Raw genomic sequence first — 57,671 nt, 5'->3', positions numbered from 1 at the left:
TTGCTCATAATTATTTTCCTTTTACTCGGACTTAATCAAACCCTGTTTTGTTCATTGCTCGTTATCATCGCCATTACTTCGTCGCCACTTCATTCAGGCACTTTAACGCATTCAGTGTTCGGGGATATCCCACCCAGGGCAACAATTGTGTAATCAGATCCAGCAGTATGTCTTTCCCGTTTCCGACATTCAGGTTGCCTTGAATATGCCCCTTGATCTGTGATTCAACCCCGCCCAGAGCAATGAGAATAGACAGTGTGATCAGCTCCCTAACTTTGATGTCTACGCCATTGCGGGTGTAATAATCGCCAAAGCAATTGGCAGATAGAAACCTTTGAATGTGCAGTTGGTCTTTGGGCGATCGCTCATACATTTGATCGATACTCTCGCCGAATACGGCTTTCTGTATTGCCAGCCCTTTGTCGTAGCGTGTTTCTGGGTTGGTGGTCGATTGCCCTTGCAAAGGTAATTGAATGCCCCTGCTGGTCATCACTTCATTAGTGGCATGGACGAAATCAAATGCTTTCGCCATACCCACGTAGGGTACTGACTGATACAGGATCTCCTTGATTTCAATCGGCGTTACTCCGACATTGAGCGCAGCGCCCACCATAACCCTGTATTCGCTTACTGCCTGGCTGCCGATGATAGATGCCAGAATCAGCACGACTCTTGTCTTTGAATCCAGCTTGCTCTCAGCAATTACTTCGTCGAAGGCGAAGTTGTCAAAGACCTCGATCAGTTCAGGGTCGGTTACTTTCAGGGTCGATTTGTGGTTTGGAAACAGTTCCTCATGGTTTTTATGTGCTGCTTCACTTATCCTTACAGAGTCCTTGTGCTGTGTATTTGTCATCTGCACCTCCTTATTTTGGTTAAAGTTCTATGGTTGGCGATTCCGTCTATAATCCAATACGGTTCAGTTAAGGTTAAAACTCTTGGTCAAACTCAATTTTTTTAACGAACCGCAGAGGCGCAGAGGAAACAGAGAGAAGAAAAAAATGCTTAACTGAACCGTATTGGTCTATAATCCCGTTCGCTTTTCCAACTCTTCTGGATAGCGATCGCCTTCCACGGTAATTTGCGCCAATGCCGCGTCGATGTTTGCACTCCTGTCTTTGAGAATTAAGGTCGTACCATGACTTTGATCGCTTCTCGACTATCCATCGAGGCGTACCCTCTGGGAACATCATCGAGATTAACCGTTAAATCGAGAACAGCAGAGGCGTTAAGTTTGCCTGCCACCGTATCGGCTAGCAATTCTGGAATGTAAGCACGGGCAGGGGCAACACCGCCTCGTAAGGTGATGTTTTGTCTAAATAAACGACCCAGATTGAAATTGTGGCCGCTGCCGTGCGGCACACCCACATAGCCGATCGCTCCACCAGGACGCGCAATGCCGATCGCTGTTGTCATTGAAGACTCACTGCCCACACACTCCAGTACTGAGTCTGCACCGCCCTGGGTTATCTCTTGCAGAGCGGCGATCGCTTCTTCCCCTCGACTGCTGACAACATCCGTTGCACCAAACTGTCGTGCAATCTCCAGCCGCGATGCGTGTCGCCCTAAAATAATGATGCGTTCAGCACCCAGTCGTTTGGCGGCAAGCACGCCACATAAACCCACAGCCCCATCACCAACGACTGCAACTGTGCTACCTGTACGGACACCTGCTGAGACAGCAGCATGATGTCCAGTAGACATCACATCGGTGAGCGGCAGAATGGCGGTGAGGAGGTCATCATCATTCTCAACGTCCTTGGGAATGACGACTAATGTGCCATCGGCCAAGGGTGAACGGATGGCTTGGGCTTGTCCACCATCGTTTGTGCTTCCCCCCCAAAAACCACCATGTAGGCAAGAGGGTTGAATTCCTTTATGGCAGAATTCACAGGTGCCATCGGAAAACGCAAAGGGAGCGAGGACGCGATCGCCTTTTTTTAAAGTGCGAACCTCAGAACCAACCTCTTCCACAATTCCCATCCATTCGTGTCCTGTTCGCCAACCTGGTTGCCACTTTTCCTCACCCCGATAGAACCACAGGTCAGATCCACAAATACACGCGTGAGTAATTCGGACAATGGCATCTGTGGGCTGTTGAATTGTGGGATCGGGAACATTCTCAACCCGGATATCACCAGGGGCATAGTAAACGGTTGCTTTCATCGAACAATCTCCTTGTGAAAAACTAATACTTGCCTTTGTTTGTCACCGAACAAGGCAAAAGTAAAAAGTAAAAAGTAAAAAGGCAAAAAAAGAAAAATGGTTTGAAGCCCCTAAATTTCGTCTTTTTCCCCTACTCTCTACTCCCTACTCCCTACTCCCGCCCCAACGGGGCTTGGTCAGTTACGAGTCTAGGGCTGGAATCTTTATTCCTTCATACTGCTCGTCGCTGACATGCTCCAGCCAGTCCACGGGCTTGCCGTCGAGCCATTCCTGAATGGCGATGTGCGTCATGGACGTGGTTGCTGTAGCACCGTGCCAATGCTTCTCACCCGGCGAGATCCAAATCGCGTCTCCCGGTCGAATTTCCTCGATCGCGCCGCCCCAGAGTTGTACGAGGCCAGAGCCAGCTGTGACGATCAGGGTTTGTCCCAAGGGGTGGGTGTGCCATGCTGTCCTAGCACCAGGTTCAAATGTGACACTAGCACCAGACGTGCGTGCTGGATCGTGTACCTCGAACAGGGGGTCAACGCGGACAGTGCCGGTAAAATACTCAGCCGGCCCTTTGGCGGAAGGCTGTGAGCCACTTCTTTTGATGTCCATTTTCTTAATTCCTTTAGTTAATGTCAGTTTGGTAGCTAGTAGGCAAGTCTCTTGCCCAATCAAAACTGAGTTTTATCTTGAATAAAAATCCAGAATCTTTACAAGAAGCCAAAATCATTTTTCCTTGCTTTAGCTTCATCTTAGGCATTTTGAAGAGCAAGCAATAGGACGATCGTCTAAGATTGTTGTACAATCCTGCAAACTTAGAAATGAACGCTGCCAATATCAATTTAATGAACAACCCGCAGGCAAAGCGCGAGGCAGACAGAGCGCAAGCCCACAGAGACGAACTGACTGAGCGGATTGCCCAGGCGATTGGTCATGATGGGACGATTGAGCCGTTGAAAGGATTGCACTTCAACCGCGCCTCCTCGCCTTCGGAATGCCTTCATAGTGTCTCTATCCCTGCCTTTTGTGCGATCGCTCAGGGCAGCAAAGAAATTCTTTTGGGCAGCGATCGCTATCAGTACGACCCGATGCATTATCTGCTGGCTACGGTTGAACTGCCGATTGTCAGCCAAATTCTGGAAGCGTCCAAGGCGCAACCGTACCTGAGCCTGCGCCTCGATCTTGACCCTACCCTCGTTGGTTCAGTGATGGTCGAGGCTGGGTATCCCTCATCGCGTAGCAGTACTGGTGTGAAAGCGATTGACGTAAGTCCCTTGAATGCAAATCTGTTGGACGCTGTGGTGCGGCTTGTCAGGCTTTTAGATTCCCCTGCTGAAGCTCATGTTCTCGCACCACTGATTAAGCGGGAAATTATTTACCGACTCCTGATGGGAGAGCAAGGTAATCGGCTCCGTCATATTGCTGTTCTGGGTGGCTATACCTACCACATCGCCAGAGCCGTCGAGCGACTTCGTAAAGATTTTAACGAGCCGCTTCGGATTGAAAACATCGCCCGAGAGATGGGAATGAGTGTATCGGGCTTTCACCATCACTTTAAGTCTGTCACTGCCATGAGTCCCTTGCAGTTCCAAAAGCAATTGCGGCTCCAGGAGGCTCGCCGTCTGATGCTGGGGGAAAACCTTGACGCTACCAGTGCTGCCTACCGAGTGGGGTATGACGATGCCTCGCACTTCAACCGGGAGTATAAGCGCCTCTTTGGTGCGCCACCGATGCGCGATGTGGAGCGGCTGCGAGAAGCTGCTAGGGAGACTGCTAGTTCAATATATTGAAGAAGAATTCAGAATTCAGAATTCAGGAGTCACATCGCAACTCTTGGAGACGCTGCGCGTAGCAAGATCCCCAAAGGGCTCGCTCCGAATTAAAAATTCTTGCATTATTGATCCCCATAAATAAATTTAGCTAAATCAAAAAGAAGCCTCTCGCCTACCCGGAACGGGAGGCGATGAGATGAATTTTTGGGCGGTGAGGAGCATTGGTGTTAACTTAACGTGAAAACTAGCGTAGTAAAAGCTTTTAGATATTGTCTCGTTCCCAGTCTCCGACTGGGAATGCCATCCTAGAGGTTCCGCCTCGCTTGCTGGCGGCAGAGCCACCAGGAGCTGCATTTCCAGCCGGAGGCTGGAAACGAGGTTTTAAAGGAGTTTCAGCTTAAGTTGACACCAATGGGTGAGGAGTCCCACCCCTGAACAATATTTGATTTCAATCAGATGAGTGATGGGGTGGGCGACGAATCGCCAAGCTTTGAACTAGGGTTCTCAGCGCTTCAGACATCGGTATATCTAAACTTTGTGCAAACTCCTTTAAAAGTCCTAACTCCCTATCGTTAAGCCTTGTTTCAACTCTATTTATTCTAGACATAATTACGACAATTCACCGTAACTATGATATAGTTAAATAGTGCAGGTTTAATCAAATTAATCGCTAACGGCTTCCTGCACGCTGTACCTTCTCCCAAAGGGAGAGGCTTCGCCAAGACAACTCAGAGTATGGGGTTCTACCCAGTAACAGACACTTCTGTGTCGCTTTCTGTGGGTAGGTAAAACTCTGACAGTACAAAGGATTGAACATTTGTCTTGAAAAGTTGTTCATGGGGGAAACCCCCAAGACCACACTTTTCGCTTTGTATTGTTCAACTGTGCGGAGGGGCATCTCGTGCAGTCTAAACAAAGCTCAGTCAATGTCCGACGGGATACCGGGAGTCGCTGAGAAGCCTATACTGTATTGCTTGCAATCAGTGTAGGAGTATGTCACTTGCTCTTTAAGAAGTAAAAAGTAAAAAGATAATCCCCATAAATAAATTTAGGGGAAATAATCACGGACGTATTATTTCTCGTGCTATGCATCTCGAAAGACTCAGGTGCTTCAAGAAAGGTTTGAAAACACGCCCTAACCTCTCTTGAAAAGTGGGGAACCGGAGCGGTTTCAAAGTCCCCCTTTTTAAGGGGGATTTAGGGGGATCACAACGGGAGCATCCACTTTTGGCGGATCGCCCTCAGACTAGAAGTCTGGGGCTATACAAACCGGCACCCGCCTGCGCGGGTTTCAGAGAGTCCGCGTAGGCGGACTTCGTTTGTGTAGCCGCGATTTCCAATCGCCCGGTGTTTCTTCCAAAAGTGGATGCTCCCGATCACAACTCCCACGAAACCGTGCCCTGCACCGTGAACGGCTCGCCAGGATAAACACGCAAAATGTTATCAGCAGACTCAAAATAATCCACATTAAACAGATTTCTGAAATTAAGCTGGGCGCGGAGCTGTCCTTGTTTATAGAAAATGGCAGCATCAGTACGCACATAACTCGGCAACTGAAAGCTATTCTCTAAATCTCCCTCCCGTTCGCCCACATAGAATAATCCCAAACCAAAGCCGAGTCCTTTGAGACTACCAGATTGAATTTCATACTTCGTCCACAAATTGAAACTATTTTTGGGGACATTGTTGAGGAGATTACCTGGTGTGTAAGTATTATCTTTGGTGATTATAGCATCCGTGTAAGCATAACCTGCAATCACATTCAGCCCTTTTAAGATTTCACCCCCAATGTTGAATTCGATACCACGGCTGCGCTGCTCACCTGTTTGAATCGAAAAATCTGGATTATTTGGGTCTTGAGTCAAGACATTGGAGCGAGTCAGATTATAGAAAGCAAGTGTTGTAGAAATTCTCTCATTCAAATCTGCCTTAACCCCGACTTCATACTGCGTACCACGTTCTGGCTCAAAGGTGCTGCCATCAAAGCTGGTTCCAATCGATGGGGTAAACGACTGACTGTAGCTAGCATAGAGTGAAATTGGCGGTAAGGGTTGGTAAACAATACCGAAACGAGGGCTAAAAGCATCTCCTGACTGGCTGCTTTCGGTGTTTGCTACCAAATCTCCATCGGTCTCTTTAAAGGCATCAAACCGGACACCCAACAGCAACTTCAGATTCTCACTCAGCGCGATCTGATCTTGGATATAAATACCCAATGCATCTATTAGAGAGGAAGCATTCTGAGGACTCAAACTTGCACCAAGGGGTTGGTCATACACTGGGTTAAACAGGTCAATGGGTGCGGCAGCACGACTATTAGGATATAAATATGCATAATCAAATCTACTCAGGTCAAATCCAAACAACAACTGATGCTGAATGGAGCCAGTTGAGAACTTGCCAATGATGTCTGTTGCCAGATTGTAAGCCTCGTCATTAAACTGTCCTTGATTAAATATTCGATTTAGTGTTCGGTCATCAGGGTCGAGACTAGTAGCGAGAAACGCGCTGGTTTCAAAATGATAAAATGTTGCCCGAAAAGCGTTTTTTAATGACCAGTTGTCACTGAATTTGTGTTCTAAGCTATATCCAATTCTACCAATATCTTCATGAACATAATTGTCATTCCTGTCAGGTCCACTAGTGTTCAGGTTGCGTGGTATTTCCCCATTTGGGTTCGGTAGTACAGTGCCGACGGCTGGTAGCGATAATCGACTGGTGTCTGCATCTATATACTCTCCTTCCAGAGTTAGCTTTGTTCGCTCACCAATTGCAAAACTCAAAACTGGCGCAATGAGTAGATTTTTACCATGAGCAAAATCGATAAAACTGCCTGCATCTTTATAAGACACATTCAGTCGATACAGCGCTGTTTTGTCATCGTTTAAAGGCCCAGACAGATCCACAGCGCCCCGATAATAGCTGTAACTGCCAACCGTTGCTTCAACCGCATAGTAAGGAGTGTCGAGAGGCTGCTTGGTAATCAAGTTGACTGTGCCACCAGGACTACCATTACCAAACAAAGCTGAAGCCGGACCCTTGAGGACTTCCACTCGATCTATATTGGAGAGTTCCAGTGAGCGAGCGCCCAGAGGATCTGCCAGACCATTCCTGAGCAGAGTATCACTAGTAGCAAAGCCCCGAATGGTAAATTGACTTGTTTCGCTATTGCCAGATGATCCAAATGATGAAATCACACCGGGAACATTTCTCAAAGCATCGTTCAAGCGGGTGACTTGTTGGTCGCGGAGTACCTGTTGCGGTACAACTTGAATTGATTGTGGGATGTCGCGCAAGGGTGTACCGGTTTTGGTCGCAGTGGTCGCATCTGGTACACTGTATCCATCTTGTTCTCCTGTCACCACCAACTCAATTGGCTGATCATCCGGCGCTGATGGTTGCTTCGGCTGAGTTGGGTTTGTTGGCTGCTCTACTTGAGGTGTTGTTTGTGTTTGGGGTGGCTGCTGCGCAATAGATGCAGCAGTTGTCAACCCGAAAATCAAACCTTCATCACTGTCAAATAACTCGACTGTTGGTGAGCTTGCCTCACCGATCGCTGTCACCCGGATGGTGTTAGCATCAATATTTGTTACTGTTATTTCAGTAACTCCCGCAAGTGGTTTTTCCGAACGGAATGTAAACCCATCACCATTGGGTAAACGCAGCTGGGCATTGGGAATATCAGCAATAAAACTATTACCAGCACTGCGATTCTTAACTTGTAATTGTTGCCCTTTGGTAGTTTGTAGAATTACCTCCACACCTTTGGCGGTAGGATTTGCCTTCACTGCCGTCACTTGCACAACACCCCCCTGTTTCTCACCTTGGGCTACGGTTTTACCCCACCCTAGCCCTCCCCCCTTCGACAAGCTCAGGGCATCGCTTGTAAAGGGGAGGGAACTGGATTTTCCGGTCTCCCCCCAATAAACGGGGGGATTAAGGGGGGTAATTGGGGTCTCATTCTGTTTCACTTCTGCCCGTACAGATTGTGCAATCAACAATGGCATAAAACTCATCACCAAACACAGCCAAATATTAGACGACAACTCTTGAATCCTCACAATAATTCCCCACACTCCAGTAACCAAAACCATCTTTGTTGAGAAGCTTTCTGAATAAGCTTAAAATTGAGATTAGAGGAATTTGATGAGTCGCGTCTACCCCAATACAGAACTAATCATCGTCAAACAGACTTTTTTCCCAACAAACGCTGACCAAAATAATTGGTAAGGTGTTAGTTGTTTTTGGTTTTCCGACAGCAGGTACGCCATCGCCTAAAATTAGGGTGTAATTCGATCTGAGCCAAAACTATGCAAGTCTCTTTAGCCGAAGCTGCCGCTAACCTGAGTGATTTAGTTGAAGCTGCTATCAATGGTGAAGAAGTAATTTTGCTCAAAGGCGATCGCCCTGCCATTAAACTTATGCCTATAGAGTCAGTCAGAAAAAATCGAAAGCCTGGTAGTGCCAAAGGATTAATCTCAATATCGGATGATTTTGATGAACCACTAGAAGAATTCAAGGAATATATGGAATGAGAGTTCTGATTGATACCCATATTTTTATTTGGTATGTTCAGAACAGCCAAAGGTTGAATAGTTCAGTGGCGAATCTGATTAATGATGGCAAGAACGATATTTTATTCAGCACTGCCAGCATTTGGGAGATGGCGATCAAGCAAAGTACAGGCAAACTCAATCTTGGCGTTCCTTATGCAAGTTTCATTGAAGAACAGATGAGACTTAACAACATGGAATTGCTACCGATAAAGTTGGAGCATTTGGAAGTAGTTACTTCTCTGCCATTTCATCACCGCGATCCATTTGACCGACTGTTGATTGCTCAAGCAATGGTGGAGGATGTGGCAATTGTGAGTGCTGATAGTGCATTCTCTCTCTACTCAGTTCAAATAATTTGCAATTAATCAATCAAAACTGAATCGAAACTGTACCCTATTCGTTCCGCGACGGGGTGTACATAGATGCCAAGTTTTCTCTTCTTCGCCCCACACCCTTTTGGTCAAACAGACTTTTTTCCCAACCGACACTGACTCGGAGAGATCCCAAACTTACGTTTAAAAGCAACACTAAAGTGTGTGGGATTAGAGTAACCAGTCATAATTGCCACATCTAGCACTGTGAGATTTCCTTCTCTGAGCCAGCGTTTTGCTCGCTCCATGCGTTTGTCTGTCAAGTAACCAAATACGGTAGTATCAAAGATTTGCTGAAAACCACGTTGCAGGGTGCGATCGCTCACCCCTACAATTTGTGCTAATTCTAATAATGTTGGTGGATTTTCTAGACGGGAGAGTAAAATTTCTCTTGCTTGATATATCCGCTCCACAGTTCCGGCTCTAAATCGCGGTTGTGGTTGCGGTTCACCTTCGTCAGCCAAAAAGGGGGCAAGTTGCAACGCCATCAACTCTAGTACCTTCCCATGTAAATACAAACGCTTCGTCATCCCGTGGAAGGGACAATTGACTATTTGCTCTGCCACTGTCTGTATTGCTGTTGTAGTTTTTGGGTAGAGTAATGTCTGCCACTCGTTACCTTTTGCCAAAAAACGTAGTTGCGGTGGAATTTCTCCGTCCCCTGTAGGAAAAAAGGTTGCCAACAACTCAGGAGGCATACTGAAGCTAATACCCACGTACGCTTGAGAATCCAAAAAAGTCATCTTTCGTTGAATGCCGCCACCTGAAATGAGCGTGTATCCTTCTCCTATTTGCCCTCCAAATTCATCTATAATTTTTCCTGAAAGGCGAACATCAAATTGCAAAGGGTGAACGCATTCACAGCCTAGTTCCAGTATTTCATCGTAGAATTCGTAGTTACCAATCCCCAGCCACACTTGGGGATGCACTTCTATGCTTCGCGTATATCCTTTGCCCAGTTGCTTAGGTACTTGACAATAGTATTCAAATGGCTCTGACGAGTTTTGCTGGCTGTTCATTTCAGCTTCAGCCCAAAGCTCTGCTTCCTGTTCCGGCGTTAGGATAATGGTCATAGTTAATGATAATGATAAGCTTTATCATTAATTATAGGTTAGTATGGCGTTAGCAAAGCTTACCGCAGGTATCACTCATGGCAGTTTTCAGTCACCACACAAGCGACGCGTAGGCGTAGGCATGGCTCAAATTTTTTCATGACTAATTCTTAATAGCTGGCGATCGCGTAGCCTCTCCAAAGAAGAATCGCATCGGACATACCCTAATACTGCTCGGTTAAGGGACTTCCAAATAAAAAAATATTCAATTAATTCTTGTGGGGTGGGCATCTTGCCCGCTCCACAATATTGGATAATTTATTTCTTGGAGTTCCCTAAGGGAAAATAGATAGTGGATTAAATAATTCGTAATTCGTAATTAAGTTTTATGAAAGCGTTGCGTTATAGCATTTACCGAGCTAGTAAGGTACACCCGTAGGGGCACGGCAGTGCCCATTGGTGTCAACTTAAGCTGGAAATAGCTGATCTGTTGGCTTCCATGCCCCCCAGGAAATAAATTAATGAGTAATAAGTAATAAGTAATAAGTAATACCCATTACTTATTACTTCAAAAATAAATTTCCGGGCTAGTAGGCTTAAGTCTACTCAAGTAGACTGGAGATTTTTGGCGATATTTAGTCATCTTCAGATGACTTTAGCTATGAGACGGGAATTTCAATTCCCGGCGGACAAGCGGTTTCATGTTAAGTTGACACCAATGAGTATTACTGTGCCCTTACGACTCTAGTTGAATCAATACGGTTCGGTTAGTATATTTGGCTCTCGGAGATCCCCCCAACCCCCCTTAAAAAAGGGGGGCTTTTCCTCCTATTTACCCCCTTTTTAAGGGGGTCGCCGTAGACGGGGGGATTTTAACCGAACCGTATTGCTAGTTGAATGGCAAGCTGAAGCGATCGCTCACCATATATATTATTAATAACGTCACAGCTGGTTTGCAATGCTGCGATCGCGGTAGCGTCTCGTAGAGAAGTACGGCTTTAAACTAATATCCGGGGCTAATTCTTCTATTCCCTATTCCCTATTCCATAATAATTAAAACCCAAAAAGGATCTGCTGTGAAGGCTGTAATTAGACTAGCTCACGAAAGTGATGCCTTAAAAATGCTGGCAATTTATGCGCCAGTTGTGCGGGAAACTCCAATTTCTTTTGAAATAGAGCCTCCCAGCCAAACGGAATTTGAAGGACGCATTAATAACTATCAACAGCAGATGCCTTGGCTAGTGTGTGAAATTAACGGTGAGCTTTTAGGTTATGCCTATGCTACTCCCTACCGGACTCGTGCTGCCTATCAATGGTCTGTAGAATCATCCGTGTACGTAAATGCTGAACATCGCAGAAAAGGAGTTGCTAAAGCTTTATATACTTCCCTTTTTGGGTTGCTGCAACTCCAAGGATTTTATAACGTTTTTGCTGCGATCGCTTTACCTAATCTAGCAAGTGTCGCTGTGCATGAAGCTGTCGGTTTTTCACCTGTAGGTGTATTTCGCAGAGTTGGATATAAATTTAGTCAGTGGCACGATGTCGGCTTGTGGCAACTATCTCTACAACAAGAACTACCTTTCCCTGTAAATCCGCCTCTTTCTTTGCTAGAAGTTCAAAAATTGTCTCTGTGGAATGAAGTTTTAAGAAGTGGTCTTTTACTACTTCGCATTTAATAAGCTAAAAACAATAATTCTTGTGGGGTGGGCAAGATGAGCGCCCAGCTTATGCGAAAATCCGATTAATAAGTCCAGTTTTGCTTAGTCTGCAAACTATAGGTTCCATCTTTCACATTCACCCGCTCAGGAATTAGATTTAAATCTCTAAATATATTTGCCTGATGTTGTAAAGCATTGAGCGATTGGTCGTCAATCGGGATGATAGCGCGTTCACCACTATGTTTCTGTAAAAGTTCTACAATAGATGGATCGATTTCATGGTGTTTTGCCAATCGTTGAACAGCTTCTAATTCCTGTCTCTTAGCCCAAGTTCCAGCTTCGTTGACCTCTTCTAAAATCACCTTGAGTAAGTCGGGATAGTCGCGTACCAATTCGGGAATTGCATAGTAATAAGTGGGGACTTCCACGGAGGCTTTGTCACCAAATATGCTCTCTAGGTCTGTAATCGATCGCCCTGGGTAAGCGCTCCGGGCTTGAGTTGCTGTGTAGGGAACCCAAATCACCCAAGCATCGAGTTCACCCCGACGGAATAGCGGCAGCGCCTCCGGTTGTGTAAGATATACTGGCTCGATGTCGTTAAAATCGAGGCCGACTTTTGCCAGCGATCGCACAAGTATATAATGTGCGCTTGAGCCTTTGTCAAAAGCGATCTTTTTACCCTTCAGGTCTGCTAGTGTCTGAATTGGTGAATCTTCCGGCACTAAAATTGCTTGACCTTTGGGAGCGGTATATTTTTCTTTAGCTACCCGCACAAATACATGATCTGCCGCTTGAGAGAAAATGCTGGCTGTACCGCCGCCGCCGCAGAAGTCAATTGTCCCATTGCTCAGTGCTTCTATCAGAGAAGAGGCTGATAAAAAACTTGTCCAGGTAACACTCAGCCCATAAGGTCGCAACCGATTTTCCAGCAAGCCTTGATCGCGGAGAACTTCCAGATTTGTCATCCCCTCTGGATATCCAATTTTGAGTTGCTTGAGTCGCCGCGCTTGCTCTGCTAAGGGCGTGTTGCTAGATTGATTAGAACGGTTAGAAAACCAGCGATCCAAAACTATACAGAAAATTATCCCCCCCATAAACAGTCCCACGGTTTCCAGCAACTGGATTGTGGAGCTTTTGGATAGTTGGAACTGATTACCAGATTCAGAAGCAGCAATAGCATGACCGTCAAAAACTAGAGGTAAGACCAAAATCGAGATAAGTCCGATGGAAAATCGAACTGCAAACCTGTAGGTAGCCGATCTATGAGTGGCTGATCTGAGCAACCGTAAGATGTTTTGACCTGTGTATCTAGGCAGAAGGTCAATCAAACGGCTAATCATAATGACTCCTTTGATAAATATAGGTAATGGAAATCGCCGAATGAATTGGAGATGGGGGATAAAGTCAAACAATTTTAGATTTTAGATTTTAGATTTTAGATTTGCGATAGTGCCGGTGGCAAGCGAGTCCGCGTACTCTTACAGAGAAGCAAGCTACGCGCAGCGTCTAGAGAGCGTCTTTTAGATTTGTTCCGCCCACAAGGGTACGGGGCTTAGGGATTTTAGATTAACGATAGCGCCGGCGGCAAGGGAGTCCGCATACTCTTACAGAGAAGCAAGCTACGCGCAGCGTCTCGTAGAGAGCGTCTTTTAGATTTGTTCTGCCCACAAGGGACGGGGCTTGAACCGAAAAACCAATTCCAAAATCCAAAATCCAAAATCTAAAATTGGCAGGGTCAAAGCACCGCTTGATATGTATAAGCTACCAGATTTGCTCGCTCGTTACACCCAATATGCGATACTCACATTATCATATCGATATTGTGGTAATTCTCTACAAAGGTTGAGCGATCGCTAGTTTCGGTTATCAGATAGGTGTTGAGTGAGGATTGGTGATGGATTGGTTAATTGCAACAATTAAGATTGGGCTAGCTGCGGCTGTGGCAACAACGTTTGATGACAATATTTATCTGACTGCTTTTTTTAGCGAGGTTAATCGGACTTTTCGTCCTCAGCATGTTGTGGTTGGTGAAATTCTAGGATTCACGGCATTAGTAATAGTAAGTTTACTTGGGTTCTTAGTAGGTCTAGTAATTCCGTCAACTTGGACTGGTCTACTAGGGATTCTGCCGATACTCATTGGCTTGAACAATTTGCTCAACCTGAATAAGGATGATTCAGCCGAAGATAAGTCAGCCAATCTGAAAATCAACTCTAAATTTCGAGGATTTGATTCCAGAAAGCGATCGCTCTGGGACGTAATTCGCGATCCCCAAACCTATCGCGTCTCGGCGGTAACAATTGCCAACGGCGGCAACAATCTTGGTATCTATATCCCTCTGTTTGCCACTAGCTCAATCCAAAATCTCAGTGTGATCGTACCAGTTTGCTATTTTATTGTTTTTTGCTGGCTATTTATGTCCTATAATCTGACTCGCCTACCTGGTATCGCTTTGGTACTCAGCCGTTATGCTAGCAAGATTTTCCCCTTTGTGCTGATGTGGCTGGGTTTCAGAATTTTGATGGACAGCGAATCCTATAAGATTTTTTTACCGAACAATTGACCAAATAACTCATAATTCATAAATAACTGCAATCATAAAACGCAGCAGCCAGCGCAGTCTTCTTGGTATACCCCATCGGACAAGGTTCATTCTCTGATGGTATGCCTTTGGGTATTTCTGGAACCTTCAACTTCATGATCGTGTTCCAAGCAGAACACAACATCTTGATGCACCCCTTCCACCAATTTAGGTGTAGCTGGTGTATTCGGTGGAAGTTTGTTCAGTGCAATGCACGATTCACTAGTAACAAGTTCCTTGGTTCGTGAAACAACCGAGACTGAATCACAAAACTACGGTTACAAATTCGGTCAAGAAGAAGAAACCTACAACATCGTTGCAGCCCACGGTTACTTCGGTCGGTTAATCTTCCAATACGCTTCTTTCAACAACAGCCGTTCACTGCACTTCTTCTTAGCAGCATGGCCTGTAATCGGTATCTGGTTCACCGCCTTGGGTGTCAGCACAATGGCGTTCAACTTGAACGGTTTCAACTTCAACCAATCAATCATTGACTCTGAAGGTCGTGTGATTGCAACTTGGGCAGATGTAATCAACCGCGCTAACCTGGGTATGGAAGTAATGCACGAGCGTAACGCTCACAACTTCCCTCTAGATTTGGCTGCTGGCGATTCTGCGCCTGTAGCTCTAACCGCTCCTGCGATCAACGGTTAATGATATCTTGAGGTGGTACTTATAGCGTCTCTACAATTCAAAAAAGCGTCCTCCGGTAAAAGGGGGCGCTTTTTTATTTGAACCTATAATATTTGATGTTTATTGTCAATGCGTAAGTCCTAAATTAAATGACCAATCCAAAATCCAGTAAAAATGTCATCATAGTTAAGATAAAAACATTCTGGAGACAAGACAACGGTTTACGCACGCCCTTTAGCACGGTTAATTGAACAATTGCAACGCTTACCGGGAGTTGGCCCAAAATCCGCCCAAAGACTGGCTTTGCATATTTTGAAGCGACCAGAAGCAGAAGTAGAAGCTTTGGCGCAAGCTTTAATTGAGGCAAAAAAACAGATTGGCTTGTGTTCTGTTTGTTTTCACTTATCTGCTGAACCTGTTTGTGAAATTTGCCGTAATGCCAATCGTGACAATAATACTATCTGTGTTGTAGCCGATCCTCGTGATGTGATTGCGCTGGAAAAAACCCGCGAATACAAAGGCAAGTATCACGTTTTGGGCGGGGTGATTTCGCCAATTGATGGAATTGGCCCAGATCAATTAACTATATTGGCTTTACAGCGCCGGGTGAGTCAGCAAAAACCTCAAGAAGTAATTCTCGCAATTAGTCCGAGTGTAGAAGGGGAGACAACAACACTGTATATCGGTCAGCTACTTAAACCATTTACGAAGGTGACGCGAATTGCTTTTGGTTTACCTGTGGGTGGCGATTTGGAGTATGCAGATGAAGTCACTTTGGCGAGGGCGTTGGAAGGACGGCGGGAATTAGATTAAATGTCAAAGTCAAATGACTTTCTAGTAGTCTGTCAAATAAATTTTGACGGATAAAGAAACGAACCGCATTCGCGCAGCGTCTCGTTAGAGAAGGACGCAAAGAGCGCTAAGGAAGAAGGAAGGAAAGAAAGAAAGAAGAAAAATTGAAAAATTTATTTACCCGTGAATTAGTTCTTGACAGACTACTAGTAGTCTGTCCCATTAATTTTGTTGGGCTGTTAGATCCCCGACTTCTTCAAGAAGTCGAATTAGGTCATAAATGTAGAGTATTCCCGGAAGAGTGCCAGCAATTTGTTGAAACAGATGGTGACTATCCCAAAGTGTATAAAGTTAAATAAATTTCAAGTTAATCTAAGATTCAGCAGCTCATACTTACATAAATTTTAGGGCAATTTCTTCCGCTTTGAGGCTGAAGCTGCGATCGCTACTTCTATTACCGAAACAGTGCTGTTAGCGGATAGCTAAGGTTTAGCCCGTGCTGAGTAACGACTGCTGAGTCAAAAAAGTAATAATCGCACTCAGAACTCAGAACTCAGCACTCAGCACTCCTAAATCAACCCCCAACGTGAATACCAGGTCGCATTTGGGGATTCTTTTCAGCGCGGCGGAGGACTTCACGGGTAACTACAGCAATGTCACCTTCACCAAACAAGATAAAACGCAGTAAGTATTGTATGGGATTTCCCTCAACCCAACCGAAGTAAGCATGGGGAATCTTACCTGTTTGGTCACGAATATAGAGTAGTAAAGCTGCGATCGCATTTGGTACTGCTGCACTTTCAGCCCGAAGAATGCGATAATCACCAACTTGCACCCCTTTGACTAGGATCGCATCCGCAAATTCCGAAGCATCTGATACATGAACCTCTAGAAACAGAATTGGATCGTTGGGTGGAATATGGTTGTCCTCGCGCACCTCTTTCTCTTTCAGAAAATACTCTAGGACATCGCCTGTATTCAACCGGTTTGCAATTAACCGTATTGCTCCCTGGCTCTCTTCAGCAAGAAATTGGGCAGCAAGTTCGTCAACTTCGATTCGTTCTGTTCGCAGTTCCGTTGAACGCCAAACACGAGAAACCAGCGAGGTAAAAATGATCGCACCGATGAAAAACCCAGCTATCCTAATCCCTTCTGGTCTTTCGATGATATTGACAACAGTGGTATATAAAAATAACAGTGTAATGATTCCAAAAACGAGTTTGGCCCGCTTCTGTCTATGACGGTGAGCTGATAGGGTGACGGCAAAGGCGGCTGAGGTGATTAACACAAGTACACCAGTTGCATAAGCCCCACCTTGAGCTTCTACACTTGCTCTAAAGATAATTGTGACAACAAAAGCGATCGCTGTGTAGACTAATACCAAAGGTCGCGTTGCTCGTGCCCAATTGGGAGCCATACCATAGCGTGGTAGGTAGCGAGGCACAATATTCAACAGCCCTGCCATTGCAGATGCGCCGGCAAACCACAAAATAGAAATAGTACTTAAATCGTAAATAGTGCCAAAGCCATTGCCTAAATGAAGATGTGCTAAATAAGCAAGGGCCCGTCCGTTGGCTTTGCCTCCGGATGCAAACTCTGCGGTTGGAATCAGTAAAGTAGTTATAAAGCTGGTGGTGAGCAAAAAGAAGCTCATAATCAAAGCAGCAGTGGTAAGCAGCTTGCGTGTATTCCGAATTCGCCCTTTGGGATGCTGCGGAGTGCTGTTATTGCTGCCTTTTACTAGGGGCATAACGGTAACACCAGTCTCAAAACCTGACAATCCCAGTGCTAGTTTGGGGAATATGAGCAGAGAGATACCAATTAATATTAAAGGGTTGGAATGGCGTGAAAAAAGTGCAGTTTGCCAGTTCGCGATCGCTTCTGGGTGAGCAAAAATCTGATACAGACCGACGCTAACAACAATGAAATTTAACAGCAGATAAGCTCCCACCAAAACTACTGCAATCCCAATGGCTTCTCGGAAACCTCTCAAGAAAACTGCACCTAGTAATGCAACTAATATCAGAGTAACTGCGATCGTCTGACTGTGAAACCAATTTGGTATCAGCGGATTTTCGATGATATGGGCAGTAGCATCAGCAGCTGACAAAGTAATGGTAATAATAAAGTCAGTTGCTACGAAGCCAAGTAAGCACAGCACAAGTAATTTGCCTTGCCACCAAGGGAGCAAACGCTCTAACATTGCGATCGACCCTTCACCATGAGGGCTTTCAGCAGCAATGCGCCGATAGATTGGCAATGCTCCAAAGAGCGTCAGCAAAACCAGAATTAGGGTAGCTATAGGAGAAAGAGCGCCAGCCGCCAGTGCTGCAATCCCAGGTTGATAGCCAAGGGTCGAGAAATAATCTACACCAGTCAAGCACATTACCTGCCACCAAGAATGCTGGCGATGTGGTTCTTCTTTGCGGTAAGGCCCTTCCTTCTCTCTTCGTCGGTCTTCTTCAAGCAACCACTGGATTAACTGGTTGCCGAGCCGTTTTGTTGAAACAATTGAATTAGCCATCAAATACGGTTGTGTTGCAAAAGTCGGCTTTGTGATTTTTTTAAGCCTTTGTAGTTTATTTAAATTTTTAACTACAAAGATATAGCACTATATATTGTAGGTTAAGCATCCTATCCGATTTATAAAATATATAGCAGCTGCTCGTAGTCGTCTAGCATATCAAGAGCAATTGCAACCTCTGGGATGGAAAGATTTAATACTTTATCCGTATATTTTAGGTTTAACGCTTTCACACCCTTAGTATTTTCAAGCTGTATCAGTTCTAATCATCTAAGTTACTAGACTGAAGAACAAACAGACCAATAATAGACCTAATAGCAAAAGCAAAGCTTGGTTGCGTTTTACCCAAATTTTCACCGTTACTGCAAAACTGTTGGTGTAACGCTGCTGTTTTACCTCTAACTTTGTCTCTTCAATATTTTGGTAGAGGGTACAGTCTTTGGCGTAGGGACGCTGGGGAAAATTGCAAGTATCATCAGCGTGATAAGTGCAAGTGTCGCATAGATACCCGTCCCCAATAGCGCGGTGCAATGGAATACCGGGATGACCGTAAGCTTTGAGTGTTGTCCGGCAATAGGGACAACTAATAGCTTGTCTATCAACGAGTTGATGGCAGTGGGGACAAGATACAGTAGCCAAAACCTTTAGCGCAAATAAGTTAACTAAACACCTTGATTCTAGCCATTTACGGGGGGAATGGTGAAATACATACACAGCCTGTTAATTTTGAATATGAATAGCTTTCAGAAGTGGTTATTTCATCAGCGAAAGTACTAATTTTATGATGATTTTTATATTTTTCTAAGTGATTTCTATCACTCAAAATCATTAAGGTTATGGCATAATCTAACAAATATAAAGTTTTGTCCCAAGTCCAATCATTATTTAGAGGTAGAAAAATATTGCCTTTTAATCCTGAGCTATGCCGTAACGAAAGCGAAGTTGAAAGCAAACTCATAGTGCAATATTTGCTACCGCAGCTAGGTTATACTCCTGACACCTGGCATCAAGAAGTTGCCATTGGTAGCATCCGCTTAGATTTTTTAGCATTTGCCGCGCAAGTGATTCCCTTTGTCTTAGATGCCAACTCACCCCTGAGTGTCGTCATGGAGGCAAAACATCCCAAACAAAACTTAAATAACCATGTCCCCCGACTCAGGCATTATTTAACCAGCTTGAATGTCAGGTATGGATTGTTGACTAATGGGAAAGAGATTAGAATTTATGAGAAATTACAGACTGATATCAAACTAGTATTTCAATGTTCTGGTAAAGAAATTGAGACTAAATTAGAGACTATTAAACGTTTAGTTGATAGAGATAGTTTAAAAGAGGGACAGTTGGTAGATCAACCAGAAGTTCAAATAACTGAAAACAATTCCAATTTTGAAATACAGAGGCAACATTCAATGAAAACGATTGCAATCTACCACAATAAAGGCGGCGTGGGTAAAACTACTGTTGCAGTAAACCTGGCAGCAGCATTACGTAAAAAAGGTAAAAATGTACTTTTAGTTGATATAGATTCTCAGGCGAATACTACTTTTGCTACAGGATTAATCAAATTTCAATTTGAAGAAGATGATAATTTAAGAGAGTTAAACGTATATCATTTATTAGAATCAGGAGATTTTAACTTTATTCCAGAATTAGTACGCACGTCTGATTATTTCAACAATCCAGAAATTGATGTTATTCCTTCGCATATTACATTAATTGAATATCAGGATAAACTAAATAAAATATTAGCTAGTAGGAGCAGGCTAGTAACAAAACTAAAAAGGGTAGAAAACAACTATGATATTGTAATCATTGATACTCCTCCCTCTAGGGATTTGTATGCTGAAGTTGCACTGATTGCTAGTGATTACCTGATAATTCCATCCGACTTGAAACCATTTGCTAACCAAGGTTTACCAACAGTCAAAAATTTTGTTAATCAAATTAATGAATCTAAAGAAATGATGGGTAAACCGCCTATTAGTATAATGGGCGTTCTTGCTTCTAAAATATCAACAAATGCTAAATTTTTACAATACAATTTCCCTAAACAGAGAGAAGTAATTTCAGAGCGCTATCATCTGCCACTTATGGAAACTGTAATTTATGATAGAACAGCATTATCAGAATGTATGAACCAGACTATCCCCGTTGGAGATTTAGAATATCCTGACCCTAAATCTATTATAAAATTTGCCGAGTTAAAAACTTCTGCTCAAATTTCTGCTGAAGAATTTAATGTATTAGCAGATGAAGTTATCCAAAAAATGGGGGTTTATTAATGATTAATTTTTCTTTAGTGGATGTCAAAAGTATTGCTTCTAATGAACCTCGTTCAAATTTTGCAGAAGCCGATTTAGAAAACCTTGCAGATATAATTATAGAAACTGGAGGAATTATCAGACCATTGGTTGTGAAAGTGACAGGAGTAGATAGCTATACGGTAGTTGATGGACATTTTGAATATTATGCTGCTGTCAGGGCAAGAGAAAAAAATCCTCGACAAGGTGAAATGGTTAATGCTTTTGTCATTGCTCCAAAATTAGAGGATTTAGTAGTAAAGCAAGTTGCATCTCTTAAAGGAATTGATTCTTCTACTAAACAAGTAACATCACAGCCTGAAACAACAAAATTAGAACCACGTCTGGCAAATTTAGAATTACGTCTTGAGAAGCAATTTAATGAGTTTAAGTCAGAATTTTTACAAGAAAGACAGAGAATAGATAGTCAGTTCAAGCAACTTGAAAACCTGATTCCTCAAAAGAGCGAACAGAGTAATCCACTTAGTTTATTGAACTCTTTGGATAAAGACGAGTTATCTATAAAGTTACAACGCTCTAGGATTCCTGGGGCTGAAAAACTTGCAAAGGGCATATTTGATGCTCGAAGTAAGAAACCGAAGCAAAAGTTTGAAGATTACCGTGATGTAGTAAAATCTGTTAAAAGCTTGAGTGATAAAACAATAAAGTTGGGTGATAAAACAATTTTGACTATTATTGATGAGTGGTCAAGAAGTTAGCTAGTAGGTTGGGTTAAACGAAGTGAAACCCAACGATTAAGGTTTAATGTTGGGTTTCATTCCTCAACCCAACCTACGTAGCTTAAAGTTTTTAGGGCTAACTGAACCGTATTAGGATAAGTTCTCCAGAGTGTAAAAACCCTACATAATTTTCTCTGTACTTCTACGTCAAACATTTCAAAAACTATTTCCTAACCCCGCACCTGTCGCAGTGCATTAAAAGCCTTACCTCGCAACCCAACAGGTAACAACGATAAACCTAAACCAGTCCAAGCTTTAGGAGTCGAAAAAGACTGTCCTGCTAAAACTAGCTCTCTGCCTTTTTGCGTTTCACCCTTTTCAATTAAACGCAAACCTAATAATAATTGTGTTTCAGTTAGACGATTTTTCCTGATTGTCTCTATTTTTTCAGACTCAAACTTATAATTTTCTAAATACCGGATTTTATCAAATAAATAAGGAATGGCTCGATTGATACCTTGCTGTTCTGTATGGTAGCGATATTCCATCAATAATTCTGGTAAATAATAGCCCTTTTTTCCAGCCAAAGCCAGACGCACAAATAAATCATTATCCTCACAATTTTGCAGATTTGCCTGCATATATCCTAATTCTTGCAAGGTTTTACGGCGAAATAATGTTGCGCCAACTTGAAAGCTTTGCTGAATAAATACCACTTCTAATAAATTATTTACAATCCCTGCGGGTAAATTATTCCTACCCCAACGATGAGAATTTTCTTGAGTTTTTGCCTCATCTCGTACATTGTTAATATCAATTATCCAATGGTCTGTACCAACGAAATCAATGCTAGAGTCTTGAGCAAGAATAGCTGCGGTACTTGCGAGAAAATCGGGTGTTAGCCGATCGTCATCATCAAATTTAATAAAATACTCACCACTGGCTGCATCAAAGCCAGAGCGCATATTATTACTTTTACCAATATTTTGCAGATGACGGATATATTTAATTCGCTCGTCTGTGTATTGTGACATCAACTCAGGTGTGCCATCCTTAGAACCGTCATCACAAACAATTAGCTCAAAGTCTTGCTCAGACTGATTGAGTACACTGTCAATAGCATAAGGAAGGAGATGAACACGATTAAAAGTAGGAATGCAAACAGTAATTTTAGCCATACTATCTACTAATAACTGGGTGAGAATGAAGCTATTTTAGTTATGGATGATACTAATATTAATATTACGCGCTGTTTGTCTGCATTGGCAAAAGTCGTGCTGTGGTATAGCTTCTCCCAAAAATGCCCTGTATCCTTGAGATTTCGATTAAAACACATGGCAAGGTATACTAAAGACGGGTTGCAGCTTTAGTTTTAAAATCGCCAAGAGTATTGATATACAAAGATTTTTGCCTGGGCAAAAGTCTAGCAATCATCCGTTTTTAGTATAGATAAATAACAACAGACGATCAAAAAATCATATCTCAACCCCGGATATCGAAGCTAGACTTGCAATTTTAGAACCGAGGTTGCTTGCCTCAAGCAGCAACTTCCTGTTGGGAGCATCCCAAATGTGTAAAAACATATTTTGTCATTGCGAGCGTAATGAAATGGAGCGTTCGCGTAGCGTCTCGAAGAGAAGCAATCGCGACACCTAGACCTTGCGATTGCTTCATTCCGCTTCGCTTCATTCGCAATGACAATCTGTTATCTTAGTCAATTTGCAAAATTGGGATGCTCCCCTTCCTGTTTATCCTATTCCTTGGTGGAAAACCATTATAGAGGCAAAAATTTCATAATATTTGTTACTTTCTTTAAAGTTTTTAATTCTGGTATATCTGGTTTTAATTTTTCTGCGATCGCTAAATTTGGTTCAGCTTGTAGAGGTTGAAAATTATATAAATAAACAAAAGCTAAATAAAGATATGTGTAAGGATTTTCAGCATCATATTTAGTTAATTCTCTTAAATTTTGGATTAGTTCTGGAACTTGCCGCCGTAAAAGTTGCGATAAGACTAGAGTGTAACGCCAATTTAAGTTATTTGGCTCTTTTTGCAGATGATAATTACCTGCAAATTCAATTTGTTTTAAATAATCTTGAGTAGGATCGTATTGATTGAAATTACTTATCTGTACAAATAGATTATCTAATTTTCCCTGTTGTAACTCTTGTGCTAGTTGTGAAGTTCGGGTAACTAAATCTAAAGGTGGCGATTTTTCTACTGTTCCTACATCTGTCACATTTACAGTAATATCTGGAATATTTAAAGATGTGATTTTGTTGTTTCTCCTATCTAAATAGAGTGCTGATAGTTGATATTTTCCTAGTGGTAGTGTTTTGGGAATAAATGTGGCTAAATCTTCTTTTATCCGGAAACTTCCTTCTGGGTGACATTTGAGTCCACAGTATAAATTACCCAAGCCAATGGCATGATCGTGATACCAATATGATTGGCCATTTTGCCATTTTAACAGTAATAACCCATTTTGCAAATCATCCCATGAACCTGTTATTTGATAGGTTACAGGGTTATTTTTATCTAAAATTAGTTGCTGAGAAATTGCAACTTTTTCTAGACTAATTCCAGACTCGGTATTACTTATTTTTTGAACAACCACATAAGGATTTTTGCGGTGATATAATCGCAATTTATCTCTACCAGGTAATATCCAATCACCCTGTAATTTCAAATCAGTAGAAGATTCCACTAAAGATTTTAATTTACGTTTAGTCTCTCCACTTTCTCCCGGTTCGTTTGGTTCATTCTCTCTGGTGACATACCAAGAAAAATATTCTAAATCTTGCTCTATGCGAGATAAGTTTGTTGTTAATTTTCTGCCATATACGCGAAAGTCTGCTAATGTCCCAAAATAATCTAAAGTAAACTCATTTATCTGAGGTGCTGAAACGGGAATTACCCCTAAATCTGACCTTAAATATACATCTGTTTCGGTGATTTTATTTATCAGTTTATCCAGGGGATATTTCCTAGCATCATCATTAGGGAAATGTTTATCACCCCATGCTTGAATTAGGGGTAATGGAAACAAATTATTTAGTAAAAATATACAACTTAACACAAGGGTAGCTAATCTCAACCTATCAAAATATATATTTTCAATTAAGTTGAAAAAATCCGCTAATATTAAACTAATTATCGGAAAGCATGGCAGAATAAATCTAATATCTTTATTTGTGCCCAAAGTACAAATTATATAGCTACTTACTAAGGTAACTAATAACCAAATTCGAGCCGATTTATGAAGATTTCCTGAAATTAAATTAGTATTAAATCGATATTTAACCAGATAAACCAATAAAATACCAATACTCACAGACAATATTGGTAAACCAACGCTTTCTGGGATCATCTGTGGATAGTATAGCCATCCAGCAATAGTTGTAGCAGAAGGATCACCCTCCCCTTTTCCGACTTGGTTAGCGTTTAATGCCGATGTAATAATCGTTAACCAATTTACGCCATACCAAAAATGACAAATTAACCAAGCTATCATCAAAGATAAGCAAGTTTGAATTAGCTTGATAAATTTACGTTTTCTAATAAAACTAATTAATGTCCAAATACTAGGAACTAAAATAAAAATAATCCCTGTAGGTTTAGCCAACATGATTAAACCTATTCCTATGCCCAAGACGATAGTTAAACCCCATGATGAAAACCGAATATAACTATCTTTCCAAATCGTCAGAACTGTGAAAGTTAGGATAACAATTGCTGTCAAACCATAATCTATTAAATAATCTGTCCGGATAATTCCCAAAATAGGAAATAACAGACAAAATATGCTGGCGGTTATGCTAGTTTTTCTGTTTTTAAATAAAAAATTCCCTAAATGATACACTGAAAGTATAATCATCGCAGTGTACAATAAATTGACTAAACTTGCTTGGTCAGATCCCCGTCCAAACAACATCAAAAATGGTACTGTGCAAATATATACAAAAGGAGCGCGATAACTTGGAGTTAATTGCCACAGAGATAACCACCAATCTCCTGAGAAGATATTGAAGTTTTGAAAAACTTTATAATGATACAATGCTACCGTTAAATGTGCGCTTTGATCGTAGGCGGGAATCGATTCATCTAAGAAAAACCAAGTTCTATCTATAGCTAATGCTATCAGCCAAATTATTAAGAGGATGATATAGTCTTTTCGTTGCTGATAATGGTTAAAATAACTCATATTTATTCACTCAAAAACAAATACCAATTATATATCTGTCATGTATCGCTGTTTAACTAACGATTGCCACAGAAAACAGAAAGGCTTCTAGCACTGGGCATTACCATAAGCGATCGCACTCACACAACTTGACTGCGATGCACCAATCCAAAATAGGCGGCGAAAGAAGCGATCGCAAATATGGCCATAACACTAGACATGGCGATCGCTGTATGACCATCAAAAAGAAATGCTACCAGTCCACTAGCGACAGCACCAGCCAACATCTGCATAAATCCGATTACAGCAGCAGCAACCCCAGCACTTTCTGGGACTGGCTGAATTGCGCCGTGCATCGCATTGGGTGAAATAATCCCGCGACAGAAGGTATTAACTACTAATAATGGCATCAGTGTTATTACTTGAGCAGCACCACTCACTGACACAATTACCAGCGCGATCGCTGATGCTGTAGCAGTTACTAATCCCACAGTCAACAAACGTGAAGGTAACACACCTCGAATACTCAAGCGTCCATTTAAGAAAGAGCCTGTCATGATACCAAAGGCGGTGGAGGCGAACAACCAGCCGTAAGTTGTGGTGGAAACACCAAAAACCTTGAGCATCACTAAGGGAGAGCCAGCAACATAAGCAAACATACAGCCAAAGTTAAAAGCATTAACAAGGGCGTAACCAAGACAGATTGGGTTGGTGAGAATGCGCCCGTAATTTTTAATTAAGCGAACTGGTTGGATAGCATTTACATCACGATGCCCTATAGATTCACTTAGTCCTACAATAGATAACACCAGCAATAAACCTGCGATCGCAAGTGTCCCATAAATAGCCCGCCAACCAGCCACCATCAGCACTATACCGCCGATTGTCGGTGCAATCATTGGTGCTACACTCATCACCAAGTTGACATAAGAGAGTTGGGCCCGTGCAGTTGCACCCTCAAATAAATCGCGGACAATCGCCAATGTCATTACCATACCAGCACCAGCACCAGCACCTTGAACCAAACGCCAAGCGATGAGACTACCGATGGATGGTGCAACAGCACAAGCTGCTCCTGCTAGGGTGAAGAGTCCACAGCCAAATAGCAGAACTGGTTTGCGTCCAAAACGATCCGAAAGGGGGCCGAAGACAAGTTGGGCAAGAGCAAAGCCAAGCATGAACAAACTCAGCGTTAACCCTACAGATCCAGAAGATGCCCTTAATGCTTCGCTAATTGTCGGGAAAGCTGGTAATCCCATATCGATTGATAGGGGTGGTAGAGCCGAGAGTGCCCCTAAAAATACAGTGAAGCTTAAGGTGTTGGGTCGAATTCGCATTCTTTTAATTGGGACTAGTGCCGCAAGGTGGAATTAAAAATTAAAAATTAAAACAAGTCGCAAGTCGCAAGTAAGTTTTGTGAAAGCGACGCGCAAAGCGAGTCTGCGATAGCGCCGGCGGCAAGCGAGTACTCGAGCGTCGCGTCCGGGGATTTTGACCCCGACCCAAAACTTGCCGGTTATTGAACCGGGGGACTTAAACCCACGGAGTTTGTTAAAAATTAAAGTGGATGTCAACCGCTCGACTATAGCAATCCTAAATCATTCGTGAACAACGAGATCCCCGACTTCTCAAAGAAGTCGGGGATCTGATTATTGTGATTTTTACCACTTAATTTTTAATTCAGTGGGGGAAAGTAAGCGTTTTTTAATTATGAATCAGGCGGTTTTGTCTTTGCCTGTGAAACTACTTTACACTGCTTTACAATTTTTAATCAACTTTTGTTACTTTAGTAAACCTGACGCAACTTATTAGTTTTGCTTATTTAAAAGCCAATACTCGTTGTTTGCTTACTTCTCTGGGAATAATAGCTTTGTATATTACCGCTATTCTGAAAAAGATTAACCCTCAGTTTACAACTGGGGGCTTTTTTTGTTTGGCAAAATGGCATATCTCTAAATTAGAGGGTTGTTATGGTATTGGGGTAGGATACATTCCATGCGAAAAGTACTGACTTGCATTACCCCTGGTAGTTTGCTAGGGGTTTTATTTTTTTATTTAAACCCAGAGCGATCGCTCTTAAATAATTTGTAATTCGTAATTCGTAATTCGTAATTAAGTTTTGTGAAAGCGACGCGCAAAGCGAGTCTGCGATAGCGCCGGCGGCAAGCGAGTACTCGAGCGTCGCGTCCGGGGATTTAGACCCCGACCCAAAACTTGTCGGTTATTGAACCGGGGGATTTAAACCCACGGTACTCGGTTAAATATTCTGCTGAGAAATTTATTTTTAGTGATTTTAATATTAAGTAATTTTAGAATTCCCTACTTTTGGGAATTAATGAGAGATTGTGATTTTAAATCAACCATAGGACTGACAATAAATATAAGCTTATATCAAGTTTAGAATCAAGTACAACGAAGAATAATGGCAGATTGGCAAGAAATAACAGGTGGCATCACAGCACCAAGAGGATATCAGGCGGCGGGAATTACCGCAGGATTGAAACCTTCGGGGTTGCCAGATTTAGCTTTGATATTTTCAGAGGTGGAAGCGATCGCAGCAGGTGTATTCACCACTAGCCAAGTCAAAGCAGCCTGCGTAGACTATTGTCGCCAACGCTTGCAAGCTAAACAGAGCGCTCGTGCCATTCTCTGTAATGCTGGACAAGCAAATGCTGCTACAGGTAATCAAGGCTGGTTTGATGCTTTAGAGTCTGCGCTGGCAATAGCCCAAGCCCTGAACATCTCATCTGAATCTGTGTTATTGGCTTCCACTGGCGTGATTGGTCAAAGAATTAAGATGGATGCCTTGCGAAGTGGGATTCCCAAGGTAGTAGCAGCACTATCAGACACAGGCTCAGATGCCGCTGCTGGGGCGATTATCACTACAGATTTGGTAACAAAATCCATTGCCCTAGAGACAAATATAGGCGACCGTTCGGTAAGAATTGGCGGCATTGCTAAGGGTTCCGGCATGATTCACCCCAACATGGCAACTATGCTGGCATTTGTGACTTGTGATGCTGTGGTTTCGCCTCACCTTTGGCAACAGATGTTAGCCAGAGCAGCTGATAGAAGCTTTAATTCCATTACTGTGGATGGTGACACCAGCACCAACGACAGCTTAATCGCCTTGGCAAATGGTCAATCTCGCACCCCAGCAATTATAGAATGGGGCGCAGAAGCAGAGAAATTAGAGGCGATGTTAACAGCAGTTTGCCAGCATTTAGCCAAAGCGATCGCTCGTGATGGTGAAGGTGCAACCTGTCTCATTGAAGTGGAAGTGACTGGCGCTCATGATGAACTCTCAGCCCGTCAAATTGCCAAAACCATCGCTGGTTCATCCTTAGTTAAATCTGCAATCTTTGGACGCGATCCCAATTGGGGACGCATCGCCGCCGCCGCCGGACGTGCAGGTGTGCCATTTGAGCAAGAAAACCTGCAAATTAAGCTAGGGGATTTCTTGATGTTAGAAAATGGGCAACCATTAACTTTTGATCGCGCAGCAGCGAGTGCTTATCTCCAACAAGATACGGTGTTAATCTCCGTTAATGTTGGCAATGGTTATGGTGTAGGTAAAGCTTGGGGTTGTGATTTGAGTTATGACTACGTGAAGATTAACGCCGAATACACCACTTAAAATACTTACAATTGTTTGCGCTGTAAAGACGCGATGAATCGCGTCTTTACCCAATGATTTGTGAAAATCGAGAGACTAAGATCCCCGACTTCGTAAAAGTTGTCGGGGATCTTATTATTGTTCACGAATGATTTAGGACTGCTATATATTTTACAATAGTGACTCGAATGTAGTTTAGCACGGGTTGGGGGATTAACAAACTCCGTGGGTTTAAGTCCCCCGGTTCAATAACCGGCAAGTTTTGGGTCGGGGTCTAAATCCCCGGACGCGACGCTCGAGTACTCGCTTGCCGCCGGCGCTATCGCAGACTCGCTTTGCGCGTCGCTTTCACAAAACTTACTTGCGACTTGTGACTTGCGACTTACGACTTGTTTTAATCACACCATCGTCCTTGGGGAATCCAAGGTTTTTGTGAAAAGTGTTCCGGTTACAAACATCGAAGCTTCTTAAAAGCGAAAGTAGTATTGGAGAGATTAGAAGACTTGATTTTGGATTATTTTCCATGATATTCTGCATTTATCTCTTTAACTACTGTTTGTCGATAGACTTATCGTAATTTTAATAGCGGACTGTATTTTTCATTTGAATTAGCCATAATTGGCACAAGTAATTTCTAAAACTGTCTTGAGAAAAAATTCATGGTTATTACACAAAGACGTAAACTCGGACGTTCAGGACTAGAAGTATCACCATTATCTTTTGGTGGCAATGTGTTTGGTTGGACAATTGATGAAAATACTTCGTTTGAAATTTTAGATCACTTTATAGCGGCTGGAGGTAATTTTATTGACACAGCCGATGTCTATTCCAAGTGGGTTCCAGGAAATCAAGGTGGAGAGTCTGAGGCAATTTTAGGAAAATGGCTCAAGCAACGTAGTAATCGCGATCAAGTGGTGATTGCTACTAAGGTTGGCAACGATATGGGTGTTAAAGGCAAAGGGCTTTCTCGTAAATATATCCAACAAGCTGTTGAAGACTCATTGCAAAGGTTACAAACTGATTATATTGATCTATATCAATCACATATCGACGATGAAACTACTCCACTTGAAGAAACTCTTGAAACCTACGGAGAATTGATTCGTCAAGGAAAAGTACGTGCAATTGGTGCTTCAAATTATAGTGCAGAACGTCTTTTAAAAGCATTAGAAATCAGCCTTCAGCATAGCTATCCTCGCTACGAAAGTCTTCAGCCTCGTTATAACTTGTATGACCGAGATGATTATGAACAAGATTTACAAAAAATTTCCCAAGAACAGGAAATTGGTGTGATTAACTATTCCTCTCTGTGCAGTGGCTTTCTCTCTGGTAAATATCGCTCAGAAAAAGATTTGTCTATTAGTCTCCGTGGTAATTCCGTAAAAAGATATTTAAATCCTCGCGGTTTCCGAATTCTAGAGGCAATTGATCGAGTGGCAAAGACTTATAATTCCACTCCCACCCAAGTTTCTTTAGCATGGTTGATTGCTAATCCAACCATTACCGCTCCTATTGTTAGTGCAACAAAAATTGAGCAACTCAACGATATCATTAAAGCTGTCAATCTTAACCTCGATAAAGATGCAGTTGATCTTCTCAATCAAGCCAGTTCTTCAGAAATTTAGTTAGGAAAAACCCTTGGTTTTTTGATAATTATCATTATGTACCTTTTCTTGTTTAGTTGTACTAATACGAATGATTTTCCCACACATTAAGGATCAACATGACTAACACAATTTCTTTTGACCGAGTGTCTGATATTTACGATGCAACTAGGGGACTTCCACCAGGGATTTCTGAGCAAGTCACCGACTTTATTCTCAATCTAGTTTCACCAACAGCAGAGACTAAATTCTATGAAACGGGTATCGGTACTGGTAGAATTGCTGTTCCAATTGCTAAAAGAGGTTATTCATACACTGGTGTAGATGTTTCCGAAAAGATGTTGGCTGAACTGCACCAAAAATTAGAGGGTATATCCCACCTATTAACAGCAATCAAAGGAGATGCTACAGCTTTACCATTTGATGATAATTTTTTTGATGTAGCTTTAACAGTTCATGTGTTTCACCTGATTGCTGCTTGGAAGCAAGCTTTAGCAGAAATCCGCCGCGTTCTCAAACCTGGTGGTATTTTGCTCTACACTCACGGCCAGGCTGCCTCTGTTAAGGCTGATGAAGATGTCAATTCGCAGAGATGGGAATTTACTGAGCGTTGGAAAGCTATATTAGATGGCTATGGTCATCCTTTACCGCATTACGGTGCGACGGAAGAAGAGGTGTTAACAGAGTTGCAAGCACAAGGTGCTACTTTATCCACCGAAATAGCTGCCCAATGGCGAGTTGAAGATACTGTGGGCAAATTGCTAGAAAACCAAGAAAACAAAATCCAAAGTGCAGCTTGGACGATTCCTGATGAGATATTTACTCGTGCTGTTCAAGACTTGCGGGAGTGGGCTTTGCAACACTACGGTTCACTAGATTATATTTTGCCCCAAGAACGTCAGTTCAAAATTGTTGTAGTACGCAATTGGGCTTAATTTATGATGCGCTAGCAAATTGGCATTGGTGTCAACTTAACGTGAAACCGCTTGTCCGCCGGGAATTGAAATTCCCGTCTCATAGCTAAAGTCATCTGAAGATGACTGAATATCGCCAAAAATCTCCAGTCTACTTTAGTAGACTTAAGCTAAAAGCCCGATAATTTATTTTTGAAGTAATAAGTAATAAATAATGAGTAATGAGTATTAGTTATTACTCATTACTCATTACTCATTTATCGAACAGAATTCAGGAGTCAGAATTCTTCTTCAATTATTCCCTGGCGGGCATGGAAGCCAACAGATAAGCTATTTCCAGCTTAAGTTGACACCAATGGGCACTGCCCTGCCCCTACGGGTGTACTCACATCTACATCAATTCCATCTCCTGTAACCCTTGCCGTAGCCTCTTAGCTTCTTCAGGATTATACCTTTCATGAAGAGCGATCGCTTTTCTAAAAGCTGTTAAACTATCTTGATGATTGCCAACTTTCAGCAATACTACTCCTAAATTTTGGTAGGCTTCGGCATAGTTAGGATTTAACTCGATTGCATTTTGATAATAGGCGATCGCATCTATAAATAAACCCAAAGCTTTAAATGTCATCGCCAGATTATAATGCCCAAAAACAAAAGTCGGGTCAATTTTCAAAGCTGTGGCGTAAGCAGTTTTCGCACCGTTAAAATCTCCTGCTGCTTTGAGTAAGTTACCCAAGTTGTTGTATGCTCCTAATTTGAGCATGGGGTAAATTGGCAATTTGATGGCAGCTTGATAATGAGAAATAGCTTGTGGAAATTTTTGTAATCGGCTGTAGGCAATGCCTAAATGATAGTGGAGTTCATATAAAATATCGTAGTTTTCTTCAACAACGGTGATTCCTCGCCGAAGTAAATCCATACCTTGGGTAATTTTCCCAGTTTCCACATACAATGCCCCTAATTTACTGCAAACATAAGGGTCATCAGGATGAGTCGCAAGAAACCCTTCCATTGCCGTCGCGGCTTTGGCATATTTGTTATTTTGAGCGATCGCATTTTTTTGATATCCTGTGTGTAAAAGTGCCACCCCTGGTAAATAACCTACTTGCCAATGGGGTTCTTTGGTTAAAATTGCTGACACACTATCATCCACTAAGGCATGGTAAGGACGGTCAAAACGAATATCTGGATGATTGCGGAATAGCCTGGAAACCAGAGAATAGGGAGATTGTTCTGCACCAACTTCCTGGCGGACGAGGTTGATTAGCAGATATTCATCTCTAGCGATCGCCTCTTGTAACTGCGGTACAATTCCTGGTGTTAGAGTTTCATCGGCATCTAATACTAAAATCCAATCACCACTCACATATTTTAAAGCGGCATTGCGGGCAGCACTGAAGTCATTACACCATTTAAAATGATGCAATTTTGCACCGAGTTGTTGAGCAATATAGGGAGTGCGATCAATTGAGCCTGTATCCAATACTACCATTTCATCCACTACTTTTCTGACACTGTTCAGGCATTTAGGTAGTGTTGCTGCTTCGTTTTTCACAATCATGCACAGACTCAAACTCATAATTTAAAAATTGGGAGTGGTGGGATGAAGGATATGAAGGGGATATTCCATTGTTTGGGAGCATCTACTTTTGGAAGAAACACCGGGCGATTGGAAATCGCGGCTACACAAATGAAGTCCGCCTACGCGGACTCTCTGAAACCCGCGCAGGCGGGTGCCGGTTTGTATAGCCCCAGACTTCTAGTCTGAGGGCGATCCGCCAAAAGTGGATGCTCCCCATTGTTTTTAAAATAGGTTAGCTGCTTTCTGTGAATCTGCGTAGATATTTACTCATGCAGAGAAGCAATCTTATATTATCTCGAATCCCGTGAGTTGTCTTTGGATAAAATAGAATTATCCATTTGTAAAAGTAGTATCGGTGGTGAACTTGTTTGTCAGACGGAAACACTACCGATTAAACACTCTAATCCATTGCTATCAATCGATTCAATCTATTCTATATTAAAGTAACTGTAGAGAGTTTGTGAATCGCTATTACGCGGCGATTTCGCACAATGAGCCAACCATCGTTGTGAATACTGCCAAGCCCCTAAACGATCATTTCGATTTGATGCAGGTTTAAGTACAATAATTGAGAATTGCACATAGGAAATGGGAACTAGGGGAAAATACGACTTTTACAAGACGTGAACACCGATCTAGGCGATCGCTCTCCTGTTCTTACAATATCTATGTGAGAACAGAGATTTTCTTGACTTGGTGTTCTGGTAGTAGCCTCTGATAAGCTACTGCGCCTCTACGTTCCTGAAAAAGCCTATGCAACCTACTAATCCTAACCAATTTACAGAAAAAGCCTGGGAAGCGATCGCCCATACCCCCGATATTGTTAAACAATATCAACAACAGCAAATTGAAAGCGAACACCTGATGAAGGCGTTGCTAGAACAAGATGGTCTAGCAACTGGAATTCTCACCAAGGCGGGTGTTAATCTTCAAAAACTGCGCGATCGCACTGAACAATTTTTGCAACGTCAGCCAAAAGTATCAGGTAATAGTACCTCAGTATACTTAGGGCGCAGTTTGGATACACTTCTAGATCGAGCCGATGGATATCGCAAAGAGTTTCAAGATGAATATATTTCAATTGAACACTTATTGCTGGCTTACCCTAAAGATGACCGCTTTGGCAAAGCTTTATTCCAAGAATTCGGTTTAGACGAAGGTAAGCTCAAAAATATTATTAAACAAATTCGGGGGAGCCAAAAAGTGACCGACCAAAATCCAGAAGGCAAGTACGAAGCACTGGAAAAATACGGACGTGACCTCACAGAAGCCGCCCGGAAAGGTCAACTTGACCCAGTGATTGGGCGAGATGATGAGATTCGTCGGACGGTGCAAATTCTCTCTCGCCGCACCAAGAATAATCCTGTGCTAATTGGCGAACCAGGTGTTGGTAAAACTGCGATCGCTGAAGGATTAGCACAGAGGATTATCGCCGGTGATGTACCTCAATCTCTCAAAGACTGCAAGTTAATTGCTTTAGATATGGGTGCTTTGATTGCAGGGGCAAAATTCCGGGGTGAGTTTGAAGAACGTCTGAAAGCAGTATTAAAAGAAGTTACTGAATCTGCCGGCAAGATTATTTTATTTATTGATGAAATTCACACCGTTGTTGGGGCTGGTGCAACCCAAGGCGCGATGGATGCTAGTAACTTATTAAAACCAATGTTGGCGCGGGGCGAATTGCGCTGTATTGGGGCGACAACCCTGGATGAATACCGCAAACATATCGAAAAAGATGCGGCATTAGAAAGACGCTTCCAACAGGTTTATGTCGATCAGCCCAGTGTAGAAGATAGTATTTCAATTCTGCGCGGGTTGAGAGAACGTTATGAAAACCACCACGGGGTAAAGATTTCTGACAGTGCTTTAGTTGCCGCCGCCGTATTGTCGAGTCGATATATTAGCGATCGCTTCCTCCCTGATAAAGCCATCGACTTGGTAGATGAAGCCGCCGCGAGATTAAAAATGGAGATTACCTCCAAACCAGAAGAACTCGACGAAATTGATCGTAAGATTCTGCAATTAGAAATGGAGAAGTTATCACTCAAAAAAGAAAGTGATGCAGCTTCTCGTGAACGTCTAGAAAAATTGGAAAAGGAAATTGCCGATCTCAAAGAAGAACAAAGAACCCTAAATACTCAATGGCAATCTGAAAAAGATATTATTGACAAAATTCAGTCTGTGAAAAAAGAGATTGAACGAGTCAACTTAGAGATTCAGCAAGCAGAACGCGACTATGACCTTAACCGCGCTGCTGAGTTGAAATACGGCAATTTAACCAGTTTGCATCGTCAATTAGAAGCAGTAGAAGCGGAATTGGCAAGCACTCAAAGAAGTGGTAAATCACTATTACGGGAAGAAGTCACCGAAGCAGATATTGCCGAAATTATTTCTAAATGGACAGGGATTCCGATCAGCAAGTTGGTGGAATCTGAGAAAGAGAAATTGCTAAACTTAGAAGATGAACTGCACCACCGCGTCATTGGCCAAGAAGAAGCAGTCACAGCTGTCGCGGATGCAATTCAGCGATCGCGCGCTGGATTAGCCGATCCCAATCGTCCCATCGCTAGCTTTATTTTCCTTGGGCCTACGGGTGTGGGTAAAACTGAGTTGGCGAAAGCGCTAGCGGCGTATATGTTCGATAGTGAAGATGCGTTGGTGCGAATCGATATGTCAGAGTACATGGAGAAACACGCCGTTTCTCGCTTAATCGGTGCGCCTCCAGGATACGTGGGTTATGAAGAAGGCGGACAACTTACGGAAGCAATTCGCCGCCGTCCTTACTCAGTAATTCTTTTCGACGAAATCGAGAAAGCACACCCGGATGTCTTTAATATCTTCTTGCAAATTCTCGATGATGGTCGCGTTACTGATGCCCAAGGTCATAAGGTGGACTTTAAGAACGCTATTATCATCATGACCAGCAACATCGGTTCGCAGTACATTCTTGATGTCGCCGGGGATAACGCCCACTACGACGAAATGCAGCGTCGAGTCATGGAAGCAATGCGAAATAGCTTCCGTCCAGAGTTCCTGAACCGGATTGACGAAATCATCATTTTCCACGGTTTAGATAAGAAGGAATTGCGACAAATTGTGCTATTGCAAGTGGAAAGATTGCGCCAAAGACTGGGCGATCGCAAAATATCCCTGAAACTCTCGGATGCTGCACTTGACTTTTTAGCAGAAGTAGGATATGACCCAGTATATGGGGCGCGTCCACTGAAGCGGGCGATTCAGCGAGAGTTAGAAACGCAAATTGCCAAATCCATATTGCGCGGCGAATTCAACGACGGTAACACCATCTTTGTAGATGTGCAGAATGAAAGGTTGTCGTTTAGCCGTTTACCAGTTGAGGTGTTCACTGGATAATTAAACCTCACAAATCACATACAAAAACCCGTTTTCTCACAGAGATCGGGTTTTTGAATTATTTTAGGGGAAAAGTGGGAACCCTAAATTACAATACAGTTCACATAAGACCAAAACACTTATAGAGACGGCGATTTATCGCGTCTCGAAAACCCAAAATTGTTGCCAGTAGCCCTTAACTGAACTGTATTGCCGTAAATTATGTTCATCAAAGGAATTGGGAAAACTCTTTCCCAGTCCCCAGTCCCCAGTCCCCAGTCCCCAGTCCCCATTCCCCATTGATAACTAATGATTAGTATAATTACACCAGTTTATAACGGTGAGAAATTTATAGAATCCTGCCTTCAAGTTGTCATTAACCAAAATTTTGCGGAAGTCGAGCATATCATTGTTGATGGCGGCTCAACTGACACAACAATAGATATTATCAAATATTACGCCAATCAACATCCTCACATTCGCTGGATTTCTGAAAAAGACCAGGGACAATCAGATGCGATGAATAAAGGAATTGCTATGGCGCAAGGAGCGATTATAGGCATTTTAAATGTTGATGATTTCTATGAGCCAAATGTTCTTAGCCGCATTTCAGAACTCTTTACAAATCTACCAGAACCTAGCTTGATTGTTGGTAATTGTAATATGTGGGATCATCGAAACAACTTAATTCAGATTAATAAGCCTAAGCGACTACGACCAGTTGATTTATTGATGGAAAAGCAAATTAATAATGATGGCATGATTGATGTTACTTTTCCGGTTAATCCATCGGCTTACTTCTACCACAAATCATTGCATCAAAAAATTGGAGTTTACAAAGTTGAAGAGCATTATGTAATGGATATAGATTTCTTACTGAAAGCAGTTAAAGTAGCTCATGTGAAATATTTTAATGAACTTTGGGGGAATTTTAGATATTATCCAGGAACGAAAACTTTTGATGATTCTATAGATGGAACAAGTCAAACGCGAATCCAACAGTTGTTTAAGGATTATGCTAAAACACTCCCATTAATTGAGCAATGGGAAATACATTTGAATCGAATCATGATTTTTATTACATTAAGAATTTTCTATTTTTATAAGTATCCGCAAAGATTACCTCAATCCATTAGGAGTCGATTCATGAAATCGATTTCGTATTTCATGCATAAGACAGCAATCACTGGGGACTGAACTCATCCCACAACTACAAAAACATCGCCTGTATGGCGACATGCTGCGCGTTTGCTCGGTTTCATAAAAAGCCGTAGGGAAATCGAAGTTATTAGTACCAATGACTAAGAATCAATGACCAATGACTAAATCGGCGGAAATTCCGCCGATTTTCTTGGAACCCACCACTGATTGTGTAGCTAAGGGACTTCCAAATAAAAAAGGGCAAAGACGAGATTGCTTCTCTACACTGCGTTTCGATCGCAATGACCGATCATCACTGTGTAAGTCCTATTAGATATACAATTTCAATTAAATCCCCGGCTGAAATGTCTTTAATTTTGAATTTTGAATTTTGAATTGTTAAGAATTACCCCTACGGCTTATCACCTCTTTCCCACTCAGGTATGGCACCTTTCACCCGACGGATGGGTAAATTGGCAATTAAAGCTGTGGTTCGTTGGTTGCTTTCTAAGGAGAACTCCAAGCCCTCTGTCTCAATTTCGACATAGCGACAGACGACATCTAGGATTTCTTTTCGCATTTTTTCCAACGTTTGAGGATCTAAGTCAGCGCGATCGTGAGCAATCACCAATTGCAGGCGACGTTTAACTTGGGTTCGACTGCTATCAGCGCCACGAGAAAAAAGTTTTTCTAGAAGTTCAATCATTACGAATAGGTCTGGGGCGGAGACTAGAAAAGTAAGTTAAACAATCTTTGTCCACAACAACCTTCGTAGACGGGCGAAGATGCTGTCTTGGGATGGGTCAATCTCCAGAAATTCGACACTTTCCCCCTCTAATCTACGAGCAATGTTCTCAAAGGCTGTGGCAGCTAAAGAGGGATTTTCCGCTAAAACTAAGGGTTCGCCGCGATTGGTAGATACAATAACACGCTCGTCGTCAGGGATTACCCCGATCAGGGGAATGGCGAGAAGTTCCTGAACATCTTGCACTGACATCATATCATTTGCCTGCACCATTGCGGGTCTGATGCGGTTAATTATTAAATGAACACGCTTGATACCTTGTGCTTCTAGTAACCCCACTACCCGATCGGCATCACGAACTGAAGAAATTTCTGGTGTGCTGACAACTAGCGCTTCTTTTGCCGGGCCGATCGCATTTTTAAACCCATTTTCAATGCCGGCAGGGCTATCAATAATTACATACTGATATTTTTGCGCTAGTGCATTCACCAATAACTTCATCTGTTCAGGTGTGACTGCATCTTTGGAGCGATTTTGGGCTGCCGGCAAGAGTACAAGATTGGGTTGGCGCTTATCTTTCACCAAGGCTTGTTCTAGGCGGCACTCTCTGGCTAAGACTTCCACCGCAGTATAAACAATGCGGTTTTCCAGCCCTAACAGCAAATCCAAATTTCTCAGACCAAAATCTGCATCAACCAAGGCAACTTGACGCCCCATTTTGGCTAAAGCCATGCCCAAATTTGCTGAAACTGTGGTTTTACCCACTCCTCCTTTGCCGGAGGTAATCACAATAATGCGAGTCATGATAGAAATGCGGTCAATGAGGGTTCAGGAAATATAAAACAGTAAATTGCAGTATAAAGTATGAAGTATCGTATCAAGTATGAAGAAATATCTGTTCTCCCTGATGAGGGTGAGGCATGAATATTTGTTTTATTTCATCCTTACTTATATACTTCATTCTTTAAGTAAATATTTATGGTTCTTGATTGCTCTTGGTGAATTGATTTCTAGAAAAATCAGTAGCCCTAGCGATGCGAATTCCTTGGGGCGTAATATGTGCCACCTCTGGAGAAAACTGCATTGGCGGTTTTTCTGGTGCCCTTGCGACGGCATCTGCAATCCGCAGTTGGGTTGGTTCCATTTGCAAGGCCATAATCAGACACTCACTATTGCCTCCAGCCCCAGCATGAGCAATTCCACGTAGGCGACCCCAGATAATAATATCTCCATCTGCAATTACAATACCACCTGGGTTTAAATCTCCCAAGATAATTACTGTCCCAGGATGACGAATTTCTACTCCAGAGCGGACTGTCATTTCTAGATAAAGGGCATCTTCTTGGGGGATGGCTGTAGCTACTGGTTCTGAACTCAGGGAAGTTACGGGCTGTAATTGTTCTACAGAATACCCAGATGTCACGGCAGCGATCGCAGTTTGCCGACGACTCGTCGAGACAGATATGAGTCGCAGTTGGACTTCACTCAAAGCTTCGGCAAGTTCTTGGAGTTGTCTGGCATCTACTAGGCGGTCTTGTGCCATTAAATGCACAGGTGTATTAGATATACGAAAGCGATCGCCTGCACTCAGGCGTTGCCTGATTTGTTGCCAAATATCAGACCAAGTGAGTTCTGAGGCAGATGCTTGAGATTCTGGGGGCAAAATTAATAACAGTCGTCCCTCCTTACTCTTTAACTGGACTTGAGTATTCTCATTTACGCGATGCCCTGGTAATGCTAACTCATTGGGATTTAAATCAGTAAGGATAAAATCTGATGCCGCATCAGGATTTGACTCTACATCCGGTTCAGAAGGATTTGACTCTACATCTGGTTCAGAAGGATTTGACTCTACATCCTCAGGTACAGTATTTGATTTTAAATAAAGGAGGACAGATTTTAACTCAGCATCCGGCAGGATAGAATCTGACTCTACATCAGAAACAGTAGGATTTCTCTCTGCCTCAGAAAGGATAGAGTTTGCTTCTGCATTAGGAAGTGCAGAATTTGACTTGAGATTGGGAATGGCAGAATCAGAAGTCATGGAGTACTAGCCAAAAGACAAAGTATACACAGATTTTGGATTTTGGATTTTTATTGCGTAGCAAGATGTTAGTTTGGTGTGAACCAAAAGATTATTTAATCTAAAATCTCAAATCGGCAAGGTCAATCTCTGATAAACTGTCGCCAACGCCTCAGCATCGCCGACATTACCTGGAAACAGCACCACAGGTAAATTAGGAAATTGGGGATGATCGGATGACGTTAACACCATTGAACAACCAGCTAAAATTTGACCGAGTAAACGGGCTGAAGTTAAAGCTAGTCCAGTACTCAAGACATCGTTTGAAGTAATGCCACCCTTGCTGATTAAGAATCCTATATCAGATGGTAAACCACGCACAATATCCATCAATAGACCTGAAACTTTTTCTCCAAACTCCAATCGTGTCTTGACATCTTTAAAATTTAGTTCCTGACGGCTAGTATAAACCACTGGTGTTTTGCCAGCTTCGTGTGCTACCCGTGTACTTTCTTGAATTTCAGTTAGCAATGCCGCAGATTGATTGGCATCATTAAGTAATCGCGCTACATTGACTTCGATTCCCACCGTTCCTTCTAATTGCAACAGCGCCTCTAATTGCTGAGTAGTCTTTTTCACATGGGAACCAACAATCACCGCACCTGGTTTGCCTTGGCGCACGTACTGCGCCATGTTTTCGGCGGCAATCGGTTGGGGTGGTAAAGCAGCTAAAGCCGTTAAAATACTGGCTGCACTGCGAAATAAAAAGCGTTTACCTTGACTAGCTGCTGCTAATATATCTACTGCAAAGTGGTTGAGATCGGCTTGAGTTTCACCATCGACAACAGCGCACTGATTACCATGAAGTTGTAACAATCGTTCCAAACTACCAGCACGAATATCAGCTAGGAGAAACCTTTCTACAGCTTCGGCACTAATTCGTCCTTGAGTCTTTTCTTCAACGTACTTGGGTAAGTAACTGTGATGGTAGCTGAAGACGGAATCACGGGCAAATTCGGTTTCATGGACTGGGGTGGTTACATCGTCAAGAATCAAGTAATGCACACTATCACGAGTGATACGTCCGCCCTCAAAAAATGCAGGTACGAGAAAATGAGCATCAAAAGGGCCGAGTTCTTGTGCGATCGCATCAGTTTCAATCGGGTAATGTCCCCGCAAAGTAGAATCAGAACGGCTGACAATGAGAAAATCGTCAATTCCTTCAGCATTCAAAGCGATTTTTAGGTTCTGGCAAACTTCTTTGGTGACAGATGCAGCTGACTCTGGCGTTAGCGATCTAGTATTTGTCAGCACAAAGAAAATCGGCGAATCATCCTGTAACCCGCTACGTAAAGTGTCCACATCCCAGTGCATTAGCAGCAAGCAGCTATGGACTGTTTGAGAACCTGTAGGGTCATCATCCAGAACAATGATTTTGGGTTTGTTGCTCATTTAAGTCAATGGGGCGATCGTTTTCTCGGAAATTCATCTACAGAGGTAATCTCTACTTAGCCTTTCTGCAATTTTCTGATTTCTGCTTGCACATCGATCGCAATTTGCAATGATTGATTTAGCAGTTGAGCATATTCGCCTGCTTGACTACTAACTTGCAAAGCTTGCAGACTGGCTAAATTATTCACAAACAACTCTTGGTTATTAGCAAGCAATTTTTTATTATCTCGCAAAATTCGTTCCGTTTTCAGAGCGCGGACTAAATCTTCTCTAATTAGTTGCAAGGCGGCGGTGACTTTATCTCGGTCATGGATACTGCTTTCGGCGTTTCCTGATGCTGCCAATTGGTCATTAATATCGATGGCAGTAACCAGGTCATGATATTTATCAACTTCATCTAAAAGTATTGTCAGTCCTTCAGGACAGGTTAATTGTCGCCACAGCCATCGCCCCACTAATATCGGCATTGGCACTAAAATTAGTAAAAGAATTCCGAATTTAATTGAAGAACCAATTGTTGGCAGAATAATAAACGCATAAATAAACCCAACAATTATTGGCGTTAGCGCCAGCGTCACCAGGATTTCATTGATCAAAAACCCTAATCGCTTCTTGTTATCTCGCAGAACCGAGGGGCGAAAAACGTCTTCTGGATCGAACCCAGTTAAACGTCTCAGTTCCCCCTTGCTAATTTCCAAGCCTATTAAGTCCGGCTGCACGGCTGCATACTCCTATGGAAACCCCAGTTGCGTTCATTTTAATCGGGTTTACCGTGATGATTGTGGTTATATTCAGGAAACCAGTTTTCATCTAAGATTTGTTCTAAAGAGCCAATGGGTATAAGGGGGAATATGTCAATGGTAAGTTGAGAGCGTAGTTTACCGCCGTAGGCATCGCTAGCTTCTGTCCTTGCATCTTGATAACATGCATCAAATATTTCTAAAATGTAAGGTTTTAACCGAGTACCGTGGGTTTAAATTCCCCGGTTCAATAACCGGCAAGTTTTGGGTCGGGGTCTAAATCCCCGGACGCGACGCTCGAGTACTCGCTAACGCTACGCTATCGCAGACTCGCTACCGCAACGCTTTCACAAAACTTAATTACGAATTACGAATTACGAATTACGAATTATTTAAGCTAGGACTATCTTTAAGAGATTTTTTAATTTCTCTGCGAAAAGTCCTGACTTCTCCTTTCCAATGTCCTTGATTGCGTTCTCGTTCTTTATCCCAACACTTGAGTTTTAGTAGATATTCAAGAAGCTTAATTAATAAACTTTCAATTGTTCGCTTCTCCCTTCTACCCATAGTTTCTAATTCTTCTAACAAATTATCTAAATCTACAGATGAAAATTGCCCCGCGCGAAGTTGATTGATAGTTGTCCTGAGCCAGAGATAATAATCTTCGTCGTATAAGGTTTGAGTTGCTGATTGGATTATTGGTTTTACCATACACTAGTGGTCTGTCCCATTAATTTTGAGGGTTAAGAGAACGAACCGCATAGACGCAGAGCGGCTTCCCGTAGAGTAGGACGCATACTCGCAAGCTACGCGCAGCGTCTCGTCAGAGAAGAGCGCAAAGGAAGAAAATTTAAGAATGAGTTCACCCATTATATTTAATAGATGAATTCCTTAGACGTCTCCAGAAATTAAATATGCGTTATCCAAAACCCTTGTAGAGACGTAGCACTGCTACGTCTCTACATTCATTTTCGGAGATGTCTCTTGTAGAGACGGCGATTTATCGCGTCTCTCTAACCGTGTTAAGCCATATTTTAACCGAAACGCCCTGAAATATAGTCGCGGGTGCGGGGGTCTAGTGGGTTGTTAAAGATTTGCTCTGTAGGGCCAAATTCAACCATTTGACCAATGCGACTTTCATCGGTGCTGAAGAAAGCCGTAAAATCAGAGACGCGGGCGGCTTGCTGCATATTATGGGTAACGATCGCAATTGTCAACTCAGATTGTAAACTATGGAGCAGTTCTTCAACTTTCATCGTAGCAATGGGGTCAAGAGCCGAACAAGGCTCATCCATCAGTAGAACTTTCGGTTTGACTGCTAAAGCACGGGCAATACATAATCTTTGTTGTTGACCACCAGAAAGCCCTAAAGCTGATTTATCCAGCTTATCTTTGACTTCATTCCAAAGAGCAGCACTGTGAAGTGCAGATTCGACAATTTCATCTAATTCTAATTTTGAATATCTACCTGCTATTCTCATCCCGTAGGCAACATTTTCATAAATACTTATCGGAAAAGGATTTGGTTTTTGGAACACCATACCAATTTGGCGGCGTAAGCGATTGATGTTGACACGAGGAGCATAAATATTCTGACCAAAAAATTCTACATTTCCTTCAACTTTTACGGGACCTTCTAATTCGCTAATCCGATTAAGAATTTTGATGAAGGTAGATTTACCACAACCACTAGGGCCAATAATTGCGGTTACTTGATTTTGATAAATATCTATTGATACCTTTTCGATTGCTTTTATAGTGCCATAGTAAAAGCTAATATTTTTAACTTTGATGGCTGGAATTAGGTTACTCATGCTTTCCCAAGGTGCGAAACAAAAACAAAAATTTATTCTGACTCCTGAATTCTGAATTCTGACTTCTGAATTCTGAATTCTTCTTCAATTTAGTCTTCTCTGTCTAATAACTAAGCGAGAAAGAATACTTACACATAAAATTAAGCTGAGTAGAACTATAGAAGTAGTCCATACTAATTGACCTTTTTGCGGGTCGGGGTCGTTGTAGAGATTAAAAATCAATACTGGTAAAGAAGCTGTTGGACTTAACAATCCTTCTGACCAATCTAGACTAAATAAAGCCGTAAAAATTAAGGGCGCTGTTTCCCCAGCAGCACGAGCTACAGCTAATAGAATACCTGTAGTAATTCCGGGAATTGCAGCAGTCACAATGATGCGAAAAGTAGTTTGGAAGCGAGTTCCGCCCAAAGCAGCGGAGGCGAGGCGTTGAGATGTGGGAATAAGTTTTAAGGATTCTTCTGTTGTCAGTATAATTACAGGTAGCATAATTACGGCTAAAGCAAAACCACCTGCGATCGCACTAAATCCTTTAGTTACTAAAACTATTACACCATAAGCGAATACGCCGACAACTATTGAAGGCACACCTGTCAGTATATTAGTGATAAAACGAACAAATCCAGCGATGGGATTACCTTGACCAAATTCTGCCAAGAAAATTCCTGTCATAATTCCTGTGGGAATGCTTAAAATAGCACCAATTACTACCATAATTATGGTTCCCAGAATGGCATTACCAAAGCCATTGTCAATCACTGCTTTGACAAACATATCTGATTTCAGTCCAGATATTCCTCTGATGAGAATTTCCCACAAAATTGATAATAAAGGAATGAGTGCTAGACCTGTCAAACCAAAGGCGATCGCATTCATTGCATAAGTAAATATAACTCGTTCCGTTGGCAGAGGGCTGCATAATTCTTTCGCTAAAGATTCATCATTTTCTGACTGGATATAACCACTCATGTTTTTTCAATTTCTGATTGATAAATGTCTTGCTACATTGATATTTGTGGAAATCTTAAAAATAACTAGTATTAGTTATTTTTCCTGCCAACCCACTTAACTAAAAGTACAGCACCAATATTTACAGCTAGAGTCAACCCAAACAAAATCAATGCTAAATAGCTTAAAGCGCCTATATGCAGTCCTGGTTCCGCTTCGGCAAATTCATTAGCTAATACAGAGGGAATTGTATAAGCTGGATTGAGTAGAGAAGCACTGATTTGAGCAGAGTTGCCAATCACCATAGTGACAGCCATTGTTTCACCCAAAGCACGTCCTAAGGCAAGCATGGCTGCACTCACCATTCCAGAAAATCCAGCTGGTAGCAAGACTCGAAAAATTGTTTCCCAACGAGTGCCACCTAAAGCCATAGATGCACTACGTAATTCTTTAGGGATAGCCATTAAAACATCACGAGTAATTGCTGCCATTGTCGGCAAAATCATGATGGCCAGAATAATTCCAGCAGTTAACATATTAGTCCCTGAAGGATCTTCGGTGTTAAAGAGTGGTATCCATTTAAAAGTACTAGCTAGCCATTTTTGGAGAGGTTCAATAACTGGAATAAAAACAAAAATTGCCCACAAACCAATAATTACACTAGGAATTGCTGCAATTAATTCAACAACAAATGCTAGGGTGGTTCGGAGCGATTGAGGTAAGAAATTTTCACTCGTGACTAAGGCTACTGCTATTCCAATTGGGACAGCAAATAAAATTGCGATCGCACTACTTACCAAAGTTCCATAAATATAGGGTAATGCCCCAAAAATCTTATTACCTGTATCCCAATCTTGCCCCCACAAAAACCCTAGTCCAAAGTGCTGAATAGCTGGTAGAGCTTCATGTAAAATTACCCAACTCATCAAAAATAGCACTGCAACGGTAATCACGGCAAAAAAGTATACTAGCCATGTAAAACTTTGGTCAAACCAGAAATTTGTGCCGCCGATAGCTGTGAGATTAAAACTTTCATCATCTAGATTTGAATCATCTGATGAATTTCTGTCGGCTGGTTCTGATGAATTTGCCATTACAAATGAATAAAATAGATTTTTTCTTACTATTAGAGTGAGTTCAAAACTCACTCTAATAGAGCAATCCCAGATAGGGGACTTCCAAATAACAAAATATCCAATTAACTCTTGTGGGGTGGGCGTCTCGCCCGCCTTATGACTGGGCGGGCAAGATGCCCACCCCACAATATTGGATAATTTATTTCTTGGAGTTCACTAGTAGTCTGTCCTAAAAGTTTTGAGAGGTTAGTGGTGTTCAGATCCCCGACTTCTTAAAGAAGTCGGGGATCTAGCAGCCCAGCAAAATTAATGGGACAGGCCACTAGGTTGTGAACAAAAAATAACGAAAACAAACTGCTAAGTATGCATTCGCGTAGCGTCTTGTAGAGAGAAATAGAAGATATTCACAAACAATTTAGGATTGCTGCTGGTGAGGTAAAGCAGTAAGGTTAAAAATTAAGATTTGACAGTGCTATTCACTGTCTGAAGTACCCGATTTACCACATCAGATGGAATTTTGGTGTAATTGAGGTCATCGTTATATTGTTGACCGTCTTTCAATACCCAATTAATCCATTTTTTAATAGCATCAGCTTTAGAAGCATTAGCATACTGTTTGTAAACAATAATCCAGGTGAGTCCTACGATAGGATAACCTTGTCCTGGATCTCCTACGAAAACGCGGTAATTATCTGGAAAATTCACAGTTGATAAAGCCGCATTTGCAGATTCTAAAGAAGGAGCAACAAATTCTCCTTTTTTATTTTGTATCAGTGCTGATTTCAGATTATTTTGGACAGCGTAGCTATATTCTACATAACCAATAGAACCAGGAGTCCGAGCTACTATAGCAGCTACGCCTGGATTACCTTTACCTTTGAGAACGTTTGGTAGATTCCATTTTGGAGCAGTGTTAGCTCCAACTCTGCCTTTAAAATAACCACTGGTTGCACTCAAGTGGTTAGTGAAAATAAAAGTTGTACCGCTACCATCAGCGCGAACAGCAAATTTAATTGTTTGATCTGGTAGATTCACACCCGGATTATCAGCTTTAATTTTTGCATCATTCCATTTGGTAATTTGACCTGAATAAATTGCTGGTAGTGTAGCGCGGGATAATTTGAGACTATTAACGCCTGGAAGATTGTAAACAACAGAAACAGCACCGCCTGCTGTAGGTACTAGGATTGCACCATTCTTGACTTGAGCGATTTCATCATCTTTCATTGCAGCATCACTAGCACCAAAGTCAACGGTTCCAGCGATAACTTGACGAATACCACCGCCACTACCAATTGCTTGGTAGTTAATTTTTAAGTCTGGATATTTCTTCTTGACTTCACGAGCATAACGTTCGTAAAGAGGAGCCGGAAAAGTTGCTCCTGCACCGTTTAAGGTTTCAGCTTGTGCGATCGCACTAAAAAATGGACTCACTGCAATAGAAATTGTCACCACTGAAGTAGCAACAACACGATTCAAGATAGCGGTCGAAAAAATCATATTACCTCTGATTCAAGGAATCTTTTCCTGTTGTAATTCCAGCCTTAAATAGGCTACATTTTTTATGGTTAAAGCTTCTTTAAAAATTGATAAACAAAAAATTAAGATGTGTTTAAATCTTACTTTCAATTAATTTCTACTTTAACAACTTATCTAAATCTACAGCAGAAAATTGCCCCGCACGAAGTTGATTGATAATTGTCCTGAGCCAGAAATAATAATCTTCGTCGTATAAGATTTGAGTTGCTGATTGGATTATTGGTTTTACCATACACTAGCCGAACTCATACTATTTTTTTATTTAGCCAGATCGACTTAGGGTAAACGCCAACTCAATGTGACTTGCAATTGTCCATCAGGCAAAGCTGACATTTCCCATGCACCATCTGGAAGTTCAGAGGCGATGTCTTGCGACAAGCCGCTTTGCGTCTACGCACTCATCATCTTACTGCCATAGCCACCTTTTGGGCGCTCACAGGCGGTAGGTTTGATAGTTGAGGCATTGTTGGCATTGTTGGCGATCGCTAAAATACATTTGACTCCCTGTTGCTCTAAACTAATACACACTTGTGTAGCAGTACCGTGAGGTGGTTGGGCATGTTGAATCACATTATTTAGTGCTTCGCGAAAAAAGCGGTAAATTTCCTCTCGGTGTTCAATCCAAACACTGTTTAATTCTGGTTCTTGTAGAGGCTGAATTTCTGTAATCACTGTTAAAGTTAACTTTCCAGAATTGACTAATCTAAATATCCTGATTTATAGCAGTGAACCCAGTTGGCTGATCAAACTTGTTAAATCTATTAATCGTCACTACGGCGGTTTTGTAATAGTGAATAAAATGGAACGGCGCAAAGCTTTTTTAGAGGGGGTTGAAAGTGCGCTGAATGGAGAATTGAAACTACCTACAGAGTTACGTCAAGAATTAAACTTGAATGAGAAAGAGTTGGAAATTCTCAAACTCCTATGTCAAGAATACTTAACATATCAAGTGATCGCTCATCGTCTTCACATATCGCTCAGGGCTGTTCAAAATCATATCCAACACCTCAAAGTCAAATTGGGTATCGATGAAGTTGAGCAAAAAGATATCAATTCTCGCATTGCCCTTTGTATGACAGCAATTCAGAAAAAACTATTATCATTCTGATTTAGATTGTCGTTTACCAGCATCGATGCCGATATTTATCTGTTTACCAAGTCCATAAGACGTAGGTTGGGTGGAGGGGAGCGCAACCCAACATATAAGCTGTTGGACAAATAACCTTGCATATTACCTGGAATTAAAACTCTTGTGGGGTGGGCATCTTGCCCGCCCTAGTTATGCAAATTAAAAGTACATTAGCTTATCAGGATGTTGGCTTTAGCAAAGCCTCCACCCAACCTACAAATTTTTTGCATTTTGTTCAAAAATCAAATAGTAATCCTATAAAACAGGAGTCAGAATTCTGAATTCTGAATTCTGAATTGGTGAATACTCTACCCATAAAGGGATAGAGTTTTGATTAGGAAGAATATTTTAATTTTTTTCGCGCCACTTGCAGGCAAGGTTTTAAACCAATATTCATTACCCAGTCGTACAGAATTCAATTCTGAATTCTGACTCCTGAGTTCTGAATTATTCTTATAAATTATTTCATGTTTGCTTGCGGCTACAATACATTACTAAAAGTATAAATAATCCTATTCCTGCCAGATATTTAATCGGCTCAGGTATGCTGGGATTAGGTGAAAAAAAGCCTTCGATCGCACCAGCAAGAATCAACATTGGTACAATCCCAAATACTAGCTGCACCGCCTGAGAACCGTAGAATTTCAGTGCATCTCCACGGCGATATTTACCAGGAAACAAAATTGCTCTTGCTAATAAAAATCCCGCACCCCCAGCAAAAAAGATCGCGGGTAATTCCAAGGAACCATGCGGAAACACAAAAGCCCAAAAAGGATAAGCTAGATTATTTTGACCAACTAAAGTACCAACAGCACCAATTAATAAGCCATTAAATATCATCAAATAGGCTGTGTATGCTCCAGCCGTCATGCCACCAGCAACAGCCCCAAAAGACACTGACAGATTATTGATCATGATACCACTGGATGCCAGAGGTTCAACGCCAACAATTGAACCCATCCATAATTTATGCTCATCTCGCACCTTGGTAATCAAGCTTTCAGGTACAATCAAAGGCATAAAGCTGGGGTTTTGCCAGGAATACCACCAAGCCACTAGTGCGCCTAGTAAAAATAGCGCCGTTGCCGCAGCAATGTATACAAAAGATTTCTGAACTACAGATGGTAATCCCCAACGGTAAAACTTTAGGATTGCCTGCCATTCCTGTCGCCGGGAACCTTGGTAAATCTGCGTATATGCACGAGTTGTTAAAGATTGTAAACTTTGGATCAAAGTATTGCCGATTTGCTGAGTGCGGGCACGTGCCAAATCTGCCGCAACTGAACGATATAAACTCGCTAACTCTCTAATCTCTGCTGCTCGTAAGGATTTTAACCCTTTTTTTTCTATCTGCTTTAATAGCGCATCCAAACGCTGCCAATTTGGTTCTCGTCGTGCAATCCAACGTTGAATATTCATGAATTTTGGGAACACTGAATTTAACTTAGTTTAAGATAGCCTCAAATTCATCTCCGTAGTTTCAAGGGAAATTTACCATTATGTCTGAAAACTTTGGATCTTCCGGCCAGATACAACCACTGAGTGTCGGTAACGTTGTGAGTGCTGCGGTACGGTTGTATCGTTCTCATCTGAAGACTTATCTTAACCTGGCTGCGATCGCTCACTTGTGGGTTTTAGTTCCTGTGTATGGTTGGGCAAAATATGCAGCCATTTCTGGACTAATTTCACGCTTGGCTTTTGGAGAATTGATTTACCAACCTGAAGGTGTCCAAACTGCCAGCAGCCATATTAATCCACGTCTTTGGTCATTTTTAAGAGTTGCTTTCCAAGTCGGTGTATCTTTGGCTCTAATTTATTTGGGACTAGCGATCGTGGGCGGTGTAGTAGCTGGCTTGATCGGAGTAGTATTAGCAGGAATATTAGGTAGTTCAAGCGTTATAGTCATAACCACATTGGCAATAATTGTAACGGCAGGCATTATATTATTAGGACTAACCTGGTTCTACTCCCGTTGGATAGTAGCTGAAGTGCCCTTAGCAGTTGAGGAAAATATCAATGGTGGCGAAAGTGTTGCCAGAAGTTGGGACTTAACTAAAGCCTCAGTATTTCGCATTCAGGGCGTTGTTTTAGTTGCTTTTATCGTGACATTTCCGTTGGTGTTTGTATTAAACTATATACCTAGCTTATTCCTAATCAGGCTTGAGCGTGGTACTGCTATTTACTCGATTGTCTATCTTATTTCTGTGATTGGAAGCTTGATCGGTGGAGTTTTAGTCATGCCATTCTGGCAATCACTAAAAGCTGTTTTATACTTGGACTTGCGTAGTCGGCGTGAAGGTCTAGGCTTGCAATTACGAGAACCTCCCTTGCAAGATTTTCGTTAACTCAACATCTTAATCCAACTCTATATAATTTTGAATTGGTTAAAATATGCGCTTTTTTAATCGCATCACATTCCAGACTCCAGAAAGTGTAGAGTTGGAATTTACTTTAGCAGGAATCGGTAATCGAGCTTTGGCACTCCTGATTGATTATGCAATCTTGATTGTAACCTTGCTTGGATTTTTACTTACCTGGACTGTCTTTTCAACGCAACTCTACAATTTTTTTGAAGGCTTAATTACGAATGCTCAGAATTTAGGAATTTGGTTAATCGCAATTTTCTGCTTGATTGCCTTTGCCATTTACATCGGCTACTTTGTATTTTTTGAAACCTTATGGTTTGGGCAAACTCCTGGTAAACGGGTAGCTAAAATTCGCGTAGTTCGAGATGATGGTAGACTCATCGGGCTACAACAAGCAACACTACGCGCCTTACTAAGACCCTTTGATGAAACTTTATTTATTGGCGCTTTTTTAATTATGTTGGGTAGCCGCGAAAAGCGCTTAGGTGATTTGGCTGCTGGCACAATTGTAATTCAAGCCCAAACACCCACTGCATCTGCAACATTGACAATTTCAGAACAGGCAAAGACACTCCATAAACAGTTAGTAGAGATTGCCGATTTATCTCCATTGATGCCAGATGATTTTGCGGTTATTCGTGAGTATTTGCAGCGACGTGATGCAATGTCATTCAAAGCAAGAGCCTCATTATCTTTAAAGTTAGCCGAGCAAGTTGTAGCTATTATTAATTTAGAAAAATTACCAGAAACTGTTACACCTGATGTTTTTTTAGAAGCTGTTTACCTCTTTTATCAACAACCAGAATTTTAGGCTGGAGTTTTTATTTAAATGAGAAGAGTCCTAACCTCCTCCTATGCCTTAATGCCAAGAGTGTTGCTCTCTGCGCTGCTGTTAACCCAGTTAGCACTTTAACTCGCCGCTTTGCGTCTACGCAAGTCAATTAAATAGCTAGTGATCCTAAGAATACTGACCTGCTGAAACCAACCTCTTCCGTTCTTCTAACCGCTCTGATTGATTAAATTGGAGAGTTGCAACAGTTACTCGCCCAACTGCTGTCAATGGTGCGATTTCTGCCCCATTTAATTGAAAGTGATCAGTCCATTTTTGAGTCCTTGGATTGAAAAAGGGTGTTAGTTTCGCCGTTTCAGGATCGATTGACCCCAAATCATTACCCTTTGCACGATTACAATATGGGCAGGCGAGAGCTAGATTGTCTGCCTCAGTAGTGCCACGATGTTTTTCGGCAATAATATGTTCCATCTCAAAGCTAAATAGTGCAGCACTCTGAGGAAATAAGCAGTACTCACACCTTTGCTTGGCTCGTTCAATTACGAGTTTCCGCAAGTGGGCTGATACATAAGTCATGGGTTTTGGCGTAATTGCTCAAATGCATGAGCTTTTGCCATACGAACAAGATGTTCTATGGTCAGATAGCGTTCTAGTTCAGCTTCACCTTTCGCTAAAAGTGCTCCTGCTTTACTCTGTGCTAGCAAATCACTGACACGAGTCTGGAATTCCGGTGAGGGTCGAATTGCCAAAATTTGTTCTGGTGTAGGCTGACTTGCCAACAACCCAATAATCTCCTTCTCATCGAGAAAATTGCCAGACTGTTCGCTTAACAACTCTTGGAGACCGCGTTCTACTATCTCTTGTAATCGGTCTGGGAACTGCTGTAATTGCTGTCCTAGCTCCTCAGATACCTCAACAGTGATTTGCATTATCTAGCTCTGTTGTTTTTCTAATTTAATCTTATTAGTTTAAGTCTAGCTACAAATCTTTACTATGGTCAAAAACGCTTCACAACTGCTTACTCTAAATCGGCTAACCCCAATTGCTTCATTTTCAGGAAGATATAAATAATGAATATAACTAATAATCAGTAGTCAGTGGTTAGTGAGTGGAAACTACTGACTACTGACTACTAATTACTTAAAAATCTAAAATCGGCCAATCTGGTTCACGATAATAGCGTGTCATGTTATCAAACTTTCGCAACTCGACGCGATTGATCGAAAATTCTGGCAAATTAAACAGCCATTGTTCATTCAATTCAGAAAGCATTGTGCTGAAGCTTGCACGGTCTAAGTCAGATGAAACCTCCCCAAAATAGGCTAATGTAACATGGGCTGTAAAATGATAATGCTGCTCAATACCCAAAGCGATTAACTTGGGATTTTGATAAATTGTTCGACGAAATTTAATAATTTCCTCGTAGCAGCGTTCATCTTGAGGTACTAAACAAACGGCTATAGCTCTTGGCATCAGTATCAGTCCCAGCATTTGCCATTGAATTGGATGACTCCTATTTGTCATCAATTGTTGATATTGCTGAAAAATTTCAGCCAAACAAGAATGTAACTCCTCGTCAAATTTGGGATTTTTTTCGTAAGCGTCAAGGTAAGCATTGTCCCAAATTAAATCCGCTAAAGTCAGATGGAAGCTAGCAGCAGGTACAGGTACAATCAAATTACGGTTTACAGGCAACTGTAAAAGTTCCTGTTGGTAAGTCTGTAATTTGGCATAGAAAGCAGAGTTTTGTGATTCTTCTTCTGCCGCAGGCGGGGTAATTAGGGTATAGCCAGGAAAGGACGCTGCTTGTCTCAGCCCAGAATGTGGCTGAAATTTAGAAGATTCCTGAATATGCTGGGCTTGGGATCTGTAGGCTTCTGGCAGCGTCAGTCGTGCTAACCGATTTAAGTAAGTTTGATAGTTGTCGTCCAATCTTCATTGCCTCACGCTCTCACTTGATAGATTTTAGGGAAAATTACCTTAATTAACAGAATGATTTTAAAAGTATTTAGTTTTGGGGATTGGGGATTGGGGACTGGGGACTGGGGATTGGGTATTAGGGATTGGGGACTGGGGATTGGGGACAGAGCAAGGGAGAAGAGTTTTCCCCTCTGCTCCCCGCACCCCGCCCCTCTGCTTCTTGTGCCCCATTCCCAATTTAGTAAGAGGTTGATCTATGCCAATGTATGTTTACTGGGGTGAAGATGATTTTGCGATGGAAAAGGCGATCGCTATTTTGCGCGATCGCGTCCTCGATCCCCTATGGACAAGTTTTAATTACACTGCATTCTCCCCCGATCAAGCTGATGCTGCTATCCAGGGGCTAAATCAGGTCATGACGCCCACTTTTGGGGCTGGTGGGCGCTTGGTATGGCTGATCAATACAACCTTGTGTCAGCAGTGTCCAGAGAACGTGTTGGCAGAATTGGGGCGATCGCTACCTGTGATTCCCGAAAACTCGTTTTTATTGCTCACCAGCCGCAACAAGCCAGATGAACGCCTCAAATCTACGAAATTATTAAAACAGTTTGCGACCGAATTTCGAGAATTTCCCCTGATTCCCCCTTGGAAAACAGAATTACTGGTGCAATCTGTTACTCAAGCAGCCCAGACTGTGGGTGTTAAACTAACTGCCAATACTGCCCAACTGTTGGCAGAATCCGTAGGGAATGATACACGGCTTCTTTACAATGAGTTAGAGAAATTGCGGCTATATGCCCAAGGTAGTAATAAGCCTTTAGATACAGATACCATTACAAAGTTAGTAAGAAATACTACTCAAAATAGCTTACAATTAGCAGCAGCAATCAGAACAGGAGATACAGCTAAAGCTTTGACAACCTTAGCAGATTTAAGCAATGCTTCCGAGCCAGGATTACGGATAGTTGCCACACTGATTGGACAATTTCGCACCTGGCTATGGGTGAAGATTATGATAGAAAGTGGTGAGCGCAATCAACAAGCGATCGCTCAGGCTGCTGATATCGGTAATCCCAAACGGCTCTATTTCTTACAGCAAGAAATCAGATTGCTTTCTGTGCAACAGTTAATCTCTTGCTTGCCCTTACTACTAGAATTAGAAGTGAACCTCAAGCAAGGAGCATCAGAAACATCAACACTCCAGACTAAAATAATCGAACTTTGTCAAGTATGCCGAGGAAATTGACAATCAAATATAAAAACTTGATGTATTGAACAGTTGCCGGAACTTCCAACTCCGAAAATAATTCCAAGTCCTTATAATATCCCTGATGTAGTTCTGGATCACAAACTATATGAAGAAAATTTCTGATTTATTTTCTCTAACTAACCGAAAGCGAATCCTTACACAATCATTCCTTTTCGGTGCGATCGCTACTGTGGGTGTGATTTCTAACGCTTTTTCATTCAGTTCAAAAGCTTATGGTCAAACTCCAGAACCAATCGTTAATAATACTGAAATTGACAGCTACGCTCAAGCCGTGCTAGCAATGGAACCAGCCCGTCAAAATGCCTTTGGGGAAATTAAAAAACTTATTGGCAATGGAGAAATTCCTAAAATTGTTTGTAACGATCCTAACAGCATCAATGGTCTTCCAAAGAAGGCTCAAGATATAGCAGTAAATTACTGTACCCACGCTCAAAAAATTGTCGAAGATAATGGTTTAAAATTTGAACAGTTCAACAAAATTACTATAGAACTCCAAAATAATAATATTTTAAAGAGGCAAGTTTACAATACCCTATTACGCCTACAACAACCTTCTGAGTCTCGATAAGTAGAAAGGCTTTAAACCAAAGCTCGTAGTGAGTTATAGCATTTCCCAACAACGCAAACGAGCTTTAAATTGCCTTGATTAAACATAAAATAGAGAGATGCAGAACACAGATATAATTGTCATTGGTAGTGGTATTGGCGGTTTGAGTTGTGCTGCTCTTTTGGCACGGTATGGCTTTAATGTAATAGTCTGCGAAAGCCACTCTATTCCTGGTGGTGCCGCCCACAGTTTTGAGCGCAACGGTTTCAAATTTGACTCTGGCCCTTCCCTCTATTCTGGACTTTCTTACAGCCCCTCTGCCAACCCTTTGCGACAAGTGCTAGATGCCATTGGTTCTGAACTACCATGTGTAACTTACGATACTTGGGGTTGTTGTCTACCAGAAGGTGATTTTGACACATCAGTTGGTGCCGAACAATTTTGTGAAGTACTGATGAAATTCCGTGGTCATAATGCTGTAACTGAATGGCAGAAACTCCAGCGCGTTATGGAACCATTCGCTAGTGCAGCAATTTCCATACCACCAGCAGCATTACGCTTTGATCTTGGTGCAGCTAGAACTGTGGCTCCTTTTGCCCCATCTTTGGTAAAACATCTAACAGATATCATCAAGTTGACAGGCCCCTTCAGCCGAATTATGAATGATGTTGTTAAAGACCCATTTACTCGAAACTGGCTGAATTTGCTGTGTTTTCTGCTTTCTGGACTGCCCGCAGATGGTACTAGTGCCGCAGAGGTAGCATTTATGTTTGCTGATTGGTATCGACCAGATGCAGTCCTGGAATATCCCATTGGTGGTAGTGGTGCTTTAGTTGACACCCTTGTAGAAGGGCTAGAGCGTCACGGAGGGAAGCTGATATTGGGCGCTCATGTGGAGCAAGTGCTAGTAGAAGGCGATCGCGCCGTAGGTGTGCGTCTGCGCGATCGCCAAGAAATTCGGGCAAGTAGGGCAGTGATTTCTAATGCTTCGGTTTGGGACACACTGAAGCTATTACCAGAAAAGGCAATACCCAAACAGTACCGCACAAAACGACAGGCAACGCCTGAGTGTGATAGCTTTATGCATCTACATCTAGGCATTGATGCTCAAGGATTACAGTCAAATTTGCGGTGTCATTACATCGTCGTTAATAACTGGGAATTGGGCGTAAGCGCACCTCAGAATGTTGTAGTCATATCAATTCCTTCAATTCTCGATCCATCCCTAGCACCACCAGGTAAACATGTGATTCATGTGTATACTCCTGGTAATGAGCCGTATGCTATCTGGCAGGGAATGGATAGAAGGAAGGAAGAATATGCCGAGCAAAAGCGATCGCGTGCAGAAGTAATGTGGCAAGCGCTACAGCGAATCATTCCAGATATTCGCTCTCGTTGCGAAGTCACATTTATTGGTACACCTCTAACTCACGAACGTTTTCTACGCCGTCATCAAGGTTCCTACGGCCCAGCAATTCCGACTGGCTCTGGTATGTTTCCTGGCTCTGGCACACCTCTAGCAGGATTGATATGCTGTGGAGACTCGACATTTCCCGGTATTGGTTTACCAGCAGTCGCCGCCAGTGGGATGATTGCTGCTAATACCCTTGCATCTGTTAATAAGCATTTAGCTATGCTTCAGGATATCAAGTGTATATAACAGCCTAAATTTGAGAAATAGCTGAATGATAGTCGTCTTTTGGAATAGGTTTTATCTTACACTAATTTTGAAAATTGTTCTAAAAAATTTTCTAAGTTCTAATTATTCATAAATTCTTGCTCTAGTTGATAGTGAAGCCGATCTATGCGGAGAGAAGTTGAATATCATTTAGCTTCCTTATCGCCTCTTTTAGTA

51 protein-coding genes and 4 pseudogenes (1 of these 55 running past the window's edge) are annotated in these 57,671 nt (G+C 42.1%); 23 read left to right on the top strand and 32 right to left on the bottom strand.

From position 1 onward, the window contains the following. The 4 genes from V7K76_RS11875 to V7K76_RS11860 form a co-directional block, all read right to left on the bottom strand. On the bottom strand, positions 1 to 8 hold the 5' portion of the coding sequence (locus V7K76_RS11875; RefSeq protein ID WP_334774970.1) for an SDR family NAD(P)-dependent oxidoreductase. Its footprint begins 829 nt before the window's first position; the window shows 8 of its 837 coding nt (coding positions 1–8); the start codon lies at positions 6 to 8; its stop codon lies beyond the left edge, outside the window. A gap of 65 nt (positions 9 to 73) precedes the next feature. Next, positions 74 to 853 (bottom strand): carboxymuconolactone decarboxylase family protein, encoded by a 780-nt coding sequence (locus tag V7K76_RS11870; protein WP_334774969.1) that lies wholly within the window; start codon positions 851 to 853, stop codon positions 74 to 76. A 269-nt stretch (positions 854 to 1,122) separates the two neighbouring features. Then, positions 1,123 to 2,163, bottom strand: a complete 1,041-nt coding sequence (locus V7K76_RS11865) for a zinc-dependent alcohol dehydrogenase family protein (RefSeq protein WP_334774968.1) — start codon at positions 2,161 to 2,163, stop codon at positions 1,123 to 1,125. Between the two features lie 180 nt (positions 2,164 to 2,343). Beyond that, positions 2,344 to 2,763 carry a (R)-mandelonitrile lyase gene (locus V7K76_RS11860; RefSeq protein WP_334774967.1) on the bottom strand — a complete coding sequence of 140 codons (420 nt, stop codon included), beginning with the start codon at positions 2,761 to 2,763 and terminating at the stop codon, positions 2,344 to 2,346. 209 nt (positions 2,764 to 2,972) lie between these two features. On the opposite strand from V7K76_RS11860, the gene V7K76_RS11855 reads away from it, so the two are divergent. Both V7K76_RS11855 and V7K76_RS11850 read left to right on the top strand, forming a co-directional pair. Next, a complete protein-coding gene (locus tag V7K76_RS11855; protein ID WP_334774966.1) occupies positions 2,973 to 3,941 on the top strand; it encodes an AraC family transcriptional regulator in 969 nt (322 codons plus the stop codon). Between the two features lie 251 nt (positions 3,942 to 4,192). Next, positions 4,193 to 4,324 carry a hypothetical protein gene (locus V7K76_RS11850; RefSeq protein ID WP_334774965.1) on the top strand — a complete coding sequence of 44 codons (132 nt, stop codon included), beginning with the start codon at positions 4,193 to 4,195 and terminating at the stop codon, positions 4,322 to 4,324. Positions 4,325 to 4,371: 47 nt separating this feature from the next. On the opposite strand, the gene V7K76_RS11845 is transcribed toward V7K76_RS11850, so the two are convergent. Next, complete coding sequence (locus V7K76_RS11845; protein ID WP_334774963.1) at positions 4,372 to 4,530, bottom strand: hypothetical protein; 159 nt, start codon at positions 4,528 to 4,530, stop codon at positions 4,372 to 4,374. Between the two features lie 769 nt (positions 4,531 to 5,299). Next, on the bottom strand, positions 5,300 to 8,017 hold the full coding sequence (locus V7K76_RS11840) for a TonB-dependent siderophore receptor (RefSeq protein WP_334774962.1): 2,718 nt from the start codon (positions 8,015 to 8,017) through the stop codon (positions 5,300 to 5,302). 216 nt (positions 8,018 to 8,233) lie between these two features. Here V7K76_RS11840 and V7K76_RS11835 point away from each other — a divergent pair, with 216 nt between their 5' ends. Further along, a complete protein-coding gene (locus V7K76_RS11835) occupies positions 8,234 to 8,458 on the top strand; it encodes a type II toxin-antitoxin system Phd/YefM family antitoxin (protein ID WP_334774961.1) in 225 nt (74 codons plus the stop codon). Then, on the top strand, positions 8,455 to 8,844 hold the full coding sequence (locus tag V7K76_RS11830) for a type II toxin-antitoxin system VapC family toxin (RefSeq protein WP_334774960.1): 390 nt from the start codon (positions 8,455 to 8,457) through the stop codon (positions 8,842 to 8,844). The genes V7K76_RS11835 and V7K76_RS11830 overlap by 4 nt, the downstream gene beginning before the upstream one ends. 95 nt (positions 8,845 to 8,939) lie before the next feature. On the opposite strand, the gene V7K76_RS11825 is transcribed toward V7K76_RS11830, so the two are convergent. Then, positions 8,940 to 9,923 carry a helix-turn-helix transcriptional regulator gene (locus V7K76_RS11825; RefSeq protein WP_334774959.1) on the bottom strand — a complete coding sequence of 328 codons (984 nt, stop codon included), beginning with the start codon at positions 9,921 to 9,923 and terminating at the stop codon, positions 8,940 to 8,942. 126 nt (positions 9,924 to 10,049) lie between these two features. Continuing rightward, positions 10,050 to 10,193, bottom strand: coding sequence for a hypothetical protein (locus V7K76_RS11820; RefSeq protein ID WP_334774958.1), 144 nt, complete (start codon positions 10,191 to 10,193; stop codon positions 10,050 to 10,052). Positions 10,194 to 10,978: 785 nt separating this feature from the next. Here V7K76_RS11820 and V7K76_RS11815 point away from each other — a divergent pair. Continuing rightward, positions 10,979 to 11,578: an arsinothricin resistance N-acetyltransferase ArsN1 family B gene (locus V7K76_RS11815; protein ID WP_334774957.1), complete on the top strand. Its 600-nt coding sequence runs from the start codon at positions 10,979 to 10,981 to the stop codon at positions 11,576 to 11,578. Positions 11,579 to 11,643: 65 nt separating this feature from the next. Here V7K76_RS11815 and V7K76_RS11810 read toward each other — a convergent pair whose 3' ends face one another. Next, positions 11,644 to 12,900 carry an aliphatic sulfonate ABC transporter substrate-binding protein gene (locus V7K76_RS11810; protein WP_334774956.1) on the bottom strand — a complete coding sequence of 419 codons (1,257 nt, stop codon included), beginning with the start codon at positions 12,898 to 12,900 and terminating at the stop codon, positions 11,644 to 11,646. 340 nt (positions 12,901 to 13,240) lie between these two features. On the opposite strand from V7K76_RS11810, the gene V7K76_RS11805 reads away from it, so the two are divergent. From V7K76_RS11805 to recR, 4 genes and pseudogenes are all read left to right on the top strand, one after another. Next, positions 13,241 to 13,417 carry a hypothetical protein gene (locus tag V7K76_RS11805; RefSeq protein ID WP_334774955.1) on the top strand — a complete coding sequence of 59 codons (177 nt, stop codon included), beginning with the start codon at positions 13,241 to 13,243 and terminating at the stop codon, positions 13,415 to 13,417. 37 nt (positions 13,418 to 13,454) lie between these two features. Continuing rightward, positions 13,455 to 14,123: a cadmium resistance transporter gene (locus tag V7K76_RS11800; RefSeq protein WP_334774954.1), complete on the top strand. Its 669-nt coding sequence runs from the start codon at positions 13,455 to 13,457 to the stop codon at positions 14,121 to 14,123. A gap of 41 nt (positions 14,124 to 14,164) precedes the next feature. Beyond that, a pseudogene (locus tag V7K76_RS11795) lies at positions 14,165 to 14,795 on the top strand (photosystem II q(b) protein); the annotation flags it as partial. A gap of 234 nt (positions 14,796 to 15,029) precedes the next feature. After that, positions 15,030 to 15,587 carry a recombination mediator RecR gene (gene recR / locus V7K76_RS11790; protein WP_238846177.1) on the top strand — a complete coding sequence of 186 codons (558 nt, stop codon included), beginning with the start codon at positions 15,030 to 15,032 and terminating at the stop codon, positions 15,585 to 15,587. 553 nt (positions 15,588 to 16,140) lie between these two features. On the opposite strand, the gene V7K76_RS11785 is transcribed toward recR, so the two are convergent. Together V7K76_RS11785 and V7K76_RS11780 are read right to left on the bottom strand one after the other, a co-directional pair. Continuing rightward, positions 16,141 to 18,090 (bottom strand): amino acid transporter, encoded by a 1,950-nt coding sequence (locus tag V7K76_RS11785; RefSeq protein WP_334774952.1) that lies wholly within the window; start codon positions 18,088 to 18,090, stop codon positions 16,141 to 16,143. Between the two features lie 270 nt (positions 18,091 to 18,360). Further along, positions 18,361 to 18,729, bottom strand: coding sequence for a zinc ribbon domain-containing protein (locus V7K76_RS11780; protein ID WP_334774951.1), 369 nt, complete (start codon positions 18,727 to 18,729; stop codon positions 18,361 to 18,363). Between the two features lie 263 nt (positions 18,730 to 18,992). Here V7K76_RS11780 and V7K76_RS11775 point away from each other — a divergent pair, with 263 nt between their 5' ends. Both V7K76_RS11775 and V7K76_RS11770 read left to right on the top strand, forming a co-directional pair. After that, on the top strand, positions 18,993 to 20,372 hold the full coding sequence (locus tag V7K76_RS11775; protein WP_334775044.1) for an AAA family ATPase: 1,380 nt from the start codon (positions 18,993 to 18,995) through the stop codon (positions 20,370 to 20,372). Then, positions 20,372 to 21,109: a ParB N-terminal domain-containing protein gene (locus V7K76_RS11770; protein ID WP_334774950.1), complete on the top strand. Its 738-nt coding sequence runs from the start codon at positions 20,372 to 20,374 to the stop codon at positions 21,107 to 21,109. The genes V7K76_RS11775 and V7K76_RS11770 overlap by 1 nt, the downstream gene beginning before the upstream one ends. A gap of 191 nt (positions 21,110 to 21,300) precedes the next feature. Here the strand turns inward: V7K76_RS11770 and V7K76_RS11765 are convergent, their stop codons facing one another. The 3 genes from V7K76_RS11765 to V7K76_RS11755 all read right to left on the bottom strand — a co-directional run bounded on the left by V7K76_RS11765 (position 21,301) and on the right by V7K76_RS11755 (position 26,590). Next, positions 21,301 to 22,248 (bottom strand): glycosyltransferase family 2 protein, encoded by a 948-nt coding sequence (locus V7K76_RS11765; RefSeq protein WP_334774949.1) that lies wholly within the window; start codon positions 22,246 to 22,248, stop codon positions 21,301 to 21,303. Between the two features lie 596 nt (positions 22,249 to 22,844). After that, on the bottom strand, positions 22,845 to 25,274 hold the full coding sequence (locus V7K76_RS11760) for a glycosyltransferase family 39 protein (protein WP_334774948.1): 2,430 nt from the start codon (positions 25,272 to 25,274) through the stop codon (positions 22,845 to 22,847). A 119-nt stretch (positions 25,275 to 25,393) separates the two neighbouring features. After that, entirely contained in the window at positions 25,394 to 26,590 is a 1,197-nt protein-coding gene (locus V7K76_RS11755) for a multidrug effflux MFS transporter (RefSeq protein WP_334774947.1), read from the bottom strand. A gap of 1,085 nt (positions 26,591 to 27,675) precedes the next feature. Between V7K76_RS11755 and argJ the strand changes: the two genes are divergently transcribed. The 3 genes from argJ (at position 27,676) to V7K76_RS11740 (ending at position 31,408) form a co-directional block, all read left to right on the top strand. Then, positions 27,676 to 28,890, top strand: a complete 1,215-nt coding sequence (gene argJ / locus V7K76_RS11750; protein WP_334774946.1) for a bifunctional ornithine acetyltransferase/N-acetylglutamate synthase — start codon at positions 27,676 to 27,678, stop codon at positions 28,888 to 28,890. A gap of 638 nt (positions 28,891 to 29,528) precedes the next feature. After that, complete coding sequence (locus tag V7K76_RS11745; RefSeq protein WP_334774945.1) at positions 29,529 to 30,494, top strand: aldo/keto reductase; 966 nt, start codon at positions 29,529 to 29,531, stop codon at positions 30,492 to 30,494. Positions 30,495 to 30,592: 98 nt separating this feature from the next. After that, positions 30,593 to 31,408 (top strand): class I SAM-dependent methyltransferase, encoded by an 816-nt coding sequence (locus V7K76_RS11740; protein WP_334774944.1) that lies wholly within the window; start codon positions 30,593 to 30,595, stop codon positions 31,406 to 31,408. Positions 31,409 to 31,778: 370 nt separating this feature from the next. On the opposite strand, the gene V7K76_RS11735 is transcribed toward V7K76_RS11740, so the two are convergent. Then, entirely contained in the window at positions 31,779 to 32,966 is a 1,188-nt protein-coding gene (locus V7K76_RS11735; protein ID WP_334774943.1) for a tetratricopeptide repeat protein, read from the bottom strand. A gap of 756 nt (positions 32,967 to 33,722) precedes the next feature. Here V7K76_RS11735 and clpB point away from each other — a divergent pair. From clpB to V7K76_RS11720, 3 genes are all read left to right on the top strand, one after another. Continuing rightward, positions 33,723 to 36,341: an ATP-dependent chaperone ClpB gene (gene clpB / locus V7K76_RS11730; RefSeq protein WP_334774942.1), complete on the top strand. Its 2,619-nt coding sequence runs from the start codon at positions 33,723 to 33,725 to the stop codon at positions 36,339 to 36,341. Positions 36,342 to 36,629: 288 nt separating this feature from the next. Then, positions 36,630 to 37,517: a glycosyltransferase family 2 protein gene (locus V7K76_RS11725; RefSeq protein WP_334774940.1), complete on the top strand. Its 888-nt coding sequence runs from the start codon at positions 36,630 to 36,632 to the stop codon at positions 37,515 to 37,517. A 121-nt stretch (positions 37,518 to 37,638) separates the two neighbouring features. Then, the gene (locus tag V7K76_RS11720) at positions 37,639 to 37,794 is read left to right on the top strand and encodes a hypothetical protein (RefSeq protein ID WP_334774939.1); all 156 of its coding nucleotides are present in this window, start codon (positions 37,639 to 37,641) and stop codon (positions 37,792 to 37,794) included. A 78-nt stretch (positions 37,795 to 37,872) separates the two neighbouring features. Here V7K76_RS11720 and minE read toward each other — a convergent pair whose 3' ends face one another. The 13 genes and pseudogenes from minE to V7K76_RS11655 form a co-directional block, all read right to left on the bottom strand. Further along, a complete protein-coding gene (gene minE, locus V7K76_RS11715; protein WP_334774938.1) occupies positions 37,873 to 38,166 on the bottom strand; it encodes a cell division topological specificity factor MinE in 294 nt (97 codons plus the stop codon). A gap of 36 nt (positions 38,167 to 38,202) precedes the next feature. Beyond that, the gene (gene minD, locus V7K76_RS11710; RefSeq protein ID WP_179067073.1) at positions 38,203 to 39,009 is read right to left on the bottom strand and encodes a septum site-determining protein MinD; all 807 of its coding nucleotides are present in this window, start codon (positions 39,007 to 39,009) and stop codon (positions 38,203 to 38,205) included. Between the two features lie 172 nt (positions 39,010 to 39,181). Further along, on the bottom strand, positions 39,182 to 40,249 hold the full coding sequence (gene minC, locus V7K76_RS11705) for a septum site-determining protein MinC (protein WP_334774937.1): 1,068 nt from the start codon (positions 40,247 to 40,249) through the stop codon (positions 39,182 to 39,184). Positions 40,250 to 40,357: 108 nt separating this feature from the next. Then, complete coding sequence (locus V7K76_RS11700; RefSeq protein ID WP_334774936.1) at positions 40,358 to 41,680, bottom strand: four-carbon acid sugar kinase family protein; 1,323 nt, start codon at positions 41,678 to 41,680, stop codon at positions 40,358 to 40,360. A 56-nt stretch (positions 41,681 to 41,736) separates the two neighbouring features. Then, entirely contained in the window at positions 41,737 to 42,399 is a 663-nt protein-coding gene (locus tag V7K76_RS11695; RefSeq protein ID WP_334774935.1) for a hypothetical protein, read from the bottom strand. A 38-nt stretch (positions 42,400 to 42,437) separates the two neighbouring features. After that, positions 42,438 to 42,632, bottom strand: a pseudogene (locus V7K76_RS11690) (DUF29 family protein); the annotation flags it as partial. Between the two features lie 181 nt (positions 42,633 to 42,813). Continuing rightward, positions 42,814 to 43,131: pseudogene (locus V7K76_RS11685) on the bottom strand (DUF29 domain-containing protein); the annotation flags it as partial. A gap of 323 nt (positions 43,132 to 43,454) precedes the next feature. Further along, positions 43,455 to 44,234, bottom strand: a complete 780-nt coding sequence (gene pstB / locus V7K76_RS11680) for a phosphate ABC transporter ATP-binding protein PstB (RefSeq protein WP_334774934.1) — start codon at positions 44,232 to 44,234, stop codon at positions 43,455 to 43,457. A gap of 84 nt (positions 44,235 to 44,318) precedes the next feature. After that, positions 44,319 to 45,200: a phosphate ABC transporter permease PstA gene (gene pstA, locus V7K76_RS11675; protein ID WP_334774933.1), complete on the bottom strand. Its 882-nt coding sequence runs from the start codon at positions 45,198 to 45,200 to the stop codon at positions 44,319 to 44,321. A gap of 71 nt (positions 45,201 to 45,271) precedes the next feature. Continuing rightward, entirely contained in the window at positions 45,272 to 46,273 is a 1,002-nt protein-coding gene (gene pstC, locus V7K76_RS11670) for a phosphate ABC transporter permease subunit PstC (protein ID WP_334774932.1), read from the bottom strand. A gap of 438 nt (positions 46,274 to 46,711) precedes the next feature. Next, positions 46,712 to 47,755 carry a phosphate ABC transporter substrate-binding protein PstS gene (gene pstS, locus V7K76_RS11665; protein ID WP_334774931.1) on the bottom strand — a complete coding sequence of 348 codons (1,044 nt, stop codon included), beginning with the start codon at positions 47,753 to 47,755 and terminating at the stop codon, positions 46,712 to 46,714. Positions 47,756 to 47,894: 139 nt separating this feature from the next. Next, positions 47,895 to 48,026: pseudogene (locus tag V7K76_RS11660) on the bottom strand (DUF29 family protein); the annotation flags it as partial. Positions 48,027 to 48,184: 158 nt separating this feature from the next. Beyond that, a complete protein-coding gene (locus tag V7K76_RS11655) occupies positions 48,185 to 48,466 on the bottom strand; it encodes a hypothetical protein (protein WP_334774930.1) in 282 nt (93 codons plus the stop codon). Positions 48,467 to 48,488: 22 nt separating this feature from the next. Here V7K76_RS11655 and V7K76_RS11650 point away from each other — a divergent pair, with 22 nt between their 5' ends. After that, positions 48,489 to 48,902 carry a LuxR C-terminal-related transcriptional regulator gene (locus V7K76_RS11650; protein WP_334774929.1) on the top strand — a complete coding sequence of 138 codons (414 nt, stop codon included), beginning with the start codon at positions 48,489 to 48,491 and terminating at the stop codon, positions 48,900 to 48,902. A gap of 486 nt (positions 48,903 to 49,388) precedes the next feature. Here the strand turns inward: V7K76_RS11650 and V7K76_RS11645 are convergent, their stop codons facing one another. Beyond that, the gene (locus V7K76_RS11645; protein ID WP_334774928.1) at positions 49,389 to 50,342 is read right to left on the bottom strand and encodes a stage II sporulation protein M; all 954 of its coding nucleotides are present in this window, start codon (positions 50,340 to 50,342) and stop codon (positions 49,389 to 49,391) included. Positions 50,343 to 50,422: 80 nt separating this feature from the next. Between V7K76_RS11645 and V7K76_RS11640 the strand changes: the two genes are divergently transcribed. Beyond that, positions 50,423 to 51,268 (top strand): hypothetical protein, encoded by an 846-nt coding sequence (locus V7K76_RS11640; RefSeq protein WP_334774927.1) that lies wholly within the window; start codon positions 50,423 to 50,425, stop codon positions 51,266 to 51,268. A 46-nt stretch (positions 51,269 to 51,314) separates the two neighbouring features. Then, on the top strand, positions 51,315 to 52,100 hold the full coding sequence (locus V7K76_RS11635; protein ID WP_334774926.1) for an RDD family protein: 786 nt from the start codon (positions 51,315 to 51,317) through the stop codon (positions 52,098 to 52,100). Between the two features lie 147 nt (positions 52,101 to 52,247). Here the strand turns inward: V7K76_RS11635 and V7K76_RS11630 are convergent, their stop codons facing one another. The 3 genes from V7K76_RS11630 to V7K76_RS11620 form a co-directional block, all read right to left on the bottom strand. Then, positions 52,248 to 52,655, bottom strand: a complete 408-nt coding sequence (locus tag V7K76_RS11630; protein ID WP_334774925.1) for an HNH endonuclease — start codon at positions 52,653 to 52,655, stop codon at positions 52,248 to 52,250. Next, positions 52,652 to 53,008: a hypothetical protein gene (locus V7K76_RS11625; RefSeq protein WP_334774924.1), complete on the bottom strand. Its 357-nt coding sequence runs from the start codon at positions 53,006 to 53,008 to the stop codon at positions 52,652 to 52,654. The genes V7K76_RS11630 and V7K76_RS11625 overlap by 4 nt, the downstream gene beginning before the upstream one ends. 211 nt (positions 53,009 to 53,219) lie before the next feature. Beyond that, entirely contained in the window at positions 53,220 to 54,011 is a 792-nt protein-coding gene (locus V7K76_RS11620) for a DUF1868 domain-containing protein (protein WP_334774923.1), read from the bottom strand. A 244-nt stretch (positions 54,012 to 54,255) separates the two neighbouring features. Between V7K76_RS11620 and holA the strand changes: the two genes are divergently transcribed. The 3 genes from holA to V7K76_RS11605 all read left to right on the top strand — a co-directional run bounded on the left by holA (position 54,256) and on the right by V7K76_RS11605 (position 57,476). Continuing rightward, positions 54,256 to 55,245 carry a DNA polymerase III subunit delta gene (holA, locus tag V7K76_RS11615; protein WP_334774922.1) on the top strand — a complete coding sequence of 330 codons (990 nt, stop codon included), beginning with the start codon at positions 54,256 to 54,258 and terminating at the stop codon, positions 55,243 to 55,245. Between the two features lie 109 nt (positions 55,246 to 55,354). After that, complete coding sequence (locus V7K76_RS11610) at positions 55,355 to 55,837, top strand: DUF4168 domain-containing protein (protein WP_334774921.1); 483 nt, start codon at positions 55,355 to 55,357, stop codon at positions 55,835 to 55,837. 97 nt (positions 55,838 to 55,934) lie between these two features. Continuing rightward, on the top strand, positions 55,935 to 57,476 hold the full coding sequence (locus tag V7K76_RS11605) for a phytoene desaturase family protein (protein WP_335029787.1): 1,542 nt from the start codon (positions 55,935 to 55,937) through the stop codon (positions 57,474 to 57,476). Positions 57,477 to 57,671: the final 195 nt, after the last annotated feature.

Source organism: Nostoc sp., assembly GCF_036917975.1.
GTDB lineage: Bacteria > Cyanobacteriota > Cyanobacteriia > Cyanobacteriales > Nostocaceae > Nostoc.
The sequence above is the reverse complement of the archived record's forward strand: the minus strand, read 5'-3'. Positions and strand labels throughout refer to the sequence as shown.

Bases quoted from the DNA above. Each gene is read 5' to 3' on its own strand.
- V7K76_RS11870 (WP_334774969.1), bottom strand. From the start codon at position 853: ATGACAAATACACAGCACAAGGACTCTGTAAGGATAAGTGAAGCAGCA.
- V7K76_RS11865 (WP_334774968.1), bottom strand. From the start codon at position 2,163: ATGAAAGCAACCGTTTACTATGCCCCTGGTGATATCCGGGTTGAGAAT.
- V7K76_RS11860 (WP_334774967.1), bottom strand. From the start codon at position 2,763: ATGGACATCAAAAGAAGTGGCTCACAGCCTTCCGCCAAAGGGCCGGCT.
- V7K76_RS11855 (WP_334774966.1), top strand. From the start codon at position 2,973: ATGAACGCTGCCAATATCAATTTAATGAACAACCCGCAGGCAAAGCGC.
- V7K76_RS11845 (WP_334774963.1), bottom strand. From the start codon at position 4,530: ATGTCTAGAATAAATAGAGTTGAAACAAGGCTTAACGATAGGGAGTTA.
- V7K76_RS11840 (WP_334774962.1), bottom strand. From the start codon at position 8,017: ATGGTTTTGGTTACTGGAGTGTGGGGAATTATTGTGAGGATTCAAGAG.
- V7K76_RS11835 (WP_334774961.1), top strand. From the start codon at position 8,234: ATGCAAGTCTCTTTAGCCGAAGCTGCCGCTAACCTGAGTGATTTAGTT.
- V7K76_RS11830 (WP_334774960.1), top strand. From the start codon at position 8,455: ATGAGAGTTCTGATTGATACCCATATTTTTATTTGGTATGTTCAGAAC.
- V7K76_RS11825 (WP_334774959.1), bottom strand. From the start codon at position 9,923: ATGACCATTATCCTAACGCCGGAACAGGAAGCAGAGCTTTGGGCTGAA.
- V7K76_RS11820 (WP_334774958.1), bottom strand. From the start codon at position 10,193: ATGCCCACCCCACAAGAATTAATTGAATATTTTTTTATTTGGAAGTCC.
- V7K76_RS11810 (WP_334774956.1), bottom strand. From the start codon at position 12,900: ATGATTAGCCGTTTGATTGACCTTCTGCCTAGATACACAGGTCAAAAC.
- V7K76_RS11800 (WP_334774954.1), top strand. From the start codon at position 13,455: ATGGATTGGTTAATTGCAACAATTAAGATTGGGCTAGCTGCGGCTGTG.
- V7K76_RS11785 (WP_334774952.1), bottom strand. From the start codon at position 18,090: ATGGCTAATTCAATTGTTTCAACAAAACGGCTCGGCAACCAGTTAATC.
- V7K76_RS11770 (WP_334774950.1), top strand. From the start codon at position 20,372: ATGATTAATTTTTCTTTAGTGGATGTCAAAAGTATTGCTTCTAATGAA.
- V7K76_RS11765 (WP_334774949.1), bottom strand. From the start codon at position 22,248: ATGGCTAAAATTACTGTTTGCATTCCTACTTTTAATCGTGTTCATCTC.
- V7K76_RS11760 (WP_334774948.1), bottom strand. From the start codon at position 25,274: ATGAGTTATTTTAACCATTATCAGCAACGAAAAGACTATATCATCCTC.
- V7K76_RS11755 (WP_334774947.1), bottom strand. From the start codon at position 26,590: ATGCGAATTCGACCCAACACCTTAAGCTTCACTGTATTTTTAGGGGCA.
- argJ (WP_334774946.1), top strand. From the start codon at position 27,676: ATGGCAGATTGGCAAGAAATAACAGGTGGCATCACAGCACCAAGAGGA.
- V7K76_RS11745 (WP_334774945.1), top strand. From the start codon at position 29,529: ATGGTTATTACACAAAGACGTAAACTCGGACGTTCAGGACTAGAAGTA.
- V7K76_RS11740 (WP_334774944.1), top strand. From the start codon at position 30,593: ATGACTAACACAATTTCTTTTGACCGAGTGTCTGATATTTACGATGCA.
- V7K76_RS11735 (WP_334774943.1), bottom strand. From the start codon at position 32,966: ATGAGTTTGAGTCTGTGCATGATTGTGAAAAACGAAGCAGCAACACTA.
- clpB (WP_334774942.1), top strand. From the start codon at position 33,723: ATGCAACCTACTAATCCTAACCAATTTACAGAAAAAGCCTGGGAAGCG.
- V7K76_RS11725 (WP_334774940.1), top strand. From the start codon at position 36,630: ATGATTAGTATAATTACACCAGTTTATAACGGTGAGAAATTTATAGAA.
- V7K76_RS11720 (WP_334774939.1), top strand. From the start codon at position 37,639: ATGACTAAATCGGCGGAAATTCCGCCGATTTTCTTGGAACCCACCACT.
- minE (WP_334774938.1), bottom strand. From the start codon at position 38,166: ATGATTGAACTTCTAGAAAAACTTTTTTCTCGTGGCGCTGATAGCAGT.
- minD (WP_179067073.1), bottom strand. From the start codon at position 39,009: ATGACTCGCATTATTGTGATTACCTCCGGCAAAGGAGGAGTGGGTAAA.
- minC (WP_334774937.1), bottom strand. From the start codon at position 40,249: ATGACTTCTGATTCTGCCATTCCCAATCTCAAGTCAAATTCTGCACTT.
- V7K76_RS11700 (WP_334774936.1), bottom strand. From the start codon at position 41,680: ATGAGCAACAAACCCAAAATCATTGTTCTGGATGATGACCCTACAGGT.
- pstB (WP_334774934.1), bottom strand. From the start codon at position 44,234: ATGAGTAACCTAATTCCAGCCATCAAAGTTAAAAATATTAGCTTTTAC.
- pstA (WP_334774933.1), bottom strand. From the start codon at position 45,200: ATGAGTGGTTATATCCAGTCAGAAAATGATGAATCTTTAGCGAAAGAA.
- pstC (WP_334774932.1), bottom strand. From the start codon at position 46,273: ATGGCAAATTCATCAGAACCAGCCGACAGAAATTCATCAGATGATTCA.
- pstS (WP_334774931.1), bottom strand. From the start codon at position 47,755: ATGATTTTTTCGACCGCTATCTTGAATCGTGTTGTTGCTACTTCAGTG.
- V7K76_RS11645 (WP_334774928.1), bottom strand. From the start codon at position 50,342: ATGAATATTCAACGTTGGATTGCACGACGAGAACCAAATTGGCAGCGT.
- V7K76_RS11640 (WP_334774927.1), top strand. From the start codon at position 50,423: ATGTCTGAAAACTTTGGATCTTCCGGCCAGATACAACCACTGAGTGTC.
- V7K76_RS11635 (WP_334774926.1), top strand. From the start codon at position 51,315: ATGCGCTTTTTTAATCGCATCACATTCCAGACTCCAGAAAGTGTAGAG.
- V7K76_RS11630 (WP_334774925.1), bottom strand. From the start codon at position 52,655: ATGACTTATGTATCAGCCCACTTGCGGAAACTCGTAATTGAACGAGCC.
- V7K76_RS11625 (WP_334774924.1), bottom strand. From the start codon at position 53,008: ATGCAAATCACTGTTGAGGTATCTGAGGAGCTAGGACAGCAATTACAG.
- holA (WP_334774922.1), top strand. From the start codon at position 54,256: ATGCCAATGTATGTTTACTGGGGTGAAGATGATTTTGCGATGGAAAAG.
- V7K76_RS11610 (WP_334774921.1), top strand. From the start codon at position 55,355: ATGAAGAAAATTTCTGATTTATTTTCTCTAACTAACCGAAAGCGAATC.
- V7K76_RS11605 (WP_335029787.1), top strand. From the start codon at position 55,935: ATGCAGAACACAGATATAATTGTCATTGGTAGTGGTATTGGCGGTTTG.